Raw genomic sequence first — 57671 nt, 5'->3', positions numbered from 1 at the left:
CGGAAGAAGTGCCATTTGAAATGGCCGGTATGCGCTTAGATCAAGCGCTTGCGGAAATGTTTGCGGATTATTCGCGTAGTAAATTACAAAGCTGGGTTAAATCCGGACGAGTGCAGGTCAACGGGCTGACGCTCAAGCCTCGAGATAAGCTGGTCGGGGGCGAAATGATAGCATTGGACGCGGAGGCGGAAATAGTCATTACCGCTGAACCGGAGTCAATCCCGCTGGAAATCATTTTTGAAGATGAAAGTCTGCTGATTGTGAATAAACCGGCTGGCTTGGTTGTGCATCCTGCGGTAGGAAACTGGAACGGTACGCTGTTAAATGCTTTGCTGAATCACGATTCCAGTCTGGAAACTTTGCCAAGAGCAGGCATTGTGCACAGGATTGATAAGGAAACCAGCGGATTATTGATGATTGCAAAAACCTTGCAAGCTCATAACAGTTTGACGCAACAGTTACAGGAACGGGACATCACCCGCGAATATCTGGCGATTACGCGTGGCCGCATGACGGCAGGCGGTACGGTGGATGAACCGATCGGCAGGCATCCTACCGATCGTAAGCGCTACGCGGTCAGGGAAAATGGCAAGCATGCCGTGACCCATTACCGGGTTGGCCAGCGCTTTACCCGCCATACGCTGGTTCAGGTTAAGCTGGAAACAGGACGTACCCATCAGATCCGGGTGCATATGGCGCATATTCGTTTTCCGCTGTTGGGCGATCAGGTTTATGGCGGACGTTTTCAAATGCCGGCGGACTGTAGTGAACGATTGGAAAAAGAATTGCGCAGTTTCAAACGCCAGGCTTTGCATGCGGCAAAACTGGGCTTACAACATCCCGTTACCGACGAATATCTTGAGTGGGAACAACCGATGCCGGAGGACATGACCCGATTGCTGGAAGCATTGGCGGAAAATGAGCGGGATTAGACACTGGCTGGTTCCGAACTGGCCCGCTCCGGCCAATATCCACGCGGCGACTACGTTGCGTACCGGTGGAAGCAGTTGCGGCGTTTACGCCAGTCTTAATCCTGCCATGCATGTGGGCGATGACGCTGATAAAGTTAAGCAAAACCGGCAGGTCATTAAAGAATTGCTGGATTTGCCTGACGATCCGGTTTGGCTGGAGCAAATACACAGCAATCGAGTAGTACAGGCGGTAAAAACCGAATCATTGCAGCAGGCCGATGCCAGCTATACCGCTGAAGCCAAGGTTGTGTGTGCGGTAATGACTGCGGATTGTTTGCCGCTGCTGGTTTGTGCGACTGACGGTAGCGAGGTGGCCGCCATTCATGCGGGTTGGCGGGGTTTGTTGGCAGGGGTGATCGGCAATACGCTGACCGCAATGAAAAATAACGATTTTTTGGTATGGCTGGGGCCTGCAATCGGCCCGGACTGTTTTGAGGTAGGCGCTGAAGTGCGGGATGCTTTTTTGGCAAAATCGGCAGCATTCATGACGGCTTTTAAACAGCAAAGCAACGGCAAATGGCTGGCGGACATTTATCAGTTGGCTCGAATCGATCTGGCGATGGTGGGCATCGACAAGGTTTACGGGGGCGGTTTTTGCACCGTTACCGAACATCAACGTTTTTATTCTTATCGTCGGGATAGAGAAACAGGGCGTATGGCTACGCTAATTTGGAGAGAATAAAATAGTGGATTTACTGATATTAATTATCATCTTTACGGCAGTCGGCGGCGTGTTGAGTGTTATGGCGGCGGCGGTTTTTCTATTATTGCCGGATCATCGCCGGAATGCAGTGCTGCCGCACGGGATCAGTTTTGCAATTGGCGCATTATTGGCGGTTGCCTTCTGGGGGCTGATTCCCGAGGCATTTTCAGCAATTAAACCTGAACAGTTTCAATCATTATCCGGGACCATTTTAGCGGGCGTGCTCGGTTTTTTTGTGCTGGAAAAGTTGTTGATCTGGCGTCATTGCCATTCCGGCAGTTGCGAAGCGCATGGCGATGAAGATGATCACGATCACGGGCATGAACATGAGCATAGCCACAGTCATGGCGCGGCTAAGTCGGCTGGCGCGTTGATTATTCTCGGTGATGGCATCCACAATTTTGTCGATGGAGTTTTAATCGCGGCCGCGTTTTTAACCGATGTGCAATTGGGCATCGTTACAAGCTTGGCCGTTGCCGCGCATGAGATCCCCCAGGAAGTGGGTGATTTTGCGATTTTGTTGCACAGCGGCTATTCCAAAAGCAAAGCGCTTTTTTACAATATGCTTGCCAGTTTAACTACGGTTTTGGGCGGTGTATTGGCATACTTCGGGTTGGAAGATTTGCATGACAGCTTGCCGTATTTTCTGGCGCTGGCTGCCTCAAGCTTTATTTATATTGCGGTAGCCGATTTGATACCGTCATTACATAAGAAAACCGACATGAAAACCTCATTGCAGCAGATCGCTTTGATTGCTATGGGGGTGCTGTTGATTTGTTCATTACATGGCATCGCCCATAACATGGGGGGATAGGCTGCCTTTGAGCAGGCAGGGTCATAAGGTGTCGGCCCGAAGATATAGAAATGATATTTGGTGAATTTTGGCGCTCTTTAATTGATAGCCCGGTAAATCTTCAGCTTTTTTAACGCCAGTAGCTTTAGCGGGTATAGGCAACTTGCAAAATTACATTTTTGCTGTGGTTGCTCCATGTAAGCTCATGGATATCAAACTCATTTGCGCTTTGTCTATCGTCGCTATCCAATTTGATACCCAGTTTGCTGAGCTTAAAATGGGTTTTATCAATGCTCAACAGGTTGGCCGGGGTTACGAGATACTCAATCAGCGTATTCAGGTAGACATCCGGGTTGGCCAGACTGTTTACACGCGATTCGTATGAAACATCGTCAGTCTTGAACAGCTGATCGCTCATGCGTAACGCCATTTCCTGTTTGACTTGAGCTACTATGCATCCAAACAGATAGCTTTCCAGTGCAGTGCTTAACTCTGCACTGTTGGCGCAAGGGGTATGAATTTTGTGCGAAGAAAAATTGACCGCTTGCTGCGGAACATCGTGAATGACCATATCTCCCAGCATGCCTACGCCCAGCGTTTGCTTTTCACTCTTGTGGGCAGTTAACAGGGCATACAGTACGGGGACTTGATCTTTGCTATGGGCGCGTAAATAGGCATTCACATCGGGATCAGCATCAAACAGTGTGTCGATGTCTTTGCTGAGAACGAACAAAGTGTTGATGAGCGGGTCCGTACTAAATGCATCCCGGTTCATGTTGACCGGTGGGGGAATCTCATTAGAGACCAGGAGTACATGTTTGTGTAGTGCCTGTACATGCTCCCTTAGCTTATGGGAGTAGTCGTGTACTGCCCGCATTTTACTGTTTGATGCATTAACGAAATTTTCGACGATTTGCCGGTCTTCCTTCGTTTGTTGCTCTCCGTTGTGAATATGACTACTTATACTCCCGAGAAGAGTTTGCAAATGATGTATTTGGTCGTCGAAAAAAGTTCTGAGACTGGCTGCATGTGATCGTCTATTTTCGTTCATGATTGGCTCTTACCGTAAGGGCGATTGCTCAATTTGAATAATGTTGTTCTTGGACATTGCCGAGTAGTCCATATAAATACAATTCTTTGGCAATCGTGCCTATCATCGGACAACCCTCTTTCAACTGTCCGATGATAGGGCAATGAATAAACTCAAAGTCCATTATTTTATTGAAACATATGCCCCGCCCGGCGGAGAAAAAAGCCAAGGTAAAAACCTGATATTCTTCAGGGTGAGTATTTATGTCGCATCAAATTAAGTGGTGACATCAGGCGCGCTTCTGCCGGTGCGTTTTTTAATCTCGCAAAATTGCTCGGCAAGGCTGATCAACTCCGCCAAAGCCACTTGAGCATCCTGGTCATGTTTGGACGCATCCGCTTCAAAACGTTCCAGGTAGATTCTTAAGGTTGCGCCGACTGTCCCGGTTCCCGATAAACGAAAAATAATGCGTGAGCCGTTGTTAAAGCCGATACGTATGCCTTGTTTGCTGCTGATGCTTCCATCTACCGAGTCTTCATAGCTGAATTCATCGGCATATTTAACCGTATATTCGCCGAAAGTTTGCCCCGGCAATAGGGATAGTTGATTTACCAGATGCTCGACAATGCTGTTGGCGATATCCATTTCTATAGCTTCATAGTCATGCCGGCAATAAATATCGCGGCCGAATTTTTGCCAGTGCTCATGCACAATGTCGGCAACAGATTGGCGTTTTTTTGCAATTAAATTCAGCCAGAACAGTACCGCCCATAAACCGTCTTTTTCCCGCACATGATCCGAGCCGGTACCAAAGCTTTCTTCGCCGCATAAGGTGATTTTTCCTGCATCCAGAAGATTGCCGAAAAATTTCCAGCCGGTCGGTGTTTCATAGCAGGGAATGTTGTAATGGGCTGCGACGCGGTCAACCGCTTGGCTGGTAGGCATTGATCGAGCCACACCGCGCAAGCCTTGGGCATAAGCCGGGATCAAGTGCGCATTGGCCGCCATAATGGCCAAGCTGTCGCTAGGCGTTACGAAAATATTGTTGCCGGTAATCATGTTACGGTCGCCATCACCGTCGGATGCGGCGCCAAAAACCGGGGCTGCTGAGCTGAACATGCGCTCGGCAAGTTCGTGAGCATGCGCCAAATTGGGGTCGGGGTGATGGCCGCCAAAATCTTCCAAAGGTTCGGCATTAATGACTGAAGCAGGCGCTGCGCCCAATATGTCGACCAATATTTTTTTCGCATAAGGGCCGGTAATGGCGTGCATCGCATCGAAGAGCAAAGTGATATAGCCGGAACCAATGCTTTGTTTGAGCAAATTGAAATCGAAAATAGACTGCATCAGTTCCGCATAGTCGGCCACCGGATCGATGATGGTGATGTTAAGGTCGTCTATTTGTACAGTACCTATGTGATCCAGGTCTATATCGTCGATATGGGCAATTTTATAAGAGTCGATACTCAGGCTGCGCTGAAAAAACGCGTTGGTGTATTTTTCCGGGGCAGGGCCGCCATTACCGACATTATATTTGATACCAAAATCTTCGTTAGGGCCGCCGGGATTATGGCTGGCGGAAAGAATCAGCCCTCCGAAGGCGTTATTTTTTCTGATGATATGTGATGCTGCGGGGGTAGACAGTAGGCCGCCTTGCCCTATAATAAGTTTACCAAAACCGTTGGCTGCCGCCATCTTGATGATGATTTGTATAGCCGGTCTGTTAAAATATCGCCCGTCTCCACCCAGTACCAGCGTTTTCCCGGTAAAGTCATCTAACGAGTCGAAAATTGATTGAACAAAATTTTCCAGGTAACCGGGTTGCTGGAACACTTTAACTTTTTTTCTAAGGCCGGATGTGCCTGGATTTTGGTCCTTGTATGGATGCGTTGTGATAGTTTCTATTTGCATGCTGGATCCTTAATTCGACAATTAACGTGGTGAACTAAAGTACACCAAAACTCTTATCTAGTGTAGATCATTTATGTTGCGAATTTATTTATTGCTGTGTTGCGGTTTGTTTTCTTTTTCGGTAATGGCGGATGATGATGTCTGGCTTTTAGTGGACACGAAAGCGCTCACCATTGAGGTAAAAAAAGGCAAGCAGACCCTTGAGACTATAAATGATATTGCCATTGGCCGAGGTGGCGCCGGATTTAAAAGTCATCAGGGCGATAACGTCACCCCTTTTGGCAGCTACAGGATAGGCTGGGTGGGTGAAAGCAGTTCTTTTCGAAAGTTTTTTGGTTTAACTTATCCGTCTGCGGAAGATGCTCAAAAGGCTCTGGAAGAAGGGGTTATTAATCAAGTAACTTATAACAGCATTATAAGCGCTCATCGGTCTCATCAAGTGCCGCCGCAAAATACGCCTTTAGGTGGGCGAATCGGTATTCATGGCTTGGGGAGAGCGGATGAAAAGATCCATAAATCAATGAATTGGACGCATGGTTGTATTGCGTTAACTAATGGTCAGATTGATCATTTAAGCCAATGGTTAGACAAAGGAACAGTAGTAAAAATAAAATAAAACTGGAAAATAATTTAAAAACAGTGCAGAATTAAAGCTAGTAAGCGTTTTTTGTTGTAATAACTTTATGAAGGGAAAATAATATGAAAAAAGTAATGAAATTATCAATGGTTGCTTTGGTTGCTAGCTTGGTTGTTGGTTGCGCAAGCACTTCAGATATCGAAAATTTACAATCACAAGTTGATGGCTTGAAAACTTCGGTTGCACAAGCATCTGCTGACGCTGCTAGTGCAAAAAGCGCTGCTGATTCTGCTTCTTCTCAAGCTGCTTCTGCTGAAGCTGCTGCTAACCGCGCAGCTCAGTATGCTCAAGACACAAACAGCAAACTGGACAGCATGTTCAAAAAATCAATGATGAAATAAATCATCTCTGATTTGAGAATAAAAAGCCCGGTGGGATTCCACCGGGCTTTTTTTTTGAGTACACAATTTGGTTGTGATGATTTGAATCCAAGCCCTGCTTACCCGTGGTAGAATAAAACCTTTTTGAATTCACCACATTTCATGCGTCTCATTAGAGGATTATCTCATTTAGAACCGTTAAAAAGCGGTTGCGTATTGACGATTGGAAATTTTGACGGCCTGCATTTGGGGCATAGAGCAGTAATAAAAAAACTGGTAGAACGAGGCGCAGCATTGGGTTTGCCTGTCGTTGTTATGACTTTTGAACCGCAGCCGCTGGAGTATTTCTTGGGGAAAAATGCGCCGTCACGGTTGATGCGCTTGCGGGAGAAAGTGATCCGGTTTTCTAAATTACCCGTTGATGATTTATTAATATTACGATTTAATCAATACTTTGCCGACTGCGATGCCGAGCAATTTATTCAAGATGTCTTAGTAAAGAAATTGAATATAAAGTATCTGGTCATCGGCGATGATTTTCATTTTGGCAAGGCCCGGCGCGGAAATTTCGCGATGCTCAAGGACAAGGGCAAGCTATTCGGTTTCGATGTCGAAGATACCGGGTCTTATCAAATAACCGGGCTTCGAGTAAGTAGTACCCTGATCAGGGATGCCTTGGGCGAGGGCGATTTGGCCTTGGCTGAGAAGATGCTCGGTTGTTGTTATTCTGTTTGCGGACGTGTGTCGCATGGTGACAAGCGCGGAAGAACCATCGGCTATCCCACTGCAAATATACAGATGTTTAGAAAAAACGCCCCTGTTAATGGTGTATTTGCTGTCACTATGACCGGTATTGATGGATGCGAATTTGAAGGTGTTGCGAATGTAGGCACCCGGCCCACGTTTGATGGTGGGTCAAAGGTTATACTGGAAGTTCATCTATTTGATTTTGATAGAGAGATTTACGGGCATTACGTGGAAGTGCATTTCAAACAAAAGATCAGGGATGAAATGCGTTTTCAGTCATTGGATGAACTTAAAGTCCAGATTATGAAAGATGTGGCTGAGGCCAAAGCCGCGCTTGACTCCCGGCACGCTTGCAGCGTACACACCATCCCTGGAAATAAAGATTTTTGCTGAGTTGAATTGTTATGACGATGGATTATAAAAAAACACTGAATTTACCAAACACTGCTTTTCCGATGAAAGGCAATCTAGCTCAGCGTGAGCCGGAACGTCTTAAAAAATGGAACCAAGCAGACTTGTATAACAAAATCAGGCAGGAATTTTCCGGGCGCCCCAAGTTTGTTTTGCATGACGGCCCTCCTTATGCCAATGGCGAAATTCACATCGGCCATGCGGTTAATAAGGTGTTAAAAGACATCATTGTTAAATCAAAATCGTTAAGCGGTTTCGATGCGCCGTATGTGCCGGGCTGGGACTGTCATGGTTTGCCGATTGAATTACAGGTAGAGAAGAAGATCGGTAAAGCAGGCGTTAAAGTCTCCCCAGCCATTTTCCGCAAAGCCTGTCGCGAATACGCCGGAAAACAAGTTAATATACAAAAAGAAGCCTTTATCCGCTTGGGTATTTTAGGCGATTGGGAGCATCCGTATTTAACGATGGACTTTGCTTTTGAAGCCGACATCGTGCGCTCATTAGGCAAAATCAGCCAAAACGGCCACATAGCAAAAGGCGCCAAGCCCGTACATTGGTGTACCGATTGCGGTTCTGCATTGGCTGAAGCGGAAGTCGAATACGAAGATAAGCATTCGCCTGCGATCGATGTACGTTTTCAGGTTGTAAACGAGGCCGGATTTTTGAGCCGATGCCATCATGTGCCTGAGCATGATGGAGTGGGGCCATTATCAATCGTCATCTGGACAACCACGCCGTGGACATTGCCGGCAAACCAAGGCGTGGCGTTGAATCCAGATCTGGAATACGCCGTCGTGCAATGCGAAAAAGACGGCAACAAAGAGCGTCTGGTCATTGCTGAAGCCTTGCTTAAAGATGCGATGCTGCGTTACGACATCGAAAACTATCATGTCATTGCCTACTGTAAAGGTGCAGCATTAGAGCATCAGTTATTGCAACATCCTTTCTATGATCGGCAAGTACCGATCATTTTGGGCGACCATGTCACCACCGAGGCCGGTACCGGTGCGGTACATACAGCGCCAGGGCACGGACAGGACGATTATGTGGTCGGCTTGAAATACGATCTGCCTGTTGATAATCCGGTTGGCAATGACGGTGTTTTCCTGCCGAACACGGCAATATTTGCCGGTGAGCATGTGTTCAATGCCAATGCCCATGTTTTGGAAGTGCTGGAACAACAAGGCAAATTATTGCATCACGTCGCAATACTGCACAGCTATCCGCATTGCTGGCGCCATAAAACCCCGATTATCTTCAGAGCCACGCCGCAGTGGTTTATCTCAATGGATAAAAACAAGCTACGCGAGCAGGCGCTGAGTGAAGTCAAGCGAGTTACCTGGATTCCCGAATGGGGCCAAGCGCGCATTGAAAGCATGATGGAAGGTCGCCCTGACTGGTGTATTTCCCGTCAGCGTACTTGGGGCGTGCCGATCGCGTTTTTTGTGCATAAAGAAACCGGCGAATTGCATCCTCGCACGGCTGAATTGATTGAACAAGTAGCCCAACGCATCGAACAACAAGGCATAGAAGCCTGGTTTGAGCTGGAAACTGCTGAATTGTTGGGCGATGACGCCGAGCACTACGAAAAAATGACCGACACCCTCGACGTCTGGTTCGACTCCGGCGTCACCCACGCTTGTGTCTTGGAAAAACGCGAACAGCTGAGTTTTCCGGCCGATTTGTATCTTGAAGGTTCCGACCAGCATCGCGGCTGGTTCCAGTCATCTTTGCTGGCATCAGTCGCAATGAATGGAGTTGCACCGTACAAGGCCGTATTGACGCATGGATTTACCGTCGATGCCGAAGGCAAGAAAATGTCCAAATCAAAAGGCAATGTTGTCGCCCCGCAATCGGTTATGAAGGATCTGGGCGCCGACGTGTTGCGTTTATGGGTTGCAGCAACAGATTATCGCGGCGAGATGAGTGTATCGGATGAAATTTTAAGGCGCACCTCTGACGGCTATAGGCGCCTTCGAAATACCGCGCGGTTTTTATTGTCCAATCTGGATGATTTCGATCCGGCGCATCACTCGGTTGATCACAAGGATTTACTGGCGCTGGATCGCTGGGTTGTGGACAGGGCGTTTACATTGCAGGAAGAAGTTAAAACCGCCTACGAAACCTACCAATTCCAGCATATCTACCAGAAAGTGCATCATTTTTGCGTAATTGATTTGGGCGGATTTTATCTGGACATCATCAAGGATCGCCAATACACCGCAAAAGCCGACGGTTTGGCGCGGCGCTCGGCGCAAACAGCGATGTTCCATGTGCTTGAAGCCCTGACGCGCTGGCTGGCGCCGATTATCAGTTATACCGCTGATGAGATTTGGCAATATATGCCGGGTCAGCGTAGTGAGTCGGTATTTTTGGAAACTTGGTATCAGGGTCTGATCAAGCTGGATGACGATTCCGCTTTGAATCGCGAATTCTGGCAAAAAATAATGGCAGTCCGAGCCGCTGTTGGTAAGGAGTTGGAGAAGAGTAGAGCCAAAGGCGATATAGGTTCCTCGCTGAATGCGGAACTCGAGCTGTACTGCAACGCCGAGTTTTTTGATGCCTTAAGCCAGTTGTCGGATGAACTGCGTTTTATCTTCATTACTTCCAACGCCTTGGTCATGGCTGAACAAGACGCCCCTGAAGAAGCGATTCAAACTGAACTTGAAGGCGTTAGATTAAAAGTCATCGTTTCAGAGCATGAGAAATGTGTGCGTTGTTGGCATCAACGGCCCGACGTGGGTAAACAAGCGGAGCATCCCGAGCTGTGCGGCCGTTGCGTGGAAAATATAGCGGGCGATGGCGAACACCGACACTATGCGTGATTTGGTTATGTTGAAATGGTTGTGGCTGTCGTTGTTGGCAGTAATTCTGGATCAAGCGAGCAAGCTTGCGATAGCGGCTTCCATGCAGCTTTATGAATCAATCCAGATCATGCCGTTTTTTAAGCTGACTTATGTGCATAATACCGGTGCTGCGTTTAGCTTTCTTAGCGAGGCCGGCGGCTGGCAGCGCTGGTTTTTTGCCGGATTGGCTTTGGCGATCAGTGCAGTTATTGCCGTTTGGCTGGCCCGGTTGAAAAAACATGAGACCTTGCTGGCAGTGGCTTTGGCGCTGGTTTTGGGCGGTGCTGTCGGCAATTTGATTGATCGGCTGGCTTACGGCTATGTGATCGACTTTCTTGATGTCTATTACCAGTCCTGGCATTGGCCGGCTTTTAATATCGCAGACTCCGCTATTACCTTGGGGGTGATTTTAATGTTGGCGGAATCGTTCGGTTTGGGGCATTCGAAAGAGCCGGTTTAATACGCTTAAAAAATGACACCATGGAGAGCATGAAGAAAAACTTTGTCCCCATGGTCAATAAAAGCCGTCTGTGGACGAGGCTATTTTAATAACCCTAATAGCCTTTGCCAGTCAAAAGATGCGCCCGGATCGTTTTTTCGTCCGGGCGCAATATCACTATGTCCGGTAATGTGTTGTGTCGACAGCTTAGGATACGCTTCAAGCAAGCTGCGAATCACCGCAGCGAGTTGTAGATATTGCCGGTCGGTATAATCGACCGATTCTGTACCCTCAAGTTCTATGCCGATAGAAAAATCATTACACCGATCCTTGCCCTTATAAGTCGATTTCCCCGCATGCCATGCACGTTTGTCGAATGGTACATACTGAACACAACTTCCATCACGCTTGATCAGTAAATGCGCAGACACGGTAAGTTGATGAATATCTTTAAAATAGGGATGTTCAGCAGGATCAAGCTGATTGCAAAACAACCGGTCGATATAATGATTGCTAAATTCGCCGGGTGGCAGACTGATGCAGTGAATCACCACTAATGAAATATCAGTAGGGTCGGGTCTTTCATCAAAGTTCGGTGAAAGCGTCCGGGTAATGCCGGTTAACCAGTGCTGGTCTATTTTCATGGCTTAATCAAGAAAGTAAAAATCGGGAATAAAACACAGTATTCAGGATGAATGCGCATATTATTAGTCAAAACACTACTGGGGTACTAGGCCATGACTAATTTATTTCCAAACAACGGCAGCCACATTGCCATGGAACACCGGCAACCAATGAATTCAAGTTTAAGCCAAATAAAGGCGTTTTTCTTCCAGCATTTTGAACAATCCGTTGATGATTGTTGCCTGCGTATCGATGTTGAATTTGGCTTGCAGTTGAACAAAAACCGGGAAAAAACGAATAAGGATCAATATATCAAATTGCTTGAATATCTTCGTTCGGTTCGGAAGAATATCAGCCAGAATTATTTATTGAAAGTTAATGAGGTCTTCGATGGCGGTTATCAGAATCCTGCAAATAATAGGGGAGAGCAATTAGATTTTTCTAAGGTCTCGCTAGCCAGTGAGGATGCGAGAAAAGAAAATCATGCGATTACAGTGATTATTAGCCAGTGTGAGCATTTATTTTATGAAGAACTGGCTACCCTGAATAAGCATCTTGCAATCCGTGAGGGCAAACAAACGATTGCCGACAGTCAAAACCCGATATTTCCGGAAAAATTGGTTCGTGCCTTGGTTGATGCGGTTAAGCCGCTAAAACTCAATACAGAAGGCCGGATTACGTTGTATAAAACCTTTGAAGCTAATGTCTTTAGTCAGTTAGGGTTTATTTATCGGGAACTGATCAAACGGTGCGAAGCCTCATCTTTAGAGTCTTATGTTGTGGATGAAATCAAGGAAGAGCTTGCGTCATTTGCTGTAAGCGTTGAACAGCCCAGCGTGGAGTTTGGGGTATTGCAGAAAAAACTAGATCTATGGAGGTTGGCTCATTTTCCTTCCGCTTACGATTTAATTTCAGCTACCGGTAACTTATTTTACGAATCATTTGAAATAAAAAATGCATTGCAAATTCTTCAGTTGATTAACGATGACCCGGATCCGAGAGCAAAAAAACAGCCGTTAAAATGGCGAGTGCTTAAACAGCTGGAGGAGTTGAGTTTTAGTGTTGACGTCAGAATTTTGGCTAAACAGGATGAAGACATGCTGGATTTGGTCGCTTTAATTTTTAGCGAAATAGAACAGGATAAATTACTCGAAGATCCAATAAAATCCGCTATTTTACGTTTGGAAACTCCATTGGCGGCGGCCTCTTTGGGGCAATACAGCGTTTTTACCAGTGTAAATAGTTCTGTCAGGCAGTTGCTCGATGATTTATTTGCAGCTGGATTGTTTTTAAATGCGGATGACAACAGCTCAATTCAGCAGCGTATTGCCAGTGCAATTAAAAAAATAACAAAGAATAGTGGATTCGAACTGTCCGGGTGGCAGGCAGAAGCGGACGAGTTCTCGAATTATTTGAACCAGCAAAAGCAGTGCAGACAAAATGCCGAAGAAAAAGCCAGAATGCTTATGATGAATAAACAAGCATTGGTATCGAGCAGAAAAGTAATCCTTGAAGCCATTGAAAACAGTATGGTGGGTAAAACGCTGCCGACAACGGTAGTCGGGTTTTTACGTAAGGTTTGGTCGGATGTCTTACTGGCAGCTTATGCAAGTAAAGACGAGCAGCCGGAACAATGGCAAAAATCAGTGCAGGCTATGGATGAGTTGATTGCCAGTGTCATGCCTCCGGCAGATGATCATCAAAGAAAACAGATATTAAAGATGTTGCCCGGCTTGATTGCGGAATTAAGAAATGGCTTGAAACGAATTTCATACGACAAATCCGCGCAGTCGCGCTTTTTTAAAGACCTTGCCGTATGGCATATCATCTTAATGGATAAAAAGGAAAAAACGCTAAAAGACGATACGCTGCCTGTTGAATACAAGAACATAAAAGCTGAGGTAATCGTGGATGACAGCGCAGAGCAGGCCGGAAATCTTGTTGAGGGAAGTTGGGTTGCATTTTTCTCTGAAGCCGGAAAGCAATGGGGCAAACTACTGTGGAAAGATACGGTGACAGAAGCTATGCTGTTTGTTGGAAAAAATGGAGTAAAAATATTTGAAATTCAAACTGCCGAATTGGCGGAAAAGCTGCGACTAGGCTTGGCCGCCATTGTTACGATTAATGAAAGAACGATCACAGAACGAGTGTTTTCAGAATTAATGAGCTTATGACAGAACAATTGAAAATTATAGAAATAAAACTCTTCCTCGAAGAAGACATCGGTTCCGGAGATATAACCGCAGCCATTATCCCTGAATCTATGACAGCTGAAGCCGAGGTGGTTACTCGGGAAGACATGGTGCTTTGCGGTCAAGCCTGGTTTGATGCGGTATTCAGGCATCTGGATGCAAATGTCAATATCAATTGGCTGGCGGGAGAAGGCGAGTCGATTGGCAAAAATACGCTTTTATGCAAGCTCAGCGGTTCGGCCAGGGGCTTGTTAACCGGCGAGCGTACCGCGCTGAATTTGTTGCAAACCTTGTCCGCAACGGCAACGGTCGCCCGGCAATATGCCGACGCGATTGCCGGTACGGGCTGTAAAGTGTTGGATACCCGGAAAACTATTCCGGGTCTGAGAAACGCGCAAAAATATGCAGTAGCTTGCGGCGGCTGTTATAACCATCGGATCGGCTTATATGACGGCGTCTTGATCAAGGAAAATCATATCATCGCAGCAGGCTCCATTGGTCAGGCAATTAGGACGGCGCGTGAGCTGACGTCGGCTCCTGTGGAAGTGGAGGTTGAGTCGATGCAGGAATTCCTGGAAGCGGTCGCGGTAAAGCCGGACCGGATCATGCTGGATAATTTCAGCCTTGAAGCTTTGGTCGAGGCGGTCAAATTAAATGCCGGTATAGAGCTTGAAGCTTCCGGTAATATCGGCCTGGACAATATTAGGGCGGTTGCCGAAACCGGCGTCGATTATATTTCCATCGGCGCATTAACCAAGCATGTCAAAGCGGTTGATTTATCGATGCGAATTAAACTGGTGCATTAAGATGATTGAAAATCCCGAAACATTGGTCAAACAGATCAATCATGGTGTTTATGTGATCGGCGTCGGCAAGGGCGAACGTCAAAATGCCTTTACCGCGGCCTGGGTGATGCAGGTGTCTTTCGATCCGTTGTTGCTGGCGATCAGTATTAACCCGAAGCATTATTCCTACCAATTGATGCAGGAAAGCGGTGTTTGTACAGTTAATGTGTTGGGGCGGGATCAGTATGCGATAGCGAAACATTTCGGCCGATCCGCTCCAGATAAGATGGCCGGTTTTCAGTGGCGGCAAGCCGAAACCGGTGCGCCTGTTTTATCCGAAAGTTTGGCTTATTTTGATTGCGAGGTCAGTCATTATGCCGATGCGGGCGATCATAAAATAGCCATCTGCAAGGTGGTTGCAGCGACAACGCTTAATCCAGGGCGGCCGTTGCTGTATAACCAGACCGGCGACATGGACGGCAGCAGCGAGTTATATAGATAAACTGTGCCTATTCAGGTCTGTTATTCACCACGAAGGCACGAAGGACACGAAGTTTATGTTTTTTCTTCGTGCTCTTCGTGCCTTCGTGGTGAAAATTTCTTCAAACCAGCGGAAACATTTTATCCGGATTGAGTATGCCGTTCGGATCGAATTGGCGCTTAATATTCCGCATTAATTCCAAAGAATTTGCATCCAGTTCCCTATCGACAAAATCCCTTTTTTCTAGGCCCACGCCGTGCTCGCCGGACAGCGTGCCGTTTAGCGCCAACACCAACGAAAAGATTTCATCCAGGCAAGCGTGGGCTTTTTTGCCTTGTTCCGGTTCATCCGGATCAAGCAATAAATTTACATGAATATTGCCGTTGCCGGCGTGACCGAAATTAATAATGGGCAGATCATATTTTTTTGAAAGTTCGCCTAAGCCGGCTATCAGTGCAGGTATTTCGGTAACCGGCACCACCACATCTTCATTGATTTTTTTCGGGGCCACTTTGCGCAATGCGGGAGACAATGCTTTTCGGGTTTGCCATAGCGCTTTAACTTCGGCATCGGTCTGAGCCAACCTGATATCCAAAAGGCCGTCATTTTTGGCGGCGGCGGCTACTTTTTCAGCTGCCGTATCCAGACCTTCCCGTTGTCCGTCGACTTCAATCATCAACATGGCCCCGGCATGTTCCGGCAGGTCGGATTCCGAATATTGCCGGATCATATTGATCGCATTGCCGTCGATAAACTCCAGCGCACACGGAATCACCGGCTGCGACATGATTGCCGAAACGGCCTTGGCTGCATCAAAAACCGAGTTATATATGGCCCTGAGCGTTTTAGTCGCTTCCGGTAGCGGTGTCAGCTTTAACGTGGCTTGGGTGATAATCGCCAGCGTACCTTCCGAGCCGAGTATCAGCCGGGTCAGGTCGTAACCGACCACGCCTTTGCTGGTATGAACGCCGACGCGGATTTCCTTGCCGGCGCCGGTGACGGCGCGCAAGCCCAATGTGTTTTCCCTGGGCGTTCCGTATTTTACCGCTCGGGGTCCTGCGGAGTTATAGGCCAGATTGCCGCCAACGCTGCAAAAGGCTGCGCTGGTCGGGTCGGGCGGCCAAAAAAATCCTCTCTCTTTGACGATATCTTGCACCTGCTGGTTGGTCATGCCCGGTTCCACGATGATGTAGCGGTTATCGGGAGAAAATTCGACCAGTTTGTTCATGCGTTCCAACGACACAATCAGTCCGCCTTTGAGCGGGACGGTCGCGCCGGTGGTGCCAGTGCCGCGACCCCTGACGGTCAGCGCAACGTTGAATTGATTGCAGGCGCTAACGACACTGACGACTTGCTCATGCGTGGTTGCAAAAACGACGGCCTGAGGCAGTACATGTCGACGGCTGTTGTCGTAGCCGTAAGTCCAACAATCTTCAGGTGCAGTTAAAATGTCTTGGGCGGCAAAAATTTCAGCCAGTAATTTTGAGAAATCTTTCGGCAGGGGGGCAATATTAGTCAAGGTATTCAAAAACCGTAATAATTTGATTTATGTCGGATTGATGTCTGGCCGCTTCGATGGCGGCCGCGCCTTCGTTTCTATGCACCAGTCCCATCAAATAGACCGTTCTTTGTTCGGTAACGACTTTTATCCAGGATGCATCGAATTCGGGTATTTGAGTGAGTGCGGTTTTTACTTTACCGGTAATCAAAGCGTCATTGGCGCGGAAATTTAAAGGGCTGGGATCCTCAATAGCAAGCTTGTCGTGCACCAGTTTTACGTTGGGAATGACGCGGACGATGTCTATAATCCTGTCGCGAAATTCTTCTTTTGGCGTCTCGCCGGTGACCAGCACCGCGCCGTTGTAGGCGGTTATATTAAAATGGCATTTTTCGCGCAAGTCATAATAAGCATTCAGCTTGGCAGCGGCATGATCTTCAATTGCTTCGTCAGCTAAAATCGCCTCGCGGCTGCGGCGGTCGTTTAATAATGACAAGCCGGTTATTTCCGCGCCGCCGGTCTTAATCGTCGAACACCCCCCAATAAAAAGACTTTGCATTATCAGTAATAACAAAATTTTTTGCATGACTTAGCCCCCGAATAATTGATGATCGATTAAGTCACACAGGCAATGGGTAATCAATGCGTGTACTTCCTGAATATGAATAGCGGCGTTTGACGGTACACGAATTTCTATGTCAGTTTCATTGAGTAACGCCGCAATCATGCCGCCATTATTGCCGGTCAGGGCGATGACAGTGATGTCTTTATCGTGAGCCGTAGTAACGGCTTTGGCGATATTGGCCGAATTATTACCGTCGGTGTAAGCGACCAATATATCGCCGCTTTGCCCCAAGGCCCTGAGCTGCTTGGCGAAAATATCGTCAAAATGATAGTCGTTGGCTATCGCGGTAATGGTGGTTGTATCGGTGGTTAAAGCAATGGCGGGTAGCGAAGGCCGATCACGGTCGTATTGATTCAGCATTGCCGATGAGAGCATTTGGGCGACGGCTGCCGAACGGCCATTGCCGCAAGTGATTATTTTTTTATCATTAAGAAGGGTTGCAACCAGCCGTTGCGAGGCAAACTCAATGAGTTCGCCGAGGTTGTTTAGCGTATCTTGCTGGGTTTGGATGCTGGTTGTGAAATGGTTAATTATGCGATTTTGTAGGCTCATAGCAAACAATTATAAAGGCTATCGCCTAAGCCTGCGACACTTTTTAAATTCAACAGCTTGAAGGTTTTGCGGGCTTATACCCGTATTGTCGGCAGCATGGAAAGTGTAGTGATTTAAAAGGCATTTTGTATCCAGTCAATATGGCCATTACCGGAAATAGCGATTACGTCGAAGCGGATAGGGCTGTCTGTCTTTTGGGATGAAAGATAAACATGCGTTGCCGCTATGATGCGGGATTGTTTGGAGCGGGTGACGCTTTCAGCCGCGCTGCCGTATTTATCGGTTTTGCGGAATCGGACTTCGATGATGACCAGCGTCAGTTTGTCTGTCATTATTAAGTCGAGTTCGCCCTGTTTACAGCGGAAATTCCGGCATACCGGTTTGAGCCCTTTATTGATCAGGAAGTTATGGGCTTGTTCTTCGGCGCTTTCGCCGCGAATTAAATGTGCGGCTTTGGTCTTGAGCTTAGTAAACAGCATGGTTGACCGGTTTTCTGGGTTCAGGCATTGAGCCGGTGTTTTCAGTAGTAAGGTCGCTTATTTCAGGTTGCCCGTCTATGAATTTGGCGCATGTCAGCTTGCGTTTGATGCGTTGATCGGTGGTCAACGATAGATTTCCGGTTGCGCCGGGGTAAGGATCAGCTTCCAGGTTATCCAGGCGTGTTGCCAGGTTATAGGCGTCAATGCCCATTGCAATCAGGCGTAAATACGCGCTGGGAAATTGTTTCCAGGTTTCTTTTATCGAGTCCATTGCCAGTTCCCCCTGATAGGCTTTATTGAATAACCAGGGAGTATCGCAAAAAGTTATTTTATTTAGGTCCGCATCCAGTGACGGGTTGACTTGTCCAGTGTAAACGTTGGGCATTGCGTAAACGGGGAGGTTGCTCGCCTGATAAAATTGGAGTTGGGGATTGATCGAACGCGCTTCTGCGCTATAAGCACTTAGTAATATCGCATCAGCATCCTGTCGTCTTCGTGGTGTGTATTTCGCGCCGGGTATCAGTGCAAGGATTTTATTGTAACGGCGCTCGCTTTCATCCAGGTTCAGCAGTTTTTGAATCGATGCTGAAAAGTCGGTCTCTTTAGGATTATAGGTTTGGGTTTCCAGTATAGTGCCGTCTTGGTTTTGCCAGTCCTCCGTTAAATAATTGGCGATACGTTTACCCGGTGCGTTATCAGGAATCAGCAGCAATGCTTTTTGATGACCATCGGCCCATGCTTTGTGAGTAATTTGGTCGGCGTCATCCAGCGGACTAAGGCTAAACTGGTAGAGCTGATTTTTTTGCAGGCCCGGAATATGATTTAATGCCAGCACGGGTATGTCAAATGTAACGGTATTGGCCAAGCTTTGGATGTGTTCTTTATCAAGTGGGCCAATGATCAGCTGGGCGCCTTCTGCGACAGCCTGGTTATATAAAGCTACTGGTGCCGATTGCTCGCTGTCGTATAAGTGAATAGTGGGCTTGGCGGTATTGCCCGTATGGTTGTAAGCAGCCATGAATCCCTCACGGATAGCTTTGCCGGCTTGGGCAAAGGTTCCTGATCCTGGCAGCAATAATGCGATAGTTTTGGGTTGGAAGGACGCATTTTTTGGCGCATCGTAAGGGCTATCCAGAAAACTTAAGTCAGCTGGATGTGTTGGAAAAGTTGCGCGCCATTGGTTTATTTGGGCGCTAAAATCAGGCTGGTTTATATATTTTAAAATGTTGGCTAAAGACATCCAACCGGCTAGGTCGTCTGTTTGGTTGCTCTGTAATTCGGAGTCGGGTAGCAGGCGTAATGCTTCAAGAATAGCGGCCTGGTTTTTTTTTAGCTCATCGGGAGATGTTATTAGCCGGTGCAGCTGTATTCTGGATTTGGCGCTGCCGAGCAAGTTTCCTGTTAACGAGTAGGCAAAGGCTTGTGATTGAAAGTACTTGATTTGATTATCCGGCGTGAGTTGTTGCGGCTGAATCAATGCCAGGTCTTCAATTGCCTGTTCTGCCTCGCCAAAGCTGAGTCGTATCTGGACATAAAGAAGACTCAGCTGGGCGCGTTGTTCGGACGACAGTTCGGCTGGATTAATGGCGTCGGCCGTTTGTTTTGCGGTAATGCCGTCGCCGGCCTGAATAAATGAATCGACAGACTGTAAGTGCTGTTGATTTTGTTCCACAGGTGATAGGGCTGGTCGCATCGGATCCATACCGATTACAGCACTTCCGCCATCCCTGGTAGTCGTGGGATACTGGTATAATTTAACCATTTGCGCCGGTTGGTCGTTTCTTATTAAGGGTTGCGTTATCAGTGTCTCTTGCCCGGGCGCGTTACGCTCCTCCTGTATTGCTCCACTTTCTGTATTTGTGGCGGCTACGGGGGCGCAGCCGGAAAAAAACAATAGGCCGGGAAGCAGGGCGCATAATAATGGCGGCTTATATTTTGGTTGCATCTTTTTAGTGGTTTTCAAGTGAGTGTATCGAATGTCAAGTGAATGCGGCAAATTATACGTTGTTGCTACTCCGATAGGTAATTTAGCGGATATTAGTTTCAGAGCGGTTGAAATATTAAAACAGGTTGATTTGATTGCTGCGGAAGACACCCGGCATGTGAAAATGTTGTTACAGCATTACGGCATTAGCAATAAGCTGATTTCGTTGCACCAGCATAATGAAGATAAGGCTTCGGCAGGGTTGTTGGAGAAGCTTCGCGAAGGACTCTCTATTGCGTTGGTTTCCGATGCAGGAACGCCTCTGCTGAGTGACCCGGGCATGCCGCTGGTGAAAATGGTCAAGGATGCAGGTGTCGATGTTGTGCCCGTTCCGGGAGCTTGCGCGTTGATTGCTGCGTTATCTGCTGCCGGGTTGCCGGTCACTCAGTTTGTATTTGAAGGCTTTTCGCCGAGAACTTCATCGGCGCGAAAAGCCTTTTTCAGCGAAAGATTAACATGTCCGATAACCTGGATTTTTTATGAGTCCAGTCATCGAATTCTAGCCTCATTGAAGGATATGGCGGAGATATTGCCGTTGGACCGGCAGATCGTCATTGCCAGGGAGCTAACCAAGTTGCACGAGACTATCGTGAAAACCAGTTTGGCCGAGGCAGTTAAATTGGTGGAAGAAGATGCCAATATGAGGAAAGGTGAATTTGTGGTTATTGTCGATGGTGCGGTCATTGATAAAAAAGAGCAAATCATCACGCCTGAGCAGGAGAAAATACTGCGTGTGTTATTGGCTGAGTGCTCTATTAAAACGGCGGTTGCAATGGCTGTAGAAATTACCGGCGTTAGAAAAAAACTGTTGTATCAGGCCGCATTAGACATGGAAAAAGCCAGAGCGTTGTAATCTTCTCTCTAAAATAGAGGGGTGATCTTGGTCTGTTTTTTGCTTATAAATTAAGGTTGATGCATATCATGTTAATGCGGATGTGTGGTATACTGCATATTGAAAGAGTCGGCTGAGCAGTCGCTGTTTTATCGCAAGATAAGATGGAGGAAAGTCCGGGCTCCATTGGGCAGGGTGCCAGGTAACGCCTGGGAGGCGTAAGCCTACGGAAAGTGCCGCAGAAAATATACCGCCTGTCACTAGTGACCGGTAAGGGTGAAAAGGTGCGGTAAGAGCGCACCGCGCAACTGGTAACAGGAGTGGCATGGTAAACCCCACCCGGAGCAAGATCAAATAGAGGGACAGACGCGTGGCCCGCGCGGTTCCTGGGTAGATTGCTTGAGCTGTAGGGCGACCTGCAGCCTAGATGAATGACTGTTCTCGACAGAACCCGGCTTATAGGCCGACTCTTTCTTCCTTTTTTCGAGCTTTCTGCTCGATATTCATAATGCCTTTAAGGTGTCAGGCTGTCCGATAATTATTGCGGCGGCATTTTTGATCCAGTCCTCACTTTTATCAAAAAATCCGGAAGCTTTCGATAGCTTTAAACTTAAAGTACTTTCTCATTAATATTAATTAACTTTCTGATAAGAACTATAAAATATTTTGCTATGTGTTGTGTGGTTATGCCATCTCCAGAGCGTGGTGTAAGTCATTGTCGAAAAAGAAAGAATCTAAATGAAATCATCCTTGACTAGGGTGTATTTGAAATCTATAGTGGACACAAGTGGAGAAAAGTGGAGAAAAAGGGTTTTTTTGGGGAGTCGGGGTAAATCTTGTTTCGAGGCATTAGTTCAATCAATTTAGACGGCAAAGGACGTCTTGCAATTCCTACTCGTTATCGGGAAGAGTTACAGGATTGTTGCGAGTGCCAGATGGTTGTGACAGTCGCTGTCAATGAACGATGTGTTGGAGAGAACGGTTGCTTATGGCTTTATCCGATGCCTGAATGGGAAAAGCTTGAACAAACGATCAGTAAATTACCCACATTAAATAAAATGGCCGGTAAATTAAGGCGGTTTGTTATTGGAAATGCATCTGAATGTGAAATGGATGGGCAGGGGCGTTTATTGCTGCCGGAAAAGTTGAGGACATTTGCAAATGTGGACAAGAAAATTGTATTGGTTGGTCAGTTGAATAAATTTGAACTTTGGAATGAAGAAGCCTGGATAGCAAAAGAAAATGAATGGCTGAATGGTGACGATAATGAAGGGTTGGAAGATCTAGGCTCATTATCCTTTTAATACGGGAGATTTGTTAGTGGAACATTTGCCCGTTATGTTTGCAGAAGCTTTGCAGCAGTTGGCTATTAAAGAAAACGGTGCTTATCTGGATTGTACTTTTGGTCGAGGCGGACACAGTCAGGGAATTTTAAATTTACTGGGTCCATCCGGGCGATTGTTGGCATTTGATCGGGACTTGGATGCGATTAGCTCTGACTATGCGCAAGCCATGCTCGAAGATAAACGGTTTAAGTTGAAACATACGCCTTTTTCTGAGCTGGAAAATATAGTTATAAACGAAGGTTTGGCTGGAAAAATTGACGGTATATTGATGGACTTGGGCGTGTCATCGCCTCAGCTGGACAATCCTGAAAGAGGTTTCAGTTTTTTGCGTGACGGGCCATTGGATATGCGGATGGATGGCAATGCGGGTGTTACGGCAGAACAGTGGTTGGCCGGCGTCCCCGAAAAGGAACTGGTTAAGGTTTTATTTGAATATGGCGAGGAGCGATTTGCACGACGCATAGCTCACGCGATTATTGAAAAAAGAGCCGTATCGCCAATTACAACAACCAGGGAATTGGCAAAGCTTATTGAAGACGCAGTTCCGGTCAAAGAGAAACACAAGCATCCGGCAACCCGCAGCTTTCAGGCTATTCGTATTGAAATCAATAGCGAGTTGGATGAGTTAAAGACTGTTTTGCAGCAGTCCGCCAGGATTTTGAGTTCACATGGCCGCTTGGTGGTTATTTCTTTCCACTCATTGGAAGACCGAATCGTTAAACGATTTATCAGGGCTGAGTCAGGAGCTAAATACAACCCTGGAAAATTGCCCATTAAAGAAATCGATATCGCTAAAGGCATTTTGAAGAAAGCAGGCAAAGCCCTGAAAGCAGGGCAGCAGGAAACTGACCTGAACCCGAGAGCACGAAGCGCAATCATGCGAGTAGCTGAGAAAGTTTAAGTGACAGCAAGTCGATATTTAGGAGTGGGTGCACTGATATTGGTGCTGTTGATATCCGCTCTGGCCGTAATTTACAGTAAATACCAATCGCGATTAATTTTTATTGAAATCCAAAAGCAGGAAAGAGCTTTGGATCAGTATGAAGTGGAATGGGGGCAGCTGCAATTGGAGCTGACAACCTTGGCAGAACAGAATCGGGTAGAGCAAGTGGCGCGGGAACAATTGAAGCTGGTCATGCCGTTGCGGGAAAAAATTATTTATATAAAGCCGTAAATGATGCATTTTCAAGGCAGAAATAGGACAAATAGGCCCGCCGCCAATTTTTCAGGACGAAGGAGAATAGTAGTCGTTTTTATAATGGCGTGTATGGCTGTGCTGGTTGGCCGGGCTGTCGATTTGCAGGTATTGAATAAAGAGTTTCTCAAAGATCAGGGTGACATGCGCCATGTCAGTGATGTGCCGGTTTCGGCATATAGGGGCATGATAAAGGATAGAAATGGCGCGCCGTTGGCAATCAGTACACCTGTCGAGTCCATTTGGATGAATCCGCAAGAGATTGAGCCGGCAAAAGAAGACGACATCGGGCAAATGGAAAGCTTGTTAAATTTGCCTAAGGGAAAGGTCAGCGAGCTGGTTAAGAGTGATACGCACAGGCAGTTTGCTTATATTGCTCGGCAAGTTAGCCCGGTAATTGCTGACCAGGTCAAGGCATTAAAACTTACGGGTATTTATTTCGAGCGGGAATTCAAACGTTTTTATCCAGCAGGAGAAGTTTCGGCGCATTTAGTCGGTTTTACCGATATTGATGATGTCGGCCAGGCGGGACTTGAATCGGGATATGAGAAATCATTAAAGGGAATACCAGGCAGCAAGCGGGTTATCAGGGATGGGCAGCGTCGGATTATTGAAGATGTAGAAAATATAAAAGAGCCTGTTGCAGGCAGAAATCTGGAGCTCAGTATCGATCAGCGCATCCAGTACTTGGCGTATCGGGAGTTGCAACTGGCCGTCAACCTTAACAAAGCAAAATCAGCGGCGCTGGTGGTATTGGATGCAAAAAGCGGGGAAATTCTGGCGGCAGTGAACCAGCCGTCATTTAACCCGAATAGCAGAAAGAGTTTAAAGGAAAGCCTGTACAGAAATAGATCAATAACCGATGTATTCGAACCGGGATCGACGGTCAAGCCCTTTGTTGTCGCAGCTGCTTTAGACGGAAGATATGTTAAGCCAAATGAGGTTTTTGAAACCCACGGATTTTATCAGGTCGGAAAGCATCTGGTTAAGGACGTGCATAATTATGGAACGCTGGATTTGACAGGTGTGCTGAAAAAATCCAGCAATGTCGCGGTCAGTCAAATGGCACTGCGAATGCCGCCGGAATATTTTTGGGGAATTTACAATAAATTAGGTTTTGGTGTTGCTGCCGGCTCCGGCTTTCCTGGTGAAGCCAGTGGAAGCTTGCTTGATTACCAAAGCTGGCATGAGTTTGACAGGGCGACTTTGTCATTTGGCTATGGTGTGAGCACATCGGCGCTCCAGTTGGCAAGAGCCTATACGGCATTGGCAGACGACGGCATTTTACATTCGGTTAGTTTGTTAAGGCGGGATGAGGATGTTGATCAACAGCGGGTATTTTCAGCCAAGACCGCCAAAAGAGTCAGGGCTATGCTGGAAACAGTGCTTATGAAAGACGGTACCGCTTACGAAGGCAGAGTCGATGGCTACAGCGCAGCCGGTAAAACCGGAACGGTAAAAAAAGCCGGTGCGGGCGGATATGTTGAAAAAAGTTATTTTTCTGTTTTTGCGGGCATGGCACCAGCCAAGAATCCGCGATTGATTATCGTAGTTATGATTGATGAGCCTTCTGCAGGCCAATATTATGGCGGGATAGTCTCAGCTCCGGTGTTTTCCAAAGTGATGGCGGGAGCTTTGAGAGTGTTGGAAGTTGCTCCTGATCAGCAAGACAATATGCCTATCTTGTTGACACGAAAAGGTCCTTGATATGACAACTGAAATCGATGCGGAAAATAGAACAACGCATGGGGCAATTACCGAGGCAGAGCAACGCAAGGAGCAGTTGCCGGAACTCAAAGATTTATTAAACGGACTGTGCTCGTTTCCCGATCTGGGCGATATGCCGATTACCGGCATAAGCTTGGATAGCCGGGAAGTGGTTAGTGGTGATGTATTTATTGCTTTGTCCGGAGCTAAACAGCATGGCTTGGCGCATGTTGAGCAGGCTATTAAGAATGGAGCCGGTGCGGTCATTTTTGATCCGGCCGGAAAGGGTCAGCAGCTGGTAGAGACCCTGCAATGCAACATCACTCATCTTGTGCCGATGATCGCAGTGGAAAGTCTGGGTTCAAAGTTAGGTGAGTTGGCAGCACGATTTTATGGAGATCCATCCCGCTTTATGACGGTTATCGGCATTACCGGCACCAATGGCAAAACGTCTTGCAGCCAGTTTTTGAGCCAGATGCTGGATGACTGCGGAATTATAGGGACACTTGGCTGGGGAGAATGGGGCAAACTCAACAAAACGCTGAATACCACGCCCGATGCCTTGGCGGTTCAGAGAATACTGGCTGAATTACTAAAAAATAAAAAACGAACCGTGGCGATGGAAGTTTCCTCGCATGGTTTGGAGCAAGGCCGGATAAACGGCGTGATATTCAAAGGTGCGGTATTGACCAATATCAGTCGTGATCACTTGGATTATCACGGCACCATGGATGCTTATGTGCAGGCCAAGCTGGAGTTATTGAAAAAACCGGGTTTGGCTTTCGCAGCGGTAAATTTGGATGATGCTTATAGCGAGCAGATTATTGCCGCCGTACCCGAGTCGGTGCAGTTATGGCAATTTAGCGCCAAGGGAAAAACAGCGCATTCAGGCGAGTGTGTTAGTGCGGAAAATATATTGCATAAAGCGGATGGTATCGAATTTGATGTGCGTTGGCGCGATCAACTTCAACGAGTCGAAGTGCCGCTTTATGGTGATTTTAACGTGGAGAACGTCCTGGCCGTTTTGACCGTAATGCTGGCTATGGACGTACCGTTGAAGAAGTCCGCTGAAAAACTTGGCTTTTTAAAGCCGGTTGATGGCCGCATGGAGCGTTTTGGGGCAGAGACCGATCCATTGGTATTTGTTGATTATGCGCATACCCCCGATGCTCTGGACAAGGTTTTATCCAGTTTGCGCAAGCATTGCGAGCAGGCTTTATGGGTGGTTTTTGGTTGTGGCGGCAATAGAGATACCGGTAAACGCTCGCAAATGGGAAAAATTGCAGAACAATGGGCGGATCATGTGGTGATTACCGATGACAACCCGCGTTATGAAAACGGATTGGATATAGTTAATGATATTTTGGCCGGTTGCAGTTCGACTGCCGCAGCCGTAGGAAATGCCGCGACCGGTGTGGAACCGATACGACCAGCGAAAGTTGAAGTTATTCAAAACAGAGAACAGGCAATACAAAAAGTGGTAGTAAATGCGGCTAAAAATGATTGCATCGTAATTGCAGGCAAAGGCCATGAGCAATATCAGGAAAGCAATGGCATACGCATACCTTTCAGCGACAGGCAGGTCGTGATTGCTGCATTAATCAAACGCAATGCCGAAGATGAGCAAGGCAAATGAATATGATGCTGAGTGAAATTGCAGCCTGCGTGCAGGGGAAATTGGTCGGCGAAGATCGTGCCATCTCATCGGTCAGTATAGACACCAGAGCAATCAAGCCGGGGCAGCTTTATATTGCGATTAAAGGCCATAATTTCGATGGCAATGACTTTGTAGCTGAGGCGGAGCAAGCCGGAGCCGGCGCAGCAATCGTACATCAGGGCGTTACCGCAATGATACCGCATATCATTGTTGATGATACGCGACTGGCATTGGCTGAACTGGCAGGAGCCTGGCGAAAAAAAACGTCCGTATCGACGGTGGGCATTACCGGCAGTAACGGCAAAACTACGGTCAAGGAAATGGTCGCGGCAATATTGAGCGCTTCTGATCCAGCGCAGGGTAATACGCTGTTTACTCAAGGCAATTTGAATAATGACATCGGTGTGCCTTTAACGTTGCTGCGCTTGAACGAACAACACCGGTATGCCGTCATCGAGATGGGCGCAAACCATCCCGGCGAAATCGAATACACCAGTCAATATGCACAGGCCGATGTTGCGATTATCACCAATGTGGGACCGGCGCATATAGAAGGTTTCGGCAGTGTCGACGGTGTCGCCAAAGCGAAAGGAGAAATAATCCAGACGCTAAAACAGGACGCTGTGGCGGTTCTTAATCACGATGATGCCTATTTCGACTATTGGAAATCGGTAGCCGCAACAAGGACAGTTATGTCGTTTGGAATGGATGAGCGCTCTGATGTGACGGCGCATTCCGTTAAAACGGAAATTGTTGATAATACATTCGCTACTATCTTTGAATTAGTGACTGCAAAAGGCGTATTACCTGTAAAGCTAAAGCTGGCGGGGGGGCATAATGTTGTTAATGCATTAGCGGCAGCTGCGGCATGCTCGGCGCTGGGCATCGACCTGCAACAGATTAAACAGGGCTTGGAAAGCGTACAACCGGTTACAGGACGATTGCAACCGCTGGTAAGTCGGTTAGGCAATATCGTTATTGACGATACCTATAACGCCAATTCGGCCTCACTGAAAGCCGGGCTGGATGTGTTGGCTAACTGTGGCGGAAAACGCTGGTTGGTCTTGGGCGCTTTTGGCGAGCTGGGGCCTGAGAGCCCGAAAATACATGAGGAAATGGGCGAATTAATTAAATCAAGTGGTGTCGTGCGTTTGCTGTCTGTAGGTTCTGATGCTCGAAATACGGTAAAAGTTTTTGGCAAAGGAGCCACTTTTTTTGATACCCAAAATGATTTGATTGAAGTGCTAAAGCGAGAGCTCAAGGGTGATGAAGTGATTTTGATCAAAGGATCAAGGGCTCAGCGCATGGAGAATGTAGCGGCCGCACTGGTTGAGAACTTCAGGAAATAAACAATGTTACTTTATTTTGCAGATTATTTAATGACCTTTGATGGCGGTTTCAGGGTATTTCATTACCTGACATTCCGCGCGATTCTAGGGGCCTTAACCTCACTGGTCATTTCTTTCATTGTCGGGCCGGTAATGATCAGAAAACTGAGCCGTAACAAGATCGGACAAAGTATCCGCGAGTTGGGTCCGCAATCGCATTACGAGAAAAAAGGTACGCCTACGATGGGTGGAACCCTGATACTGGTCGCAATTGCATTCAGCACTCTGCTCTGGGCAGATCTGGGCAATCGCTATATATGGGTTATTTTGTTGGTGACACTGGGTTACGGCATTATTGGTTTTGTTGATGATTATAGAAAAGTCATCAAGGGCAACAGTGATGGATTGTCGGCTAAAGCCAAATATTCCTGGCAGTCTATTATAGGTTTAATGGCGGCTGTTTTTCTGTACAAAACCGCAATATTGCCGGCAGAAACGCAATTGATTGTCCCGTTCTTTAAAGACGTCATGCTGGATATGGGCTGGTTATACATAGTTCTGACTTATTTTGTGATTGTCGGCACCAGCAACGCAGTTAATTTGACCGACGGATTGGATGGGCTGGCGATTATGCCGACTGTGATGGTTGCAACCGGCTTGGGAATTTTTGCCTATTTATCAGGGCACGTGACTTTTTCACAATATCTGGCGATTCCCTATTTACCCAATGCCGGGGAATTGATTGTGTTTTGCGCCGCGTTGGTCGGAGCCGGATTGGGCTTTTTATGGTTTAACGCCTATCCCGCGATGGTGTTCATGGGCGATGTCGGAGCACTGGCGCTCGGAGCCGCTTTAGGCGTATTGGCGGTATTGGTCAGGCAGGAAATCGTATTGATGATCATGGGCGGCGTATTTGTCATGGAAACAGTATCGGTGATTATCCAGGTGGCCTCGTTCAAAATGACCGGAAAGCGCGTTTTTCGTATGGCGCCTATACATCATCATTTTGAATTGAAAGGATGGCCGGAACCTCGCGTTATTGTGCGGTTTTGGATTATTACCGTCATTTTAGTACTGATCGGTTTAGCTACCTTAAAACTGAGATAAGAAATGAACAAAGCTCACTCTCCTTTTCGAAGTTCTGTAAGCAATGCGGTTATTGCCGACTTGTTAAAAAAGAATTTTGCTTTGGATCCGGAAACGGCCAAGGTTTTGGTTGTGGGGCTTGGCGATACAGGAATCTCGGTTGCGCATTATTTGCAAAGTTTAAACTTTAACTTCGCCATTATCGATAGCCGCCAAAAGCCGCCTATGATGGATGAGCTTTTTCAGCAAATGCCCGATACCCCGGTGTTTACCGGAGGATTTGATGAGGCTGCTTTTAAAGTGGCGACGCATTTAGTTGTCAGCCCCGGCGTGTCGCTAAATGAACAGGCGATAATGAAAGCGATTGCCAATGGCGCGAAAATCGTCAGCGATATTGATTTGTTTGCCTGTTCTGTCGATGCGCCTATTGTTGCGATCAGTGGTTCCAACGGTAAAAGCACGGTAACCACCATGTTGGGTGAAATGGCAAAAGCGGCAGGGATAAAAGTAGGCGTAGGCGGAAATTTGGGGACGCCGGCTTTGGATTTGCTGACATTGAATGCGCAATTATATGTGCTGGAACTATCAAGTTTTCAACTGGAGCGAACTTCAGCCTTGAATGCTGCTGCTGCGACAGTTCTTAATGTCAGTGCCGATCACCTGGACAGGCATGTGGATATGGCCGAATACGCACGAGAAAAACAAAGAGTTTTTAGAGGCGAAGGCGTCATGGTCATCAATGCCGATGATCCTGTTGTCGGGGCCATGCAAGTTAATAACAGGAGGGTATTTACCTTCTCAATTAAGAAGAATGCCGATTTCCATCTTGCCTATCAAGACGGCGCAGAATATCTGATGCATAACGACTCGTGTCTGATGCCGTTGGCTGAATTGCCGCTCGAAGGCCGGCATAACGCGGCCAATGCATTGGCCGCATTGGCTTTAGGCGTGGCGATGGGATTAGATGAACAGGTCATGTGCGATGCTTTGCGAAAATTTAAAGGGCTAAGTCATAGAATGCAGCGTGTTGCGGAAATACGCGGTGTTACCTGGGTTAATGATTCAAAAGCAACCAATATCGGGGCCTGCGTTGCGGCTTTGCAAGGCTATGCGCGCAAGGTGATTCTTATTGCCGGCGGTGATGCGAAAGGCGCCGATATGAATGAATTAACGCCTGTAATCAAAGAAAAAGCAAAAGGCGTGGTATTGATGGGCAAGGATGCAGGTCTGATAAAACAGGCTTTGGATGGCTGCGTCCCTGTTTATTCGGCGGACAACATGGTCCAAGCGGTACAGATTGCAGCAAGCCTTGCCGATGCCGGGGAGAGTGTTTTGCTTTCTCCTGCATGCGCCAGTCTCGATCAATATAAAAATTATCAGGATAGAGGCGAGAAATTTACCAAAGCTGTATTGGCGTTGGTTGAACGCTCCAGCAGTTTTCCTCCATCTGTGGCGACCATATGAACAGCCAGATGGATCAGAGTTGCTCTTATTGGTTTTTTACCGGTTACGATACTCCCTCCATTCCTGGAGGTTGTAAATGAAAGCGTTGCGAGTACGGATCAGTCGATTTTATTTTGATCCGGTGTTATTGATCGTGACTGCCAGTTTATTGTTGATCGGCTATGTGATGGTGGCATCCGCATCATTGCATTTGGGCATAAAAATGACCGGTAACGGTTTGTATTATCCTGTCAGACAGTTAGTGCATATCGGTTTGGGGCTGGTTTTTGGCGGGATCGTGGCCGTCGTTCCAATGCGGGTCTGGGAAGAGAATGGCCCCCGGTTGTTCCTGGCAGGTTTGCTGTTACTGATTATTGTGCTGATTCCCGGCCTCGGCGTAAAGGTTAACGGCAGTGTGCGCTGGCTATCGATAGCCGGTATGAGGATACAAGTATCCGAAGTGGTCAAATTCTTTTCTGTCATCTATATGGCGGGGTATGTGACTCGATATCAGGAGTCAGTACAGAATGCGGCTTTCGGATTGCTCAAACCGCTGGGACTGTTTTCGGTTGCCAGCCTGTTGTTATTGCTGGAGCCGGATTTTGGTTCAGCCGTAGTCATTATAATGATAGCAATGGGCATCATGTTTTTAGCCGGAGCGAGATTATCTCAATTTATAGTATTGCTGTTGGTCATTGGCGTACTGGCAATGTTGCTGGTTTATTTTTCACCTTATCGTTTGGTTCGGGTTACCAGTTTTATGGATCCATGGGCTGATCCATTGAAAACCGGATTTCAACTAGTCCAGGCGCTTATCTCGTTCGGGCGCGGAGAATGGTTGGGCGTGGGTTTGGGTAGCGGTGTGCAAAAACTATTTTATTTGCCTGAAGCGCATACAGATTTTTTGTTTTCAGTGATAGCGGAAGAATTGGGTTTGTTGGGCGTAGTTACTGTGATTGGTTTATTTGCGTTATTGGTATGGCGCACTTTTGCAATAGCTGTGGCTGCAGAACAGGCGGGTCAGCGGTTCTCCGCATTTATTGCCTATGGTTTGGGGATTTGGTTTGGTTTCCAGTCGTTCGTTAACATGGGTGTCAATATGGGGATTTTACCGACCAAAGGACTGACATTGCCGTTGATGAGTTACGGAGGAGGCAGCATGATGATCATGTGTTGTGCAGTTGCATTGTTATTTCGTGTGCAAAGTGAAGTCGCAGAAATAAAGGCCGGTACGCCAAAGAGAAACCGGCATGGCTAAGCGCATTGTAATTATGGCTGGAGGAACCGGAGGCCATGTGTTCCCTGCGTTGGCAGTGGCGCAAATATTGATCGAAAAAGGCTGGCAGGTCAGCTGGCTGGGTACGCAGAAGGGTTTGGAAGGCCGGGTGATTCCTGAACAGGGTATAGAGATCGATTGGTTGTCGGTTGCCGGTGTACGTGGCAAAGGATTGCTGTCGAAAATAACAGCGGTATTGTTGTTGATAAAGGCCTGCTTCCAGGCATTAAGAATATTACAAAAGCGCAAACCTGACGTGGTATTGGGGATGGGCGGATTTGTAGCGGGACCTGGCGGGCTGATGGCAAAACTATTAGGTATACCCTTGGTCATTCATGAGCAAAATCGGGTGCCGGGCACCACTAACCGGCTGTTGGCGCGCATAGCCAATCAAGTATTGGAAGCATTTCCGGACAGCTTTAATAAAAAGGTTAACGCCAAATTTACCGGCAATCCGTTAAGAAAACAGTTTGTAGAATGCGCTGAAAGGAGGGAAACGCATCCGGGCGTTAACATATTAGTTGTCGGCGGTAGCCAGGGTGCCCAAATATTGAATGAAGTTGTGCCTGAGGCACTTGCAGCCTTAGGTCCCAATATAACGAATGGAAACGCAGTACAAATAAAGCATCAAACCGGTACGGCTATGCAGAAACAAGTCGAGAGCCGGTATCAGGAATTAGGTGTGAAGGCGGAAGTAAATGCCTTTATAGAAGATATGGTGTCGGTCTATCAATGGGCGGATCTGGTGATTTGCAGGTCCGGCGCAATGACTGTCAGTGAAGTGGCGGCGGCAGGCGTTCCGGCGATATTTATACCGTTGCCTAGTGCAATTGACGATCATCAAACCGCCAATGCCCGATATTTAACCGACACCGGTGCAGGGTTGATATTGATGCAAAAAAATTTGAATGCGGCAACATTGGTAGAACAGATAACACAGGTACTTAAGCAGTTGGATGTAATGAGTAAAACAGCACAAAGATATGCACGCTTGGATGCGGCGGACGTCGTTGCCGGGGTCTGCATGGCCGAGGCGGGATTATGATAAATCGACAGAAAAAACGATTGCATGAGGCAACCGTCGTACAAGGAGGTACGCTATGAATTTTCCTAATATTCAGATGCCCACTCAAGTATTAGGCAGTATCGACCGGATACATTTTGTCGGCATAGGCGGTACCGGTATGAGCGGCATTGCCGAGGTATTGTCGAACCTCGGTTATCAAGTTTCGGGTTCGGATATCAAGAAAAGTGCGGTCACAGAAAGACTGGCCGGTTTGGGTGTGACCATTAACATCGGCCATAAACGGGAAAATGTAGCTGAGGTCGATGTAGTGGTGGCTTCCAGCGCGATCGACCGCAGTAATGAAGAAATTGATGAAGCTTATATTCAAAGAATACCGGTAATCCCGCGTGCGGAAATGCTGGCTGAATTGATGCGGTTCCGGTTCGGCATAGCCGTTGCCGGAACCCACGGTAAAACCACAACTACCAGTCTGACCGCAAGTATCCTGGCCGAAGGCGGCCTTGACCCTACCTTTGTAATTGGCGGGCGTTTAAACAGCGCAGGCAGCAATGCTAAATTAGGTTTAGGGCATTATTTGGTGGCGGAAGCCGATGAAAGCGACGCTTCATTTTTATATTTACAGCCGATGATGGCGATAGTTACCAATATTGACCAAGATCATATGGCGACCTATCAAGGTAGCTATCAGCGGTTAAAAGATACGTTCAAAGAGTTTTTACATCATCTTCCTTTTTACGGACTGGCGGTAATGTGTCTGGATGATGAAGGCGTCAGGGCGATCCTGCCGGAAATATCCAAACCGGTAACAACCTATGGTGTCCATGAAGATGCCGATGTCCGCGCGGTAAATATTAAACAAGAAGGGATGCATACCTCTTTTGAAGTAATACGAAGAGGCGACTATCCGCTATTACAGGTTACTTTGAATATGCCCGGCTGGCATAACATGCTCAATGCGCTTGCAGCGATTAGCATAGCAACCAAATTGGCAGTGGATGATCAAGCTATCGTCAAGAGTCTAGGGGCGTTTAAAGGCATAGGCAGGCGTTTCCAGATTAATGGTGACGTGATGATGGAGGGTGGCAAATTAACATTGGTCGATGATTATGGGCATCATCCGCGCGAGATTGCGGCAACACTTGAAGCTTTACGTCAGGCTTGGCCGGATCGAAGGAAAGTTGTTGTATTTCAGCCGCACCGGTATACCCGTACTCGGGACCTATTTGAAGATTTCGTGCAAGTGTTGTCAACCGTCGACGTACTGATCCTGATGGACGTTTATGCGGCAGGTGAAACGACGATTCCAGGCGCGGATGGCAGAGCATTAAGCAGGGCAATCCGTGTGCGCGGGCAAGTTGATCCGGTATTTGTCGAAAATTGGGAAGAATTACCGCAAATATTGGCGGGCATAGTCAAAACCGAGGATGTGATATTGACCATGGGGGCCGGTAATGTCGGGCAGATTGCCGCACAGTTGCCACAGTTATTATCAGCAATACTCGATATAAATATTAATAAATAGATCAAATAAGCTGCTGTAATTTAACGTATATTGTTGAAGTATCAGCTGAGCCTATGTGGTTTTACTTATATATTTCCACTATTTAATACCGTACATTATTAATGCTGAACTCATAAAATGGGGGATTAATGTCTTAAATTATGGATGGATTCATAAAAGGCGGGGTGTACTTGGTTTTATTGATATTTAGTAATTAAAAAAATTAAATAGAGGAAGGTCTCTATCAGAAATGACGATTGAAATGACAGGTAGATTACTAAAGCATGAAAAATTGGCCAAGTATACCAGTTGGCGTGTTGGCGGCCCTGCGGATCGGCTGTATATACCGCAAGACCGGCACGACCTGATCGAGTTTATTAAGACGCTGCCGGATTCGGAGTCGGTGTTTTGGATGGGACTGGGCAGTAATTTATTAGTCAGGGATGGAGGTATTCGAGGTACCGTGATTAATACAAAAGGCCGATTAAAAGAAATGAGCTTGACTGAAGAAGGATCGGTTTATGTTGAAGCAGGCGTTCCTTGTGCGCATGTGGCGCGTTTTTGCGGGGAACGGGGCTTGCTTGGCGCGGAATTTCTGGCCGGCATACCCGGAACCATAGGTGGAGCTTTAAAAATGAATGCCGGAGCTTTCGGCGGAGAAACCTGGGCTATCGTTCAAAGTGTGGAAATGCTCAATAAGTCGGGTAACGTGACTCATAGAAAGCCACAGGAATTTACCGTGAGTTACCGCTCTGTAAAGGGTTTTGAAAACGAGTGGTTTCTGGCCTGTGTGCTGACTTTGCAGCAAGGCGATACCGTCGAGAGTCAGCAGAAAATCAAAGGCTTATTGGAAAAGCGGGGAGCAACGCAACCGACCAATCAGCCCAGTTGCGGATCGGTATTTAAAAATCCTGAAGGCGATTATGCGGCACGGTTGATAGAGCAATGCGGTTTAAAAGGTTATTCGATTGGTGGTGCTTGCGTATCGGAGAAACATGCCAATTTTATTGTCAATACCGGTAACGCAACGGCAGCGGACATCGAAACGCTTATTTATTATGTACAGGATAAAGTTAAACAACAGCAGGGGGTAATTTTGCAGACTGAAGTTTGTATGGTGGGCGAAGAGATATGAAGGCATTGATGTTAAACAAGCCTGAGCAATTCGGCCGTGTTGCAGTCATGATGGGCGGTTCGGCTGCGGAAAGGGAAGTCTCGTTGAGAAGCGGGGCGGCGGTTTATGAAGCCTTAAAAAATAAAGGCGTGGATGCGATTGCGATTGACGTAACAGGTAGCCCGATTGAAGCATTGGCCGGTCTCAAGATAGACCGGGTATTTAATATTATCCACGGACGCGGCGGCGAAGACGGGGTATTGCAAGGCGTTCTGGAGGTGCTGGAGATTCCGTATACCGGCAGCGGTGTAATGGCGTCGGCATTGAGTATGGATAAGCTCAGAACCAAACTATGCTGGCAGGGTTACGGCTTGGTTACGCCCAAATGGCATTTATTGAAAGACGAATCCGATCTTGATGCCTGTATTGAAAAGCTGGGTTTCCCGGTTATCGTCAAGCCGGCGCAGGAAGGTTCCAGCATAGGCATGAGCAAGGCAGGCAATCGGGATGAACTATTAACGGCCTTGAAGGTTGCAGCGGAATTTCGTTGCGACGTCTATGCCGAAGCTTGGGTTAGCGGTAAGGAATATACCGTAGCGGTATTGGATGGCAAGGCGTTGCCGGTTATCCGACTGGAAACTCCCAATATATTTTATGACTACGAAGCAAAATATCAGGCAACGACGACGCAATATCATTGCCCTTGCGGTCTGAGCGAGGACCAGGAGCAGTATATAAGAGACTTGGCTGTCACGGCCTGCAAGGTCGTTGGGGTTACAGGCTGGGGCAGGGTGGATGTATTTATCGATGATTTGGGCCAGTATCAGTTGATTGAGGTTAATACCGTTCCCGGCATGACCGACCATAGTTTGGTGCCGATGGCTGCGAAGCAGGCGGGCATGGATTTTGATGAATTGGTTTGGCGTATTTTGGAAACCAGCTGCGGGTAATGAGTCATGCATAGCTATTCCTGCCATGCTCCCTTACCAGCAGGTGTAAATCAGTTCCAGGAAGATTTGTGATGGCCGTTGTAAAAATCACATTGCCCCTCTTATTATTGATGGGTCTGGTCTGGATTGCGGGTTACGGCATTAAGCGTATTCCGATTAAATATGTAAGAACCGAAGGTGTTTTTCAGTATCTCAGTAAGGAGGAGATAAAGACGGCTTTACAGCCTTTGGTGATGGTCAGTTTTTTCGATGCCGATATGCAGGCCATTCATCAGGCTGTTTCGGGATTGACTTGGGTGGATACCGTGACGGTTAAGCGAGTCTGGCCCGATGCGATTGACATAAAGATACGTGAAAAAAAGCCCTATGTACGGTGGGGGCAACAAAGCCTGGTCAGCGCACGTGGGGAGATCATTACACCGAAGAATATAGATCAATTTAAGTCCTTGCCCATATTGCAAGGTCCTGAGCTTCAACAGTTGAAGACGCTGGAAATAATGAAGGGCGTTAACACGGCGTTAGCTGATCAGTCCATGAAAATGGCTGAGTTTACGATTAATGATCGGTGGGCATGGAAGATCAAATTAACAACGGGCTTGGAAATATTGTTGGGCCGAAATGAACAGTTAAAGAAATTACAACGGTTTTTGAAAACGCTGGATGTACTGGGACAAGAGCAGGTTGAGAAAATAGCAATAGTTGATTTGAGATATCCCAATGGATATGCGGTTTCATGGAAACCCGGTACTGAAGAAATTGACTGGAAGAAAATTGCCAATCCGCAACATGAAATAGATGGCTAATCTTATAAAGTGATACAGAGTAAACAAAATGGCGAAAAAATCAGAGCGTAATTTAATAGTAGGGCTGGACATCGGTACGTCAAAGGTTGCTGCTATTGTTGGTGAAATTACCAGTGATGGCAATATAGAAATCATAGGCATCGGATCGACACCGTCGCGCGGTTTGAAGAAAGGAGTTGTGGTCAATCTGGAGTCAACCGTGCAATCCATCCAGCGCGCTATTGAAGAAGCTGAATTAATGGCGGGATGCCAGATCAGGTCCGTTTATGCAGGTATTGCGGGCAGCCATATCAGAAGCCTTAATTCTCACGGTATCGTGGCCATTAAGGACAAAGAAGTGACCCAGTACGATATAGACAGGGTTATAGATTCCGCTCGTGCTGTGGCAATTCCTGCGGATCAGAAAATTTTACATATTTTACCTCAGGAGTTTGTGATCGATCTTCAGGAAGGTATTAAGGAACCTATCGGGATGTCGGGCATTCGTTTGGAGGCCAAGGTTCATATGGTTACCGGCAGCGTCAGTGCTTCGCAAAATATCGTTAAATGCATTCGGCGTTGTGGGTTGGAAGTTGATGATATCGTGCTGGAGCAGTTGGCGTCCTGCAATTCGGTACTGACGGATGACGAAAAAGAATTGGGCGTTTGCCTGATTGATATCGGCGGCGGCACTACGGATATCGCGATTTTTGTCGAAGGCGCGATAAAACATACAGCGGTGATCCCGATAGCGGGTGATCAGGTGACTAATGATATTGCTGTCGCTCTGCGTACTCCGACATTCAACGCCGAGGATATCAAACGAAAATATGCCTGTGCCTTAACGCAGTTGGCAAATGTCGACGAAGTTATCGAAGTGCCGAGTATTGGAGATAGAGCGCCTCGCAAAATTTCAACGCAAAATCTGGCGGAGATTATTGAGCCTCGTTATGAAGAATTAATGTTGTTGGTTCAGTCGGAATTAAGACGAAGCGGGTATGAAGAGTTAATTGCCGCCGGAATAGTATTAACGGGCGGAAGTTCAAAAGTAATGGGATTAATAGATTTGGCGGAAGAAATTTTCCATATGCCGGTGCGTATGGGTGGTCCGCAAAATGTGACAGGGTTAACCGAGGTGGTAAAAAATCCGATTCACTCTACAGGGGTCGGATTATTAATGTATGGCAAAGAACATCAGGGTGTTGGCAGAAGTATTGATTCTGACGGCCCAAGCGTGTTCTCGAGAATGAAGCATTGGTTTCAAGGTAATTTTTAATAGTTTCGTAAATAATTTAAGGGGCAGCGGCAATGAAATATGAGTTGATGGATATGAGTAACGAACATGCGGTCATCAAAGTTATTGGTGTCGGCGGGGGCGGTGGCAATGCAGTTAGCCACATGGTTGGGAGTCTTGTGGAGGGCGTTGAGTTTATCTGTGCAAATACCGATGCGCAGGCATTAAGAAAGTTGAATATTGATACGATTATCCAGTTAGGCGTTGAATTAACCAAGGGTCTGGGCGCAGGCACCAATCCTGAAGTTGGGAGAATGGCCGCAGACGAAAACAAAGAGCGCATCAGGGAGGTTTTACAAGGTGCGGATATGGTTTTCCTGACAGCAGGCATGGGCGGTGGTACCGGTACCGGTGCGATTCCTGTTATTGCCGAAATTGCCAGAAGCATGGGGATTTTGACTGTTGCCGTGGTGACCAAGCCGTTTTCGTTTGAAGGCAAAAAGAAATTGGCAACTGCGGAGCTAGGTATAGCGGAGCTTGAAAGGTTTGTTGATTCATTGATCATCATTCCGAATCAAAAATTATTACCGGTACTGGGTAACGACGTTTCTTTGGTTAATGCGTTTAAAGCGGCTAACGATGTGTTATTGGATGCCGTGCAGGGAATTACCGAACTTATCGTTCATCCCGGCATGATTAACGTCGATTTTGCCGATGTCAGGACGGTAATGTCCGGCATGGGCGCTGCAATTATGGGTACCGGCGCGGCAAAAGGAGAATATCGGGCCCGCGAAGCGGCTGAAAAAGCGATTGCCTGTCCATTGCTGGAGGATATTAACTTACAAGGTGCGCGCGGCATTTTAGTGAATATTTCCGCTTCTGATATGGGTATTGCAGAGTTCGATGAGGTAGGTAATATTGTTCACGAATTTGCTTCGGAGGATGCTGTTATAAAAATCGGCATGTCTATTAATCCCGAGTTAGGCGATGAAATTAAAGTAACTGTTGTTGCTACAGGAATGGGATTGCCATCACGAGTGGTTAAACTGGCGCCTAAAGCAACAGCCGGGTACGTTAATCAAAATGTGGCCGGTGAAGTCAATTACGAAGGCCTGGACAAGCCTACGGTCATGCGTCAAAACAAAACTGAAGGTAGAGAAACCCGTTTTGGAGCTCAGCCTAAAAAGGACATAGACTTAAATTATCTGGATATTCCAGCTTTTTTAAGACGTCAAGCTGATTAATGAGTGCGGTTAACAATATAGAATCAGTCTCCATTTCGGAGGCTGATTGTGATAATATTTGCGCTTTTTGCCCTCTTTACTTAGCGTTATTGATTTTATGATTAAACAGCGAACTTTAAAAAACACAATCAGGGCAACAGGTGTAGGACTACATACGGGTGATAAAGTCTATTTGACTTTACGCCCGGCTGAAGCGAATACAGGGATCAGATTCCGCAGAGTCGATTTGGATATTCCGGTGACTATTGCAGCAACACCGGAAAATGTTGGCGAAACCATACTTTCGACAACTCTGGTTGCGGGGGATGTGAAAATATCAACCATAGAACATTTGCTTTCGGCTTTTGCCGGATTAGGTATAGACAATGCGATTATCGATGTCAGTGCCGCAGAGGTTCCGATTATGGATGGTAGTGCGGGGCCTTTTGTATTTTTGCTCCAGTCTGCCGGAGTTGAAGAACAGGACAGTCCGAAACAGTATATTCGCATAAAGCGTAGCATCAGAGTTGAAGATGGCGATAAATGGGCTGCTTTTGAGCCGTTTGAAGGATTCAAGGTTACTTTTACGATTGATTTTGAACACCCGGCTTTTGAAGAGCATGTAAAAACCGCGACAATGGATTTTTCATCAACTACCTTTGTCAAGGAAGTGAGTCGAGCCAGAACTTTTGGCTTCATGAAAGACATTGAAATGTTGCGGCAAAATAACCTGGCTTTAGGTGGAAGCCTTGATAATGCGATTGTGGTTGATGACGATAAAGTCATTAACGAAGACGGTTTGCGCTATGCGGATGAATTTGTTAAGCATAAGATTCTTGACGCGATAGGTGATTTATATCTTTTGGGGCATAGCTTGATCGGCGAATTTACCGGTTATAAATCGGGTCATGGATTGAACAATAAATTACTTCGCGCTTTATTAAATGATAAAGATGCTTGGGAGATGGTTACTTTTAACGATGAAGAAACCGCCCCGATTTCTTTTATGCGTTCTGCCGAATCACCCAGGCCTGCTGCATAAGTCTGCTGCGAGTGCCAAGCTCCTGTCTGGTTTATCAGATTGGGGCTTGATGCTTCGACAGTTTTGCCAACGTTGTACTTAATCTCAGCAGCGCCAACTTCAATTGCTCATCCGAAACAGTGAGACTGTGGTTATGGATGAACTCTATTTTTTCTGCCGAAGGAATGTTCGGTTTCCTGCCGGGAGATATTGCCTGCAATGTCTCTACCCTGACTTTAATCTGCATAATCGAGACCGACTCCTTGGTTACCGGAGCGATAGCTGCGAGAATTGCGCTGTTATAAAAGCGTAGTTGCGATGCCCATGCAGCCGTATCGGTATAAACCAGCAGTTTCTTGCCATTAATAACACAATGCAGTGCATGTTCGGCTATCGTCGCCGGTAATACAGCATGAATACGTTGCAGAACCTGTTTTTGCTGCTCAATCCGGTTGTAAAAGTATGCGATTGTGCGGTTTGGAAACGACAGTGCCGCTTTAAATGAAGGTGGTTTTTTTGTCATGCCTATTTAATAGTCAACCTGTGCAGGAACTCTTTTTGCCAGATTATTGGATTATTCAAGATAGTGGGATATAGTTAGTTTATGTAAGGGAATAAGCAGCTCTAAAGCTTCCGCTCCTCGGCAATTGCTCCTGCATGGCTCTACCTCCTGCATCCATGGCAGTCGTGCTTACGCCGATTACCTGTATTCATGCAGGTCAATGTAATAATTCGCTAGTATCGTATCCACAAACATCCACAAAGATAAGGCCAGGGAGATAAAGTGAAACAATTTATTCAGGGTATAGCAGAAAACAGCCATTATCAGGCAACGCATTTGTTGCAGATTCTAAGGCAGGTCCAATCCCGTTATCATTATATACCGGGAGCAGCGATAGAACAGCTGTCCGGCTTGCTAAACATTCCCAGGACGCAAATCATCGGTGTTGTTGAATTCTACAGTTTTTTTCATCTGATCCCCAGAGGACAATATGAACTGTTGATCAGCGATTCGATAACTGATCATATGTTGGGCAAGAAAAGCCTGATCGACTATATGGTCAATAAATTAGGTGTCGCAGTTGGCGAGACCAGAGAAGATGGTGTGGTCAGTCTGGATAATACTTCATGTACCGGTATGTGCGATCAGGGACCGGCTGGTTTAGTTAACGGCTATGCATTAACCCGCTTGGATCATTCCGCGATTGATAAAATCGTAGAGTTAGTTAATCAACAAAAGCCATTGGACGAATGGCCTGTCGAGTTATTTCAGGTAGATGACAATATTTATAAATCCGGCTTATTGCTGAATCAACAGATTGAGCAAGGCGCGGCGCTTAGATCGGCATTTAAACGAGGCATCAAGGAAACGCTGAAAGAAATTGATTGCTCAGGTTTGCGGGGCCGAGGCGGCGCCGGATTTAAAACGGCAATTAAATGGCAATTCTGTTCGGAAGAGCAGCAGACTGAGCGTTACGTAGTTTGCAATGCCGATGAAGGCGAGCCCGGCACGTTTAAGGACAGAGTGCTGCTAAACTCCTATGCGGATCAGGTATTTGAAGGCATGACGGTATGCTCTGCGATTATCGGCGCCAAACAGGGCTTTTTGTATTTGCGCGGCGAATATTTGCACCTTCACGACAAGCTGCAAAGTATTCTGGATCAGCGTCGTCAGAACGGTCTGTTGGGCAACAATATTCTTGGCGCAGGCTTGGATTTCGATATTGAAATCTGCCTGGGTGCGGGCGCTTATATCTGCGGTGAAGAATCCGCGCTGATCGAGTCGATGGAAGGCAAAGCCGGTATTCCGCGCAATCGCCCGCCTTATCCTGTGACCCAAGGCTATTTGGGTAAACCGACTGTAGTCAATAATGTGGAAACGTTTTTGGCCGCCGCCGCCATTGCGGTCAATGGCGGCGACTGGTTCGCAAATATCGGCACCGAAAAATCAAAGGGTACAAAAATACTCAGCATCAGCGGCGATTGCGCGAGTCCCGGTATCTATGAATATCCTTTCGGCATAACTGTCCAAACCATCTTAAATGATTGCGGAGCAGCCGATGTGTTGGGTGTTCAGGTCGGAGGTCCGTCGGGAACCTTTATTTCCAACCAGGAGTTTGAGCGCAAGCTGGCTTTTGAGGATTTGGCTACCGGTGGGTCATTCATTATTTTTAACTCCAGCCGCAATATTCTCGACGCAGTTCTTAACTTCACCCATTTTTTCGCTCATGAAAGCTGCGGATTTTGTACGCCATGTCGGGTCGGCACCTCGCTCCTGAAAAAACAGATCGATAAAATTGTCGAAGGCCACGGTTCGGCGGGCGATATTGTCGCGCTTGAAGAACTATGCCAGCTGGTGAAGAATTACAGTCATTGCGGCCTCGGACAAACTGCTGCTAACCCGATATTAACAACGTTGGAACGCTATCTTGGATTGTACGAAAGCCAGTTAAAAGAAATCAGTTTCGAGCCGGGATTTGATTTGGATGGCGCACTGGAAACAGCGCGGCGCATGGCGAATCGATATGATACTGGTGCGCACTTGGCTCAGACGGAGAGCGAACATGAGTAAGACGATTACCATTGACGGCAAAATTATCCCTTTCGAAGAGGGACAAACTATTATGGATGCGGCGATGGCAGCAGGCATCTATATCCCGCATTTATGCCATCAGCCCGAGTTTACTCCGCACGGCAGCTGTAAGCTGTGTACGGTTAAAGTAAACGGGCGCAACTGTTCCGCCTGTACCTTTCCGGCAATGGACGGCCAGGACGTGCTGAGTGAAACCGAAGAACTGATCAGCGACCGGAAGAAAATCACCCAGATGCTGTTTGTCGAAGGCAACCATTTATGCCCCGGCTGCGAAAAAACCGGTAACTGCCAATTGCAAGCCGTCGCCTACCATTTGAATATGCTCGACAACCATTTTCCGCTGTTTTACCCGGACCGGGAAGTGGATGCCTCTCATCCAGACGTAATGATTGACCAAAATCGCTGTATTCTTTGTACATTATGCGTTCGTGCCAGTCAGCAAAAAGACGGTAAAAACGTGTTTGCAATCAGCGGACGAGGCATCAACAAGCATTTGATCGTTAATGCTCAAAGCGGGCTGTTAAAAGATACCGATCTGGAAGCGACGGACCAGGCGGCACATATTTGTCCTACAGGCGCCATTCTGATTAAACGCACCGGTTTTCAGGTGCCGATTGGCGAGCGTATTTACGATCATAAAGAGATTGATCAAGTCAGTCTGGAAACGGAGCATGTCAAACATGGCGAATAAAATTAGAGTAGCAACAACATCGCTGGCCGGCTGCTTCGGCTGCCATATGTCGTTTTTGGATATAGACGAGCGGATGTTGCAATTAGTTGAAGTTGTTGAGTTCGACCGCTCGCCGATTACCGACATAGAACATTGCACCAATTGTGATATAGGCCTGATTGAAGGCGGTGTATGCAATTCCGAGAACGTGCATGTATTGCGGGAGTTTCGTAACAACTGCAAAATTCTGGTTGCAGTCGGCGCCTGTGCGATTAACGGCGGACTGCCCGCCCTGCGCAATCATATCCCGCTCGAAGAATGCCTGAATGAGGCTTATTTGGACGGAATCGGCGTGGAAAATCCACAGATTCCCAGCGACATAGAATTACCGTTGCTGTTGAACCAAGTGCACCCGATTCATGAAGTTGTCAAAATAGATTATTTCTTACCCGGCTGCCCCCCATCGGCGGATGTATTCTGGAAATTCCTGACTGATTTGATTGAAGGGCGTGAACCTTCATTGCCTTATGAGTTGGTTCATTACGATTAAGTTCCGTAGTTTCGTAGGTCGGATTACATTAGCGTAATCCGACAAACCCTATCGATAAAATGTCGGGTTGCTGACCCGACCTGCAAATACGAGAAAAATCATGTACGAACATTTAGAAACAGCTGAAAACCGGGACAGTTTAAAACGCGTTGTCGTTGATCCCGTCTCGCGCGTTGAAGGGCATGGCAAAGTCACTTTATTGCTGGATGAAGATAATAAAGTCCAGCAAGCTAGGTTGCATATCGTTGAGTTTCGAGGCTTTGAACGCTTTATTCAGGGTCGGCCCTATTGGGAATTGCCGGTTTTAGTGCAGCGTTTATGCGGTATCTGCCCGGTCAGTCATCATTTGGCCGCCGCCAAAGCCATAGATCAACTGGTCGGTATCGATCCTGAGAACTTGCCAGTCTCAGCGGACAAATTAAGACGTCTGCTGCATTTCGGCCAAGTGCTGCAATCCCATGCTTTGCATTTTTTTCATTTATCCAGCCCGGATTTATTGTTCGGTTTCGAAAGCGATATCAGCAAGCGGTCGATTGTTGCGGTATTGGCCGAGTATCCTGAAATCGGTGTGCAAGGTGTAAAACTGCGTAAATACGGGCAGGAAGTCATTCGCATGGTGTCCGGCAAGCGTATTCACGGTACCGGCGCGATTCCCGGCGGCATGAACAAATCGCTGAACAAAGCCGAACGCGACTATTTGCTCGAAGACATCGATCAGATGATAAATTGGGCTGCAGGATCGGTCGCACTGATCAAGAAAGTGCATTGCTCCAACCTGCCTTATTACGATGATTTTGCCACTATACGCACTAATTATCTGGGCTTGACTAAGCCGGACGGAGCGCTGGAGCTTTATCATGGCGGTATCCGCGCTAAAAATGAGCACGGCGAAACCATCATGGATCACATCGATTATTGCAAATATAACGATTATATCCATGAAGAAGTGCGTTCATGGACCTACATGAAATTCCCTTATCTGCTGTCTCTTGGGCAGCAGCAAGGCTGGTACCGGGTCGGGCCTTTGGCGCGGGTCAATAACTGCGACTATATTGACACACCCTTGGCGGAAGCCGCCCGCGTCGAGTTTAAAGCGCACAGCAATGAAGCGATGGTGCACAGCACCTTGGCATTTCACTGGGCGCGCTTGATTGAAACCCTACATTGCGCCGAAAGCATTAAGGGTTTGCTGAATGATCCTGACATCATGGGTCATGATTTGGTCGCACAAGGCGAAAAACGCTATGAAGGCATAGGCGTAATTGAAGCGCCGCGCGGCACGTTGTTTCATCACTATCAAGTCGATGAAAACGATATCGTCACCAAAGCCAATTTAATCGTCTCGACCACCAGTAACAACATGGCGATGAATGAATCGGTACGGCAAGTGGCGGCGGAATACTTATCCGGCCGGGAACTGACCGAGCCCTTGTTGAATAACCTGGAAGTGGCGATTCGCGCTTATGATCCCTGCTTGTCCTGCGCGACCCATGCAGTAGGCAAAATGCCGCTGCAACTTGAGTTGGTCGATGCTGAAGGCAAGTTGATCGATAAGCTGGTCAAACACAGCGACGGTCAAATTGAGCGAAATAATGCCTAAACCGATTCTGTTGTTTGGTTACGGCAATCTCAGTCGTGGCGATGACGCACTGGGACCGTTACTGCTGGAATACGTCGAAAGCCATTGTTGCGTGGACTCAATTGAAATATTGTCCGACTTCCAATTACAAATAGAACATGCGCTGGACCTGGAAAACAGGCGCTTGGTGTTATTTGTCGATGCCTCGGTAGCTTGCGACAATGCGTTCGATTTTGCCGTGTTGGAACCCGCCCGGGACAAAAGCTATACCACTCATGCGATGAGTCCTGCGGCGGTTCTAGATGTGTACCAGTCGATAAAAAACCAAACGCCGCCGCCGAGTTTCCTGCTGAGCATCAAGGCCGACGCGTTTGAACTGGGCGATGGCTTGAGTGCAAACGCCGAAATTAATTTAGTTGAAGCATGCTCATTTGCAGAGCGCTTATTAAGCAATCCCGATCTTGATTTTTGGCTGCAACAAACAAATCTGCCTGTAATAGATCATCCAGTTGCTATCCAGCAAAGATAATAATTTTTCAGCTTGAGATTCCGGCTTGTCGGACAGATTAAGCCGGAATCTCAAGTGCAGTTTTAGGGTTTGGTCCGAAGAAAATGACCATTTTCGCCAACTGGTGTTTAAGTACGATAAAACATTGCATCAATGACGCACTCGTCTTCAAAGGCGCTTCTTTATTATTAATGAATCCCTGATTCTTCGATATTAATCACTCTAAACGATTAATATAGCTTTGATACTTAGTCGGCCGCTGAGAATGCCGACGAATATTACTTTGTTTTTGTTCTTGCTGTTGTTGCAGATATTGTCTCGTTCCGTCTTGTTGCTGTTGTTGCCAGCGTAGCATTTGCTGTTGATGGAGATTTTTCATTTCTTCCATCTGTTGATTCATGTACGTGAGGTCAGCCATAATGGCCGGCGATATAGACAAAAGTAACGCTGCAAGTAAATATTTCATATTTTTAGTCCTCTTTTGAAAATGGCAAGCGACAGACAGCCTTTTTTATTCACTCGTTATTTTCTTTCCTTGAGTAAATCCCTGATTTCGGTCAATAACTGTTCTTCCTTGGAGGGCTTTGGCGTGACTGTAGGAGCCGCCGCTTCTTTTTTCTTAAGTCTATTGATGAGCTTTATCGCCATAAAAATAACAAAGGCAATAATTGTAAAATCAACCAGTGTTTGAATAAAATTACCGTAATTAAGTGTCACGGCAGGCGTATTTCCGGATGCTTCTTTTAGGGTAAACGCCAACTTGGTAAAATCTACGCCACCAATTAATACGCCAATCGGCGGCATGAATACATCGGCAACAAGGGATGAAATAATTTTTCCGAAAGCAGCGCCTATAATAATGCCGACGGCCATATCAATAGCATTGCCCTTGACGGCGAATTCTTTAAATTCTTGTAATATACCCATACCGGTATCCTGTGTTATTTGGCTGCACTCCACGAAGCCTCGTCTGCGTCCCTAGGCAGAAAGTCTGGAGACGGATGGATGGGCCGTTCCGGGTTAATGTTCCTTAGATTGATCGGCCTTGAAAGTTATGGTTTCCAGTATCGCCGTCCTGATATATTTATTTTTTATGTTCTTGCATCTTTTGTTGGCGGTGGTGTTGCATCTTTTGAGCATGATGCGCTTTCATTAGCTCCAATTGCTGATTTTTTAACGCTTCTTTTTTGGCTTGATCTTTCTCTGACAAAATCTGATTTGACAAGTCATGAATCTGTAGCATGTGTTCCTGCATCGTGCGCAGGTGTTCATTTTTTTGTTCTTCGGTCATACCGCCCATGCCCATTTCTTTCATGGGCTCATCGGTTTTTTGCGGTTCAGCGGCGTAACTTATTATGCTCATGGGTAATAACAATAATAGAACGGCAGTTGATTTATATAATAGTCTCATAGCAAATACCTCTTGTAGTTGAGTTGAACGGAATCAATTGTGTGTAATACCGGAGTCAGGAGAAATAAAAAACTTGCTATCGGCGGATTAATAAACAGCACAAGCCATTCTAGATTTATTTAATTTTATTTCAATAAGTTGAAGTACTTAGAGACGATATCTTAAACAGCCTCTGATTTACCTGCTACACGCCATTTATAGAGTGATATGCAATGATGATGCTTCTATCTGATCCATCAACAGGCTCTGTTTGAATATATCGGCAGGAACCGGCCTGCCGAATAAATATCCCTGAAATCTTAGGCATCCGTAATTTGTTAAAAGTTCATGTTGAGCCTCTGTTTCCACTCCTTCGGCAATAACATTAATGCCGAGATTTTTTCCCAGTGTCAGAATGGTTCGGATGATGGCGGAGTCATGGTTGTTAAAAGCCATATTCCTGACGAATGATTGGTCTATTTTTAACTGCTCCAAAGGCAGTCTTTGCAGATAAGATAATGATGAATAACCGGTACCGAAATCATCCATTGAGAAATTGACTCCCAGGTTCTTGACAGCATGCATTTTAGTAATGGTGTCTTCTATATTATCCAGAATGACGGATTCGGTAATTTCCAATTTGAGCAAAGCAGGATTGGCGCCGGTTTTTGCTAATATAGCCGACACTTGTTCAACAAAATCAGCCTGACTAAGTTGTCGGCTACTGATATTGACCGCCAATTTCAGCTTGCAGGTTTCAGGGTATTTTGCCCAGTCAAGCAACGTTTCGCAGCCTTGTTTCAATATCCAATGGCCGATGGGCAGAATCAGGCCGGTTTCTTCGGCGAGCGGAATAAATTCGGCTGGAGGAATCGGGCCGCGCTCGGCTTGATTCCAGCGAATCAGCGCCTCGGCGCCAACCGGCCTCCCGGATACATCGACCTGTATCTGATAATGTAGGCTCAATTCGTTGCGATCCAGTGCATTGCGCAAGTCTGATTCCAAAGATGCCCGTAAATTTAAAGCTTCCTGCATTTCAGGAACAAAAGCGCGTATCACATTGCGTCCAGCCTGTTTGGCTTGATACATGGCCAGATCGGCGCGTTTAAGTAGCTCTTCGCTACTGGTTTCGTGGCCCAGGAACAGTACAAAACCAATGCTGCCGGTGGAATAATGTTCGACAAATGGTTGCAGTTTATTGTCGATATTGCTTTTCAATAAGTAAAATTCAGCCAGATTACTGCGAATCTTTTCGGCAACTGTGTGGGCTTGAATAGCCGCCTCAATCTCCTGTTCATCAAGAAACTCCAGCATAACCACAAATTCATCGCCGCCCAGTCTGGCTACGGTATCAACTTCCCGTACACAGTTTTGCAACCGTCGCCCCACTTCGACCAGCAATTGATCGCCCCGATCATGTCCCAGAGTATCGTTAAGCGTTTTGAAGTTATCAAGATCAAGGAACATTAACGCGCCGTGCGTCTTGTTACGGTTACTGGTGTTGAGCGCCAGATTGAGTCGGTCGAATAGTAAAGTACGATTGGGAAGCTTGGTTAGCGAATCATAGTAGGCCAGATCTATGATGCGCTCTTCATCAGCCTTGCGCTGGCTAATGTCGGTGAAAGTGCCGACATAGTTGGTAATCGCACCTTCAGGATTGGTGATAGCGGTTATGCATAGCCATTCAGGATAGATAACGCCATCTTTTCTTTTATTCCATATTTCGCCTTGCCAGTATTTATCGCGCTTGATGCCTTGCCACATCGCTGCATAAAATTCACTATCCTGCCGGCCGGATTTGAGTATGTTTGCGGGTTTGCCGATAATCTCAGCAGCACTGTAACCGGTCAATTCGGTAAACGACTTGTTGACACGCAGGATAATACTATCGGCATCGGTAACCAGTATGCCTTCCTGGGATTCAAATGCCGCCGCTGCGATGCGCAGTTCATGCTCGGCCTTGAGCCGCAGTTTTTCGCGGTCGAAATTGTCCAGTGCATAGGAAAGATCGTCCGTTAGGCCGCGCATCAGGTCAATCAGGTCGGGGGTAAAGTAATCTTGTTCTGCTGAGTAGACGGCAATCGCTCCGATACAGTGGCCACCCCGCATCAGTGGGAATGCCGCGGAGGCCTTAATGTTTTCAGCAGCGGCCATGGGTTGCCAAGGCCGAGTACTTGGGTCATTGAGGAAGTTGTTGAAGATTTTCGGTACGCCTTCCCGGATGGCCGCCCCCATCGGTCCGCGCCCCTCCGGCAATGTCTTATCAATCGAGACCTTGATATTCCTGAGAAGAGGACAATCGGGATGGCTGGTAGCGACTTCGCGCACCCAGCCGTCCGGTTCGGTCATGCCTACCCAGACCAGTTTAAAAGCAACATGACTGACTATAATCCGGCATACCTCGGCCAGTAACTTAACCTCGTCCGACTCGCGCACAATAATGTCGGCGCTCTGCGTCCATGCCGCATACAGGTGGTTGATTCGCTCCCGCTGCCGTTCGGAATTGGACAGGGCATCCAGCATTTGATTAAAGCCATGCGCCAATACGCCAACCTCATCCTTGCCGGAAATACGCACCCGTACATCAAGACGGCCACCCTCGACCTCAGCGGCTACCCGCATCAGGTGATGTAATCTTTTCGTAAGCCTTCGCGCCAGCAATATTGCCGCACTTACCACTGCCAGCGCCGCAAACACTATAAAATTGATGCCCATGATTGCGACCGAGCGAAGATTGGCGTTGACTCCGTTCATGGTCATCTCCACCCGAGCCCATCCTACATGCCGTTGCCCGGTCATGACAGGCACGGCAACATCAATTTGATGAGTATTGGCCAGCAACACTTGTGTTGTTGGCGGGGAATTTAACAGCTTTTGATTTTGTGCGTCGGTTACGAATAACCCGGCTTCTTCAGATCGTGTGGAACTCAGCACTTCGCCGCGCAAAGATAAAATATAGGCCCGTTCGAGATCGGGTAAGCCGACAAAGCCTTGCAATACTTCTTTCAAACCGGCAATATCGTTGGCTAATACCCAAGATGTGCTGCTACCGGCTAACGACGTGGCCAGCGCTTTACTTTGCTGCATGGCGGCGCTATAAAGAAAGCTGCGTTGTCGCTCGAATAGCAGGCCGGCAAGACCTATCATCATAATCAGCGCAACGCTGCCGAATGACCATGCTAATTGATGTCGAATGGAACCGTTAAAAAAAGTCCGTTGCGGTTTGCTCCGATTGTGATCAGTTGCCATTATGTCCATTTACTCTAAAGGTCGTACTGTTTTGATAAAGGTCGCAATAAAGGCTTGTACCGGCCCATAACTGTCATCATTAGCCGGTTCAAAACGAGTAACCGGAATACGGGCCAGCATTTTCAAGCCTTGCTGATGTCGGTCAAGATTAAACAGCAATGTCGCAAACTTATTTGCTACTTCCATCGGCACGTCTTTGCGCACTACCCAACCGTTGTTTTGCAACGGCTCGGATTGCCATTTGACTTCGAGTTGGGCGGCTAACAGGGGATTTTCATTGCTGAATGTTTTCCAGGGTACCGGCCAGGTTGCTCCGGCCGCGACATGTCCGCGCAATACGTTAATTATCGAGGATTCCTGCGAGCCGACATAGCGGTTCTCGATATCGTGGTTAATATCAATGCCGTGGGTATGCAGATAATATTGGGTCATCATGGTTGCAGCCAAGGCAGTCGGGGCAGGGTAGGATACCGCTTTGCCCTTGAGATCTGCGATGGTATTAATGCCGCTGTCGCGACGCACCAGAATAATGCCGCGGAAATCATCGTCATCGGCCATCTTGCCAAACACACGATAGCCATGTTTAAGCGAGTTAATAGTTTGATAAGGATTGGGCATCGCAAAATCGAAGTGTCCGCTGTAGAGCTTCCGGTCAAACTCTTCATAATTACGCGATGCCTCCAAGGTAAAATCGGCTTCAGGCAGGTTTACCTTAACATAATCGACAATAGGGCCGTAGACTTCAAATAGCCGTTTGGGATTATGCAGAGGATGGATACCGATTATATATTTGGGCGCTTTAAATTTGCTTTGCTCACTGAAAGTGGGTTCGTAAATATCATCGGATTGCTTATTTAAGACTGCAATCAACGGCAAATCCAACAATAGTTTCCACCATTTCATAATGACGGTTTCTTGGTGATCGGAACTTTCTTTCGATGTTTGGGCGGCCTTGGCTTTATCCGTTATAGGTTTCAAAGGGATGGTGTCGGCAGAAACAGTAAAGTTAAAGATCAACAGCAACGTTATCAGACTATATCGGCGTAAAATTTCAATCATTATATAAGGTCGAAGCTCTGCGGCAACGGTCATCCAATTACGCTACGTTAACCTGCAAAACAAGCATTATTACGGAGGTGAAGTGAATTAAATGATACTCGTAATAAATGAGTTTTGGAATTCTTTTGAACCCTGAGGCGGGCTTTAACTTCACCATGACAATAAGCAAATACTATTTGTCATAAAAAGGTAATATGTAATTTGTTAAAATAATCAGTTTATTCTTATCCGAATTTAATTATGCCTAATTTAAATATTCTCGTTGTTGAAGATGAAGATGCCATCAGAGAAATGTTGATGATGGTACTTGAGCAGGCCGGTTTTAGGTCGATTGCGGCTGCGGATGCGGAAGATGCGCAAAAAGCTCTGGATGAGGCCTTGCCTGACTTGATCCTGCTGGACTGGATGTTGCCCGGAGTCAGTGGTGTCGAATGGGCCAGACGCTTAAAGAAAGATCCGATGTATCGGGAATTGCCTATTATTTTGCTGACGGCGCGAGGCGAGGAAGAGGATAAAGTCAGGGGACTGGAAATCGGTGCCGACGATTATATGACCAAACCTTTTTCACCCAAAGAGCTAGTAGCCCGTATCCGCGCCGTTTTGCGCAGAAGCGGAAAAATAAACGATCTGGCGCAAATCACTTTGGGTGACCTGATACTGGATACCGAACAGCACCGGCTCAGCATCGGCGATAAACAGTTGGAAGTGAGCCCGACCGAATTCCGTTTAATGCAGTTTTTCATGACCCATCCCGATAAAGTATTCAATCGCACTCAATTATTGGATCAGGTCTGGGGGCGTAGCGTATACATTGAAGAACGCACCGTTGACGTGCATATACGAAGATTACGAAAAATTCTCGGTGAACACGGACGGGAAGATTTGGTTCAAACCGTGCGCGGTTTCGGCTACCGGTTTTCAGTAATAGATTCTTCAATTCCTTCAGCGTCCATATCGTCATAATCAATATGGGTATCTGGCAAAGAGAACTCATTACCGCATTGCTGCTGTTTTTAGCCGTGTTGATAGTAGGAGGAATGACCGGTCTTATTATGCCGTTGACGCTGTTGCTGACGCTGGGCATTTTAATGCGCCAGCTATTTCAGATTAGCCGATTTGAAAAATGGATACGGGCAGGGGGCAGGGCCAAATATCCGAAGACGACCGGTATCTGGGAAGAAATTTATTACCATGTCTACCGTATTAAAAAGAACGAAAAAAAACGCAAAAAGAAACTGGGTAAAATGGTTGACCAATTTCGCCAGTCCACCGAAGCGTTACCCGATGCAGCTATCGTTTTAGGCGCCAATGACGAGATTGAGTGGGCGAATAAAGCGGCCAGGGAAGTTTTTGGCTTGCAGCAGTCGGATAAAGGCCAACGCATTCCCAATCTTATTCGATTCCCTGAATTTATCCACTATCTTAAATCCGGAAATTATAACGAGGCCGTCATCTTACCTTCCCCGGTAAACCATCGGATAACCCTGGCGGTGCGGATTATCACTTACGGCGCAGGATTGCGCCTGTTATTGGCTCAGGACGTTACCGAGCTGAAAAGAATGGAAAGAATGCGCAAGGATTTTGTAGCTAATGTGTCGCATGAACTCAGGACGCCTTTGACAGTATTAAAAGGTTACCTGGAAACCTTGCAGGATATGGACGACCGAGAATCACCCTTATTGACCACCTCATTCCAGCAAATGCAGGGGCAAACCGAGCGAATGCAGCATTTGGTCGATGACTTGCTGTTGCTGACGCGTCTGGAAACCCGACAGAAGAAAACCGAGTGCGTTAATATCCCCGCTTTATTAATCCAGATTTGCAAAGAAGCGGAGACTTTGAACGGCAATATCCCCGCCCGAATTGAATTAAGCCTGGAAACAGATAAACACATCACTGGTGAAGAGCAGGAATTGCGTAGTGCCTTCACCAATCTGCTGGGCAATGCACTTAAATATTCGCCGGAAAATACCGTCGTAAAAGTGCGCTGGTATCGCTCCAATGACAGCATCGTGCTGGATGTTGAGGATCTGGGCGAAGGGATTGCAGCAAGCGATATTCCCCGCGTTACCGAACGATTTTACCGGTCTGAAGTAAAGCGCATCAAGAAAGTGGGCGGCACTGGGCTGGGCTTGGCTATCGTCAAACATGTGCTGATGCGGCATGACGCCAAATTAAACATAGACAGTGAGTTGGGCAAGGGCAGTTGTTTCAGCTGCCATTTCCCTCTTAAGCGGATCTGTAATTAACCGGGTCATACAAAACTGCCCCTACGATACCTTCCCAAGCTCTAAAAGCATTGCGTAGCATGCTCTACATGATTGAGCTATAGCTTTTGCGATCTGTTATTCGTCCAGACTCAGCAGTCCGCTTGAAAACAGTCGGACTATCCCCCATGTTAGCAGTAACTTATAAAACTCCTAAGATGAGGCAAATATTATGCGTATGGACAAATTAACCAGCATGTTTCAAACGGCATTGGCTGATGCACAGAGTATGGCTTTAGGTAAAGACCATCAATTCATCGAGCCTATCCACCTGATGCTGGCCTTGCTGGACCAGCAGGGCGGCAGCATCAGGCCGTTGTTGGCGCAGATGGGCATTAACACGCAGTTGCTGCGCACCGAGCTGGTCAGGGAACTGGAACGATTGGCCACGGTCAGCGGTTCCGGCGGCGATGTGCAAATCTCCAATGAATTATCACGACTGCTGAATTTAACCGACAAACTGGCGCAAAAGCGCAATGACAAATTCATCTCCAGTGAGCTGTTTTTATTGGCGGCATTTGATGAAAAAGGCTTGCTTCAGGATTTGCTTAAAAAAGCCGGCGTCTCTAAACAGGCGGTCGAAAAAGCCATCGATGCAATGCGCGGCGGCCAGCCGGTCGATGATCCTAATGCTGAAGAGCAGCGTCAGGCCCTTAAAAAATACACCATTGACCTGACCGAACGCGCGGAACAAGGCAAGCTTGATCCTGTCATTGGACGGGATGATGAAATCCGCCGCACTATTCAGGTTTTGCAGCGCCGCACCAAAAACAATCCGGTGTTAATCGGTGAACCGGGCGTGGGCAAGACCGCGATTGTCGAAGGTCTGGCGCAACGCATCGTCAATGGCGAAGTGCCGGAAGGCATCAAAGGCAAGCGGGTATTGGCTTTGGATATGGCGGCATTGATTGCAGGCGCCAAGTTTCGCGGCGAATTCGAGGAGCGTCTGAAAGCGGTGTTAAACGATCTTGCCAAACAGGAAGGGCAGGTGATTTTGTTTATCGATGAGTTGCACACCATGGTCGGTGCGGGCAAGGCCGAAGGCGCAATGGATGCCGGCAATATGCTGAAACCTGCTCTGGCGCGCGGCGAACTGCATTGCGTCGGCGCTACCACGCTGGATGAATACCGCAAATATGTCGAAAAAGACGCAGCCTTGGAACGCCGCTTTCAAAAAGTGCTGGTCGATGAACCTTCCGTTGAAGATACCGTGGCAATTTTGCGCGGCCTGAAAGAAAAATACGAAGTGCACCACGGCGTAGATATTACCGACCCAGCCATCATCGCGGCAGCAAATCTGTCCTACCGTTACATTGCCGACCGGCAGCTGCCGGACAAAGCCATCGACCTGATCGATGAAGCGGCCAGCCGTATCCGTATGGAAATCGATTCCAAGCCGGAGGAAATGGACAAATTATACCGGCGGCTGATTCAGTTAAAAATCGAGCAGGTCGCGCTGAAAAAAGAATCCGATGCGGCGTCGAAAAAGCGCCTGGAAATACTCGAAGAAGAAATCGCCGATCTGGAAAAAGAATATTCCGATCTGGAAGAAATCTGGAAAGCCGAAAAAGCTTCGTTGCAAGGTTCGGCATCGATCAAAGAAAAGCTGGAGCAGGCTAAAACCGAACTGGAAGCGGCCAGCCGTGCCGGTGATTTGGCGAAGATGTCCGAGTTGCAATACGGCATTATTCCGGCGCTGGAAAAGCAGCTGCATTCAGACGTACCGGCTGAAGCACAGAAAATGACCCTGTTGCGCAATAAGGTCACCGAAGAAGAAATCGCCGAAGTGGTATCGAAATGGACCGGCATTCCGGTATCGAAAATGATGGAAGGCGAGCGCGACAAGCTATTGCGGATGGAAGAGCAGCTCGGCAAGCGGGTAGTCGGCCAGGAAGAAGCATTGAAAGCGGTCAGTAATGCGATCCGTCGATCCAGAGCCGGGTTGTCCGATCCGAATCGTCCGAATGGTTCGTTCCTGTTTTTGGGGCCGACCGGCGTCGGTAAAACCGAGCTGTGCAAGGCGCTGGCGGAGTTCATGTTCGACACGCCCGATGCGATGGTGCGCATCGACATGTCCGAGTTTATGGAAAAGCATTCGGTGGCGCGTCTGATCGGTGCGCCTCCGGGCTATGTCGGTTATGAAGAAGGCGGTTACCTGACCGAACTGGTCAGACGCAAACCGTATTCGGTCATTTTGCTGGATGAAATCGAAAAAGCCCATCCCGATGTGTTCAACATCTTGTTACAGGTGCTGGATGACGGCCGCTTGACCGACGGGCAGGGCCGGACGGTTGATTTCAGGAATACCATTATCGTGATGACCTCTAATCTGGGCTCGGATATTATTCAATCTCTGTCCGGCGAAGCGTTGTATTCGGTGATGAAAACGTCGGTCATGGAAATTGTCAGTACCAAGTTCCGCCCGGAATTCATCAATCGGATTGATGAGGCAGTGGTGTTCCATTCGTTGGGTCGCGGACAAATTCGCAAAATTTCCGAAATTCAAATCGATTATTTGCGTAAACGTTTGCAGGATCGCGAAATCGGCTTTGAAATTTCAGAACAGGCATTGGATTTGTTAGGTGAGGCGGGATTTGATCCGGTCTACGGCGCAAGACCTATGAAACGGGCTATTCAGCAACAGCTTGAAAACCCGCTGGCTCAGAAGATACTGGCAGGCGACTTTGTCGCTGGGGATACTATCAAAGTCGATGTTGAGCATGAGACGTTGCGGTTTTTGAAAGGTTAGGGCACGGTGTTGGGTTGCGCTAAAATGCAACCCAACTTTTCCAAGTCGGATGGGACATTTTGCCACGTTCGAAACATTTTGCGTTAATTAACTGTACCCACTTTGCTTAGACACTGCGAAAACATTAGGAGCGGGGTTGCAAACCCCGCTCCGCTTGAATTGAGACAGCTCAATCATCGACCTCGAAAATCACTCAATTTTAAAACACCGCATGAGGTATTTTCTGCTGAGAAAGAGAAAGAAGCCGCATGATTACTAGTAGTCAGTCATATTGAAGCGAAGCGATAATTTGTGATATAGCTATTGG

Annotated in this window: 51 protein-coding genes and 1 other RNA gene (1 of these 52 running past the window's edge); 38 read left to right on the top strand and 14 right to left on the bottom strand. The window is 47.2% G+C overall.

Translation table 11 applies throughout. The features are described from left to right. The 3 genes in view from rluD to V7051_RS03820 are tightly spaced (at most 4 nt apart) and all read left to right on the top strand, a layout consistent with a single transcriptional unit that may run on beyond the window. Positions 1–932: the 3' portion of a 23S rRNA pseudouridine(1911/1915/1917) synthase RluD gene (gene rluD / locus V7051_RS03830; RefSeq protein ID WP_333873730.1), read on the top strand. It extends 13 nt beyond the left edge of the window; 932 of the gene's 945 nt are visible here — the last part of the coding sequence; its start codon lies beyond the left edge, outside the window; its stop codon occupies positions 930–932. Beyond that, on the top strand, positions 919–1653 hold the full coding sequence (pgeF, locus tag V7051_RS03825; RefSeq protein WP_333873731.1) for a peptidoglycan editing factor PgeF: 735 nt from the start codon (positions 919–921) through the stop codon (positions 1651–1653). The genes rluD and pgeF overlap by 14 nt, the downstream gene beginning before the upstream one ends. Before the next feature lie 4 nt (positions 1654–1657). Further along, entirely contained in the window at positions 1658–2488 is an 831-nt protein-coding gene (locus tag V7051_RS03820) for a ZIP family metal transporter (protein ID WP_333873732.1), read from the top strand. Positions 2489–2612: 124 nt separating this feature from the next. Here V7051_RS03820 and V7051_RS03815 read toward each other — a convergent pair whose 3' ends face one another. Together V7051_RS03815 and V7051_RS03810 are read right to left on the bottom strand one after the other, a co-directional pair. Beyond that, a complete protein-coding gene (locus V7051_RS03815; RefSeq protein ID WP_333873733.1) occupies positions 2613–3518 on the bottom strand; it encodes a hypothetical protein in 906 nt (301 codons plus the stop codon). 255 nt (positions 3519–3773) lie between these two features. Next, positions 3774–5408 (bottom strand): alpha-D-glucose phosphate-specific phosphoglucomutase, encoded by a 1635-nt coding sequence (locus tag V7051_RS03810; RefSeq protein ID WP_333873734.1) that lies wholly within the window; start codon positions 5406–5408, stop codon positions 3774–3776. Between the two features lie 73 nt (positions 5409–5481). Between V7051_RS03810 and V7051_RS03805 the strand changes: the two genes are divergently transcribed. The 5 genes from V7051_RS03805 to lspA all read left to right on the top strand — a co-directional run bounded on the left by V7051_RS03805 (position 5482) and on the right by lspA (position 10829). Next, positions 5482–6024, top strand: a complete 543-nt coding sequence (locus tag V7051_RS03805; protein ID WP_333873735.1) for a L,D-transpeptidase family protein — start codon at positions 5482–5484, stop codon at positions 6022–6024. Positions 6025–6107: 83 nt separating this feature from the next. Further along, positions 6108–6386 carry an Lpp/OprI family alanine-zipper lipoprotein gene (locus V7051_RS03800; protein ID WP_006890699.1) on the top strand — a complete coding sequence of 93 codons (279 nt, stop codon included), beginning with the start codon at positions 6108–6110 and terminating at the stop codon, positions 6384–6386. Positions 6387–6527: 141 nt separating this feature from the next. Next, entirely contained in the window at positions 6528–7505 is a 978-nt protein-coding gene (gene ribF / locus V7051_RS03795; RefSeq protein ID WP_333873736.1) for a bifunctional riboflavin kinase/FAD synthetase, read from the top strand. 11 nt (positions 7506–7516) lie between these two features. Then, a complete protein-coding gene (gene ileS / locus V7051_RS03790; RefSeq protein ID WP_333873737.1) occupies positions 7517–10348 on the top strand; it encodes an isoleucine--tRNA ligase in 2832 nt (943 codons plus the stop codon). Between the two features lie 7 nt (positions 10349–10355). Continuing rightward, positions 10356–10829, top strand: a complete 474-nt coding sequence (lspA, locus tag V7051_RS03785) for a signal peptidase II (protein WP_333873780.1) — start codon at positions 10356–10358, stop codon at positions 10827–10829. Positions 10830–10909: 80 nt separating this feature from the next. Here the strand turns inward: lspA and ampD are convergent, their stop codons facing one another. Beyond that, on the bottom strand, positions 10910–11452 hold the full coding sequence (ampD, locus tag V7051_RS03780) for a 1,6-anhydro-N-acetylmuramyl-L-alanine amidase AmpD (protein WP_333873738.1): 543 nt from the start codon (positions 11450–11452) through the stop codon (positions 10910–10912). Between the two features lie 93 nt (positions 11453–11545). Here ampD and V7051_RS03775 point away from each other — a divergent pair, with 93 nt between their 5' ends. The 3 genes from V7051_RS03775 to V7051_RS03765 are packed head-to-tail and all read left to right on the top strand — an operon-like array spanning position 11546 to position 14911. After that, positions 11546–13606, top strand: a complete 2061-nt coding sequence (locus tag V7051_RS03775; protein WP_333873739.1) for a DUF1631 family protein — start codon at positions 11546–11548, stop codon at positions 13604–13606. Continuing rightward, positions 13603–14430 carry a carboxylating nicotinate-nucleotide diphosphorylase gene (gene nadC / locus V7051_RS03770; RefSeq protein ID WP_333873740.1) on the top strand — a complete coding sequence of 276 codons (828 nt, stop codon included), beginning with the start codon at positions 13603–13605 and terminating at the stop codon, positions 14428–14430. Before V7051_RS03775 ends, nadC begins: the two co-directional genes overlap by 4 nt. A 1-nt stretch (position 14431) precedes the next feature. Next, the gene (locus V7051_RS03765; protein ID WP_333873741.1) at positions 14432–14911 is read left to right on the top strand and encodes a flavin reductase family protein; all 480 of its coding nucleotides are present in this window, start codon (positions 14432–14434) and stop codon (positions 14909–14911) included. A gap of 100 nt (positions 14912–15011) precedes the next feature. Here the strand turns inward: V7051_RS03765 and V7051_RS03760 are convergent, their stop codons facing one another. The 5 genes from V7051_RS03760 to V7051_RS03740 all read right to left on the bottom strand — a co-directional run bounded on the left by V7051_RS03760 (position 15012) and on the right by V7051_RS03740 (position 19806). Beyond that, the gene (locus V7051_RS03760; RefSeq protein WP_333873742.1) at positions 15012–16409 is read right to left on the bottom strand and encodes an FAD-binding oxidoreductase; all 1398 of its coding nucleotides are present in this window, start codon (positions 16407–16409) and stop codon (positions 15012–15014) included. Next, a complete protein-coding gene (locus V7051_RS03755) occupies positions 16402–16974 on the bottom strand; it encodes a BON domain-containing protein (RefSeq protein WP_333873743.1) in 573 nt (190 codons plus the stop codon). Before V7051_RS03755 ends, V7051_RS03760 begins: the two co-directional genes overlap by 8 nt. Positions 16975–16977: 3 nt before the next feature. Continuing rightward, a complete protein-coding gene (locus V7051_RS03750) occupies positions 16978–17565 on the bottom strand; it encodes an SIS domain-containing protein (protein ID WP_333873744.1) in 588 nt (195 codons plus the stop codon). 113 nt (positions 17566–17678) lie between these two features. Beyond that, a complete protein-coding gene (locus tag V7051_RS03745; protein WP_333873745.1) occupies positions 17679–18044 on the bottom strand; it encodes a YraN family protein in 366 nt (121 codons plus the stop codon). Beyond that, positions 18031–19806, bottom strand: a complete 1776-nt coding sequence (locus tag V7051_RS03740) for a penicillin-binding protein activator (protein ID WP_334181123.1) — start codon at positions 19804–19806, stop codon at positions 18031–18033. The genes V7051_RS03745 and V7051_RS03740 overlap by 14 nt, the downstream gene beginning before the upstream one ends. A 214-nt stretch (positions 19807–20020) precedes the next feature. Between V7051_RS03740 and rsmI the strand changes: the two genes are divergently transcribed. From rsmI to lpxC, 19 genes are all read left to right on the top strand, one after another. Continuing rightward, positions 20021–20881, top strand: coding sequence for a 16S rRNA (cytidine(1402)-2'-O)-methyltransferase (gene rsmI / locus V7051_RS03735; RefSeq protein WP_333873747.1), 861 nt, complete (start codon positions 20021–20023; stop codon positions 20879–20881). Positions 20882–20985: 104 nt separating this feature from the next. Then, an RNA gene (rnpB, locus tag V7051_RS03730) (RNase P RNA component class A) lies at positions 20986–21335 on the top strand. Positions 21336–21696: 361 nt separating this feature from the next. Continuing rightward, positions 21697–22164 (top strand): division/cell wall cluster transcriptional repressor MraZ, encoded by a 468-nt coding sequence (gene mraZ / locus V7051_RS03725; protein ID WP_333873748.1) that lies wholly within the window; start codon positions 21697–21699, stop codon positions 22162–22164. 16 nt (positions 22165–22180) lie between these two features. Further along, the gene (rsmH, locus tag V7051_RS03720) at positions 22181–23107 is read left to right on the top strand and encodes a 16S rRNA (cytosine(1402)-N(4))-methyltransferase RsmH (RefSeq protein ID WP_333873749.1); all 927 of its coding nucleotides are present in this window, start codon (positions 22181–22183) and stop codon (positions 23105–23107) included. Further along, entirely contained in the window at positions 23108–23380 is a 273-nt protein-coding gene (gene ftsL / locus V7051_RS03715) for a cell division protein FtsL (protein WP_333873750.1), read from the top strand. Then, positions 23381–25108, top strand: a complete 1728-nt coding sequence (locus V7051_RS03710; protein WP_333873751.1) for a peptidoglycan D,D-transpeptidase FtsI family protein — start codon at positions 23381–23383, stop codon at positions 25106–25108. It abuts the gene before it with no gap. A 133-nt stretch (positions 25109–25241) separates the two neighbouring features. Continuing rightward, positions 25242–26744, top strand: a complete 1503-nt coding sequence (locus V7051_RS03705; RefSeq protein ID WP_333873781.1) for a UDP-N-acetylmuramoyl-L-alanyl-D-glutamate--2,6-diaminopimelate ligase — start codon at positions 25242–25244, stop codon at positions 26742–26744. Next, on the top strand, positions 26741–28114 hold the full coding sequence (locus tag V7051_RS03700; RefSeq protein ID WP_333873752.1) for a UDP-N-acetylmuramoyl-tripeptide--D-alanyl-D-alanine ligase: 1374 nt from the start codon (positions 26741–26743) through the stop codon (positions 28112–28114). The genes V7051_RS03705 and V7051_RS03700 overlap by 4 nt, the downstream gene beginning before the upstream one ends. Positions 28115–28117: 3 nt before the next feature. Further along, positions 28118–29200, top strand: coding sequence for a phospho-N-acetylmuramoyl-pentapeptide-transferase (mraY, locus tag V7051_RS03695; RefSeq protein WP_333873753.1), 1083 nt, complete (start codon positions 28118–28120; stop codon positions 29198–29200). Positions 29201–29203: 3 nt separating this feature from the next. Next, positions 29204–30643: a UDP-N-acetylmuramoyl-L-alanine--D-glutamate ligase gene (gene murD / locus V7051_RS03690; protein WP_333873754.1), complete on the top strand. Its 1440-nt coding sequence runs from the start codon at positions 29204–29206 to the stop codon at positions 30641–30643. Between the two features lie 76 nt (positions 30644–30719). Continuing rightward, entirely contained in the window at positions 30720–31880 is a 1161-nt protein-coding gene (ftsW, locus tag V7051_RS03685) for a putative lipid II flippase FtsW (protein ID WP_333873755.1), read from the top strand. Then, positions 31873–32943 (top strand): undecaprenyldiphospho-muramoylpentapeptide beta-N-acetylglucosaminyltransferase, encoded by a 1071-nt coding sequence (gene murG / locus V7051_RS03680; RefSeq protein ID WP_333873756.1) that lies wholly within the window; start codon positions 31873–31875, stop codon positions 32941–32943. The genes ftsW and murG overlap by 8 nt, the downstream gene beginning before the upstream one ends. Before the next feature lie 55 nt (positions 32944–32998). Further along, the gene (murC, locus tag V7051_RS03675) at positions 32999–34447 is read left to right on the top strand and encodes a UDP-N-acetylmuramate--L-alanine ligase (RefSeq protein ID WP_442919626.1); all 1449 of its coding nucleotides are present in this window, start codon (positions 32999–33001) and stop codon (positions 34445–34447) included. Between the two features lie 229 nt (positions 34448–34676). Continuing rightward, complete coding sequence (gene murB, locus V7051_RS03670; protein WP_333873757.1) at positions 34677–35561, top strand: UDP-N-acetylmuramate dehydrogenase; 885 nt, start codon at positions 34677–34679, stop codon at positions 35559–35561. An 8-nt stretch (positions 35562–35569) separates the two neighbouring features. Continuing rightward, positions 35570–36490: a D-alanine--D-alanine ligase gene (locus tag V7051_RS03665; protein WP_334181122.1), complete on the top strand. Its 921-nt coding sequence runs from the start codon at positions 35570–35572 to the stop codon at positions 36488–36490. Between the two features lie 71 nt (positions 36491–36561). Then, a complete protein-coding gene (locus V7051_RS03660; RefSeq protein WP_333873759.1) occupies positions 36562–37293 on the top strand; it encodes a cell division protein FtsQ/DivIB in 732 nt (243 codons plus the stop codon). A gap of 28 nt (positions 37294–37321) precedes the next feature. After that, the gene (ftsA, locus tag V7051_RS03655) at positions 37322–38548 is read left to right on the top strand and encodes a cell division protein FtsA (RefSeq protein WP_333873760.1); all 1227 of its coding nucleotides are present in this window, start codon (positions 37322–37324) and stop codon (positions 38546–38548) included. A gap of 32 nt (positions 38549–38580) precedes the next feature. After that, positions 38581–39750 carry a cell division protein FtsZ gene (gene ftsZ, locus V7051_RS03650; RefSeq protein ID WP_333873761.1) on the top strand — a complete coding sequence of 390 codons (1170 nt, stop codon included), beginning with the start codon at positions 38581–38583 and terminating at the stop codon, positions 39748–39750. A 97-nt stretch (positions 39751–39847) separates the two neighbouring features. Continuing rightward, a complete protein-coding gene (gene lpxC, locus V7051_RS03645; RefSeq protein WP_333873762.1) occupies positions 39848–40771 on the top strand; it encodes a UDP-3-O-acyl-N-acetylglucosamine deacetylase in 924 nt (307 codons plus the stop codon). Positions 40772–40805: 34 nt separating this feature from the next. On the opposite strand, the gene V7051_RS03640 is transcribed toward lpxC, so the two are convergent. Continuing rightward, positions 40806–41273 (bottom strand): DciA family protein, encoded by a 468-nt coding sequence (locus tag V7051_RS03640; RefSeq protein ID WP_333873763.1) that lies wholly within the window; start codon positions 41271–41273, stop codon positions 40806–40808. 261 nt (positions 41274–41534) lie between these two features. Here V7051_RS03640 and V7051_RS03635 point away from each other — a divergent pair, with 261 nt between their 5' ends. From V7051_RS03635 to V7051_RS03615, 5 genes are all read left to right on the top strand, one after another. Continuing rightward, entirely contained in the window at positions 41535–43322 is a 1788-nt protein-coding gene (locus V7051_RS03635; protein WP_333873764.1) for an NAD(P)H-dependent oxidoreductase subunit E, read from the top strand. Further along, positions 43315–44034, top strand: a complete 720-nt coding sequence (locus V7051_RS03630; RefSeq protein WP_333873765.1) for a 2Fe-2S iron-sulfur cluster-binding protein — start codon at positions 43315–43317, stop codon at positions 44032–44034. Before V7051_RS03635 ends, V7051_RS03630 begins: the two co-directional genes overlap by 8 nt. Continuing rightward, complete coding sequence (locus tag V7051_RS03625; RefSeq protein ID WP_333873766.1) at positions 44024–44563, top strand: NADP oxidoreductase; 540 nt, start codon at positions 44024–44026, stop codon at positions 44561–44563. The genes V7051_RS03630 and V7051_RS03625 overlap by 11 nt, the downstream gene beginning before the upstream one ends. A gap of 100 nt (positions 44564–44663) precedes the next feature. Beyond that, positions 44664–46163 (top strand): Ni/Fe hydrogenase subunit alpha, encoded by a 1500-nt coding sequence (locus V7051_RS03620; RefSeq protein WP_333873767.1) that lies wholly within the window; start codon positions 44664–44666, stop codon positions 46161–46163. Then, positions 46156–46671 (top strand): hydrogenase maturation protease, encoded by a 516-nt coding sequence (locus V7051_RS03615; RefSeq protein WP_333873768.1) that lies wholly within the window; start codon positions 46156–46158, stop codon positions 46669–46671. The genes V7051_RS03620 and V7051_RS03615 overlap by 8 nt, the downstream gene beginning before the upstream one ends. Positions 46672–46867: 196 nt before the next feature. Here V7051_RS03615 and V7051_RS03610 read toward each other — a convergent pair whose 3' ends face one another. From V7051_RS03610 to V7051_RS03590, 5 genes are all read right to left on the bottom strand, one after another. Further along, positions 46868–47116 (bottom strand): hypothetical protein, encoded by a 249-nt coding sequence (locus tag V7051_RS03610; RefSeq protein ID WP_333873769.1) that lies wholly within the window; start codon positions 47114–47116, stop codon positions 46868–46870. Positions 47117–47172: 56 nt separating this feature from the next. Further along, positions 47173–47577, bottom strand: a complete 405-nt coding sequence (gene mscL, locus V7051_RS03605) for a large-conductance mechanosensitive channel protein MscL (protein ID WP_333873770.1) — start codon at positions 47575–47577, stop codon at positions 47173–47175. A 157-nt stretch (positions 47578–47734) separates the two neighbouring features. Then, positions 47735–47965 (bottom strand): hypothetical protein, encoded by a 231-nt coding sequence (locus V7051_RS03600; protein ID WP_333873771.1) that lies wholly within the window; start codon positions 47963–47965, stop codon positions 47735–47737. Between the two features lie 291 nt (positions 47966–48256). Then, positions 48257–51289: an EAL domain-containing protein gene (locus tag V7051_RS03595; protein WP_333873772.1), complete on the bottom strand. Its 3033-nt coding sequence runs from the start codon at positions 51287–51289 to the stop codon at positions 48257–48259. A gap of 9 nt (positions 51290–51298) precedes the next feature. Continuing rightward, a complete protein-coding gene (locus tag V7051_RS03590) occupies positions 51299–52348 on the bottom strand; it encodes a phosphate/phosphite/phosphonate ABC transporter substrate-binding protein (protein WP_333873773.1) in 1050 nt (349 codons plus the stop codon). Between the two features lie 240 nt (positions 52349–52588). Here V7051_RS03590 and phoB point away from each other — a divergent pair, with 240 nt between their 5' ends. The 3 genes from phoB to clpB all read left to right on the top strand — a co-directional run bounded on the left by phoB (position 52589) and on the right by clpB (position 57364). Further along, positions 52589–53311, top strand: coding sequence for a phosphate regulon transcriptional regulator PhoB (gene phoB, locus V7051_RS03585; RefSeq protein ID WP_333873774.1), 723 nt, complete (start codon positions 52589–52591; stop codon positions 53309–53311). A gap of 5 nt (positions 53312–53316) precedes the next feature. Further along, on the top strand, positions 53317–54597 hold the full coding sequence (gene phoR / locus V7051_RS03580) for a phosphate regulon sensor histidine kinase PhoR (RefSeq protein ID WP_333873775.1): 1281 nt from the start codon (positions 53317–53319) through the stop codon (positions 54595–54597). 190 nt (positions 54598–54787) lie between these two features. After that, positions 54788–57364 (top strand): ATP-dependent chaperone ClpB, encoded by a 2577-nt coding sequence (gene clpB, locus V7051_RS03575; protein WP_333873776.1) that lies wholly within the window; start codon positions 54788–54790, stop codon positions 57362–57364. Positions 57365–57671 lie beyond the last annotated feature (307 nt).

Origin of the sequence: Methylobacter sp. (assembly GCF_036845245.1) — a bacterium.
GTDB lineage: Bacteria > Pseudomonadota > Gammaproteobacteria > Methylococcales > Methylomonadaceae > Methylobacter_A.
Note: the sequence above shows the minus strand (reverse complement) of the source record. Positions and strands in the feature narration are given on the sequence as shown.

Coding starts and splice junctions, on each gene's coding strand:
- phoR (WP_333873775.1), top strand. CDS start 53,317: ATGGGTATCTGGCAAAGAGAACTCATTACCGCATTGCTGCTGTTTTTA.
- ftsA (WP_333873760.1), top strand. CDS start 37,322: ATGGCGAAAAAATCAGAGCGTAATTTAATAGTAGGGCTGGACATCGGT.
- V7051_RS03620 (WP_333873767.1), top strand. CDS start 44,664: ATGTACGAACATTTAGAAACAGCTGAAAACCGGGACAGTTTAAAACGC.
- pgeF (WP_333873731.1), top strand. CDS start 919: ATGAGCGGGATTAGACACTGGCTGGTTCCGAACTGGCCCGCTCCGGCC.
- murC (WP_442919626.1), top strand. CDS start 32,999: ATGAATTTTCCTAATATTCAGATGCCCACTCAAGTATTAGGCAGTATC.
- murB (WP_333873757.1), top strand. CDS start 34,677: ATGACGATTGAAATGACAGGTAGATTACTAAAGCATGAAAAATTGGCC.
- V7051_RS03765 (WP_333873741.1), top strand. CDS start 14,432: ATGATTGAAAATCCCGAAACATTGGTCAAACAGATCAATCATGGTGTT.
- phoB (WP_333873774.1), top strand. CDS start 52,589: ATGCCTAATTTAAATATTCTCGTTGTTGAAGATGAAGATGCCATCAGA.
- V7051_RS03590 (WP_333873773.1), bottom strand. CDS start 52,348: ATGATTGAAATTTTACGCCGATATAGTCTGATAACGTTGCTGTTGATC.
- V7051_RS03755 (WP_333873743.1), bottom strand. CDS start 16,974: ATGCAAAAAATTTTGTTATTACTGATAATGCAAAGTCTTTTTATTGGG.
- lpxC (WP_333873762.1), top strand. CDS start 39,848: ATGATTAAACAGCGAACTTTAAAAAACACAATCAGGGCAACAGGTGTA.
- V7051_RS03660 (WP_333873759.1), top strand. CDS start 36,562: ATGGCCGTTGTAAAAATCACATTGCCCCTCTTATTATTGATGGGTCTG.
- ileS (WP_333873737.1), top strand. CDS start 7,517: ATGACGATGGATTATAAAAAAACACTGAATTTACCAAACACTGCTTTT.
- ftsZ (WP_333873761.1), top strand. CDS start 38,581: ATGAAATATGAGTTGATGGATATGAGTAACGAACATGCGGTCATCAAA.
- V7051_RS03625 (WP_333873766.1), top strand. CDS start 44,024: ATGGCGAATAAAATTAGAGTAGCAACAACATCGCTGGCCGGCTGCTTC.
- V7051_RS03615 (WP_333873768.1), top strand. CDS start 46,156: ATGCCTAAACCGATTCTGTTGTTTGGTTACGGCAATCTCAGTCGTGGC.
- clpB (WP_333873776.1), top strand. CDS start 54,788: ATGCGTATGGACAAATTAACCAGCATGTTTCAAACGGCATTGGCTGAT.
- ribF (WP_333873736.1), top strand. CDS start 6,528: ATGCGTCTCATTAGAGGATTATCTCATTTAGAACCGTTAAAAAGCGGT.
- V7051_RS03630 (WP_333873765.1), top strand. CDS start 43,315: ATGAGTAAGACGATTACCATTGACGGCAAAATTATCCCTTTCGAAGAG.
- V7051_RS03750 (WP_333873744.1), bottom strand. CDS start 17,565: ATGAGCCTACAAAATCGCATAATTAACCATTTCACAACCAGCATCCAA.
- V7051_RS03800 (WP_006890699.1), top strand. CDS start 6,108: ATGAAAAAAGTAATGAAATTATCAATGGTTGCTTTGGTTGCTAGCTTG.
- mscL (WP_333873770.1), bottom strand. CDS start 47,577: ATGGGTATATTACAAGAATTTAAAGAATTCGCCGTCAAGGGCAATGCT.
- V7051_RS03665 (WP_334181122.1), top strand. CDS start 35,570: ATGTTAAACAAGCCTGAGCAATTCGGCCGTGTTGCAGTCATGATGGGC.
- ampD (WP_333873738.1), bottom strand. CDS start 11,452: ATGAAAATAGACCAGCACTGGTTAACCGGCATTACCCGGACGCTTTCA.
- V7051_RS03705 (WP_333873781.1), top strand. CDS start 25,242: ATGCCGATTACCGGCATAAGCTTGGATAGCCGGGAAGTGGTTAGTGGT.
- nadC (WP_333873740.1), top strand. CDS start 13,603: ATGACAGAACAATTGAAAATTATAGAAATAAAACTCTTCCTCGAAGAA.
- mraY (WP_333873753.1), top strand. CDS start 28,118: ATGTTACTTTATTTTGCAGATTATTTAATGACCTTTGATGGCGGTTTC.
- ftsW (WP_333873755.1), top strand. CDS start 30,720: ATGAAAGCGTTGCGAGTACGGATCAGTCGATTTTATTTTGATCCGGTG.
- lspA (WP_333873780.1), top strand. CDS start 10,356: ATGTTGAAATGGTTGTGGCTGTCGTTGTTGGCAGTAATTCTGGATCAA.
- V7051_RS03640 (WP_333873763.1), bottom strand. CDS start 41,273: ATGACAAAAAAACCACCTTCATTTAAAGCGGCACTGTCGTTTCCAAAC.
- V7051_RS03595 (WP_333873772.1), bottom strand. CDS start 51,289: ATGGCAACTGATCACAATCGGAGCAAACCGCAACGGACTTTTTTTAAC.
- murG (WP_333873756.1), top strand. CDS start 31,873: ATGGCTAAGCGCATTGTAATTATGGCTGGAGGAACCGGAGGCCATGTG.
- V7051_RS03745 (WP_333873745.1), bottom strand. CDS start 18,044: ATGCTGTTTACTAAGCTCAAGACCAAAGCCGCACATTTAATTCGCGGC.
- V7051_RS03600 (WP_333873771.1), bottom strand. CDS start 47,965: ATGAAAGAAATGGGCATGGGCGGTATGACCGAAGAACAAAAAAATGAA.
- rsmI (WP_333873747.1), top strand. CDS start 20,021: ATGTCAAGTGAATGCGGCAAATTATACGTTGTTGCTACTCCGATAGGT.
- V7051_RS03815 (WP_333873733.1), bottom strand. CDS start 3,518: ATGAACGAAAATAGACGATCACATGCAGCCAGTCTCAGAACTTTTTTC.
- V7051_RS03775 (WP_333873739.1), top strand. CDS start 11,546: ATGACTAATTTATTTCCAAACAACGGCAGCCACATTGCCATGGAACAC.
- V7051_RS03805 (WP_333873735.1), top strand. CDS start 5,482: ATGTTGCGAATTTATTTATTGCTGTGTTGCGGTTTGTTTTCTTTTTCG.
- V7051_RS03610 (WP_333873769.1), bottom strand. CDS start 47,116: ATGAAATATTTACTTGCAGCGTTACTTTTGTCTATATCGCCGGCCATT.
- V7051_RS03810 (WP_333873734.1), bottom strand. CDS start 5,408: ATGCAAATAGAAACTATCACAACGCATCCATACAAGGACCAAAATCCA.
- V7051_RS03740 (WP_334181123.1), bottom strand. CDS start 19,806: ATGGTTAAATTATACCAGTATCCCACGACTACCAGGGATGGCGGAAGT.
- V7051_RS03710 (WP_333873751.1), top strand. CDS start 23,381: ATGATGCATTTTCAAGGCAGAAATAGGACAAATAGGCCCGCCGCCAAT.
- V7051_RS03700 (WP_333873752.1), top strand. CDS start 26,741: ATGAATATGATGCTGAGTGAAATTGCAGCCTGCGTGCAGGGGAAATTG.
- murD (WP_333873754.1), top strand. CDS start 29,204: ATGAACAAAGCTCACTCTCCTTTTCGAAGTTCTGTAAGCAATGCGGTT.